Here is a 40,997-nt window from a genome sequence, read left to right as displayed (position 1 = left end):
TTAGTTGCATTAGGTCTATATAGTGAACAATATATCGCTATTAGATCATGGGAGCATAAAATTCATATAAGTTATAATATACAACAATAATTATATATATAAATAACACCGCGACTACCAAATTTGACACCTCTCTAGTCGTCGGCAGCGTCAGATGTTTATAAGAGACGGGCCGTAAACGGCGGGACTCTCTCCTTGAATTAGGTAGTTCGGCGTCCGACTCAGTACTCCTCGTACGCGAGGTTCATCATCCACTGCGAGAAGGCGTCTCCCTGCGCGTCGACCTCTTCCTCGCCGATGAACGGCGAGAGCATGTCGCCGGCCATGAGCAGCGAGAAGTCTAGGTCGCGGGGTGCGGGTTCGAGGTAGTACGTGTTGTGACCGTCGTAGACGGTGTCCGAGCGCTGGATCAGCCCGGACTCCTCTAACGCCTCCGCGATACGGCTCCCCTTCCGCGAAGAGACGTCGAGTTCCTTCCAGAAGTCGCTCTGGTGGATGCCACCGGTCTCGCGGATGAGTTCGAGGCCGGCGTGTTCGTCTTCCGAGAGGTCGGCCTCGAGTTCGGACACGCTCATACAACACAGGGCGCCCGCGAGTCGCTTAAAACTGGCTTTCCGCGCCGTCGCCGTCGCTACGCCGATCCATCTGATCCGCCGAACTCTCCCGAGCGACCTGATCCGAACCCCGCCGGCAGCGACACCGGCTCCGCGGGAGTCTCGCAGGGCGGCCCGTCGGCGTACGCGAACTCGGGGGCCGTCTCCGAACCGGAGACCGTCTCCGAGTCGGGGGCGGTCCGGATCCGCGTGAACGACCGCGTGCCGAAGTCGTCGCCGTGGAGACAGGCCCCGTACTCGTGGTCCGCGAGCGTCGCGCTCGCGCGGTCGAGCCACGCCGCACCCGACTCACCGGGATCGGGAACCAGTGCGGCTGCGACCGCCCGCGCGCTGTCGGCGCGCTCCGCGCCGAACTCCCGCCGTCGGTCCGGGATCGCGAAGCGCTCGACGCCGTTGACCACGCCGCCGACGTTGCCGACGACGTGCACGCCGGGGTCGAGGCGGGTGATCGCCAGTCCGCCGTCGTACGAGAGGAGGAAGGCGGCGGTCTCGTCGGCGAGCACGAGGTTGAATCCGTCGTACGACCGGCTTTCGAGGTCGCGCTCGACCCTGCGAACGGCGGTCTCTGCCGAGTCGGCTTCCAAGCAGTCTCGGACGAGGAGTCCTCTGGAACGGTCGCCCTCGCGGTCGGCGTCGAGCCAGCGGTTCGTGACCGCGGCGACGACTCCCGACGCGGAGAGCCCGATCCACGTCCCGCCGGCCTCGGCGTCGCGGGGGGCGACGTAGCCGTTGTCGCCGTCGCCGTCGTCCCCGCGGAGGGCCGGCGGCTCGGACGGCCGGTCCAGCGCCTCGTCGCGGTTCGCGGCGAGCGCGATCGGCGCATCACCGAAGGTCCGCCACGCGAGCGTGAGGGTGCACACGACGGGAATCCGGAGTGCGATGAGGAAAAACCCGCGGTCGGCAGGGCCAATAGTCTTTACTCACAATAAAAGAAATCTTTTGGTGGCTGGCCGCCAAGGCGGTTGCATGAAAGCGATCGCCGTGTACGACGGGGAAGACGAACCGGTCGTCACAGAGAAGCCGCGGCCGGAGCCGGCGCCCGGAGAGGCCCTCGTCCGAACGCTCCGGGTCGGCGTCGACGGGACCGACCACGAGGTCATCTCCGGCAGTCACGGCGGCTCTCCCGAGGGCGAGGACCACCTCGTGTTGGGCCACGAGGCGGTCGGCGTGATCGAGGACCCGAACGACACGCCGTTCGAGGTCGGCGACGTGGTCGTCCCGACGGTCCGGAGGCCCCCGAACGGGGCGAACGAGTACTTCGCGCGCGGCGAACCAGACATGGCGCCGGAGGGCCGGTACCACGAGCGCGGTATCGTCGGCGCTCACGGGTTCATGGCGGAGTACTTCACAAGCCCCGCGGAGTTCCTCGTCGAGATTCCGCCGGCGCTGGCCGAGTGGGGGTTCCTCGTCGAGCCCGTCTCGATCGCTGAGAAGGCGATCGAACACGCCTACGCCAGCCGGTCGGCGTTCCACTGGGAGCCGGAGTCGGCGCTGGTGCTCGGCAACGGCTCGCTCGGGCTGTTAACGGTGGCGACGCTCAACGAGGAGTTCGACCGGATCTACTGTCTCGGCCGGCGCGAGCGCCCGGACCCGACGATCGAGATCATCGAGTCGCTCGGCGCGACGTACGTCAACTCCAACGAGACGCCGGTGCCGTCGGTGCCGGAGGCCCACGAGCCGATGGACTTCGTCTTCGAGGCGACCGGCTACGCGCCCCACGCCTTCGAGACGATCGAGGCGCTCGCACCCAACGGGGTCGGCGCGCTGCTCGGCGTCCCGGGCGACTGGGAGTTCGAGATCGACGGCGGAAAGCTCCACCGCGAATTCGTCCTCCACAACAAGGCGCTCGTCGGCAGCGTCAACTCCGGCTACGAGCACTTCGAGGCCGCCGTCGACTCGCTGTCCCGTTTTTCAGGGTCGTTCCTCAACGATCTCGTCACGGGCGTGTACGGGCTCGGCGAGTTCGAGGCCGCGTTCGCGGATGACGACACGACTATTAAAACGGCGGTCGAATTCGACGCATATGAAGAACGTTGACGACCTGATAGACAGCGCGGCCGAGCTCGCGGAGCACGGTCTCTCGAAGGGCGAAATCGCCGACGAACTGAACGTCTCGCGAGAGACCGCGAGCTGGCTCGTCGAGCGCGCCGGGGGGAACGACGCGGACACCGAGACGGCGGCGGCGACCACGACGGCCGACATCCACGTCGACTGGTCGGCTCTCGGGCGCGACTCGACGCGACTCCGGTACGCGGCGAGCGCGATGGCGGACCTGCTGGCCAAGCAGGGCGAGGACGTCGACCTGACCGTCGGGATCGAGAAGGCCGGCGCGCCGCTCGCGACCGCGGTCGCGAACCAACTCGACACGGACTTGGGGACCTACGCGCCCGCGAAACACCAGTGGGACGAGGGCGACATCGACGAGCAGGGCGGCGGCTTCTCGCGGAACTTCGCCGCCATCCGCGACCGCGACTGCTACGTCGTCGACGACATCATCACCTCGGGGACGACGATGCGCGAGTCGATCGACGCGATCCGCGAGCAGGGCGGCGAGCCCGTCGCGTGCGTCGTGCTCGTCGACAAGCGCGGGTACGACGAGATCGACGGCGTCCCGGTGTACTCGCTCGTCGACGTGGTCCGCGTCGACCGCGAGGAGTAGATCGCCGCCCTTCCGCCGGTCGCGTGAAAGGCGGACGCCGTTCCCGTGCGGAACCCATTTGCGTCGCGGGCGCGTATCGCTCTCCATGACGTTCCAACCCGAGACCGACGCCGAGCCCGACGAGATCGCGGCCCGAGTCGAGGAGACGATCGCCGACAACGACGTGGTGCTTTTCATGAAGGGTAACCGCCTGATGCCGCAGTGCGGCTACTCGAAGCGCGCCGTCGAGCTGATCGGCCAGCACGTCGAGGAGTTCGAGACGGTCGACGTGCTGCCGGCGCTGCCGCACTACCGCGAGGCGCTGGAGTCCGAGAGCGGCTGGGAGACGATTCCCCAGACGTTCGTCGACGGGGAGTTCGTCGGCGGGAGCGACGTGCTCGCGGAGCTCGACGAGCGCGGCGAGCTGGCCGCCGAGCTCGGCGCCGAGTAGTCCAGTCGGAACCCGCCTCAGTCGACGCCGGCGGAGGCTCACGGCCTCCGATTTTCGCGGCGTCGTTCGAGTCCCGATCTCGAACGTCGAAGGGCAGGCGATATAAACCCACGGACCCTAGACGGGGTAGGTGCAGCAGTCGCCGCTGCCGCCGTGTCGATCGGTTCGATCCCATCTCACCCAACCAACAATGACAGGCCGCGTGTTCAGACTTCATTCGACGCTCGAACTGCCACTCGAAGACGTGGAGACGTACTTCGAAGAAGATCCCGACCTCCCGCCGGAGATCGACGACATCGACATCACGCGTCGAAACAACACCCTCATCATCAAGGCCCTGTCCGACGACGAGTCAATTAGCAAGTACACGCCGACCGCCCAGCTGAAGGCGTCGGTCACGGAGACGCGCGTGTGGGAGGAAGAGCCCCCGCGCGCCGGCGGCCCGCAGTGGATGGACGACGAGGAGGAGGAGATCCCCTCCGAACTCGTCGAGTTCGCCTGCTTCAAGGGCGACCGCGAGACCGTGCTGCAGAACTCCGCGCTTCAGTACCCGATGTTCCTCGTGTTACGCAAGATCGCGACCCTCTCGGAGAAGGGGACGCTGACCGCGATCACCGAGGAGGACGGCGAGCTGGAGGCGACCCGTATCGTCGAGGGCGAGCCGCGCCCCGCGAGCATCGAGGTCGTCGAGAGCCCGCAGGGAGCGGGCGACGGCGACGGCGGCGTCAACTGGCGCGACAACGAGTTCATCAGCGACTGACCCTGCCTCGGCTGAGCGGGCGACCCGACACCGACGCTTTCGCTCTCGCACCGCAGTTCACCCGCCTAGCGACCGCGTCGCGGACCGCCGACGCTTTAGGCGCGCCGGGCCTTCCACCGCCAATGACCGACGACTGGGTGAGCCTCTTTTCCGGCGGGAAGGACTCCTCGTGGGCGCTGTACCGTGCGCTGGAGGAGGGCCTCGACGTCTCGCGGCTCCTGACGGTCCACCCCGCGGGCGACTCGTACATGTATCACACGCCGGCGACCGAACTCGCCGCGCTCGCGGCCGAGAGCGTCGGGATCGACCTCGTCGAAGTGTCTCCCGACGACTTCGGCGCAGACGACGTCGACGACGCGGGCGCGCAAGGCGACGCCGAGCTGGAGCCGATGGAGGCCGCGCTTCGAGATATCGCTGCCGATGAGGGGGTCGACCTCGCGGGCGTCACCGCCGGCGCGGTCGAGAGCGAGTTCCAGACGAGCCGCATTCAGGGGATGTGCGACCGGCTCGGGATCGATCTGTTCGCGCCGCTGTGGCGGGAGGACCCGGTGGAACTCGCAGAGGCGATGTTCGACGCCGGCTTCGAGATCCGTATCGTGCAGGTGGCCGCCTACGGGCTCGACGAGTCGTGGCTCGGGCGGCGCTACGACGCGGACGCGCTCGCCGAGCTCGTCGACCTCCGCGAGGAGTACGGGGTCCACCCGCTCGGCGAGGGCGGAGAGTTCGAGACGTACGTCGTCGATGGACCGCACATGGACCGGCGGATCGACATCGAGTACGACGCGGTATGGGAGGGCGATCGCGGCCACATCGAGATCCGGGACGCGCGGCTGGAGTAGGAGTCGTCGCTTCGGACGGACCGAACTACGGCCAGTTGCCCGCCTGATCGTAGGCGTCGACGATCCGATCGATGGCGACGACGTACGCCGCGGTCCGGAGGTTCGGCGTCTCGTGGACGTCGAAGGCGTCGACGATGCCCTCGAACGCCCCGGTGATAACGCGCTCTAGCTCCTCGTTCACCCGCTCTTCCGTCCAGTGGAACCGCTGTCGGTTCTGGACCCACTCGAAGTACGAGACGGTGACGCCGCCGGCGTTCGCGAGGATATCGGGGACGACGTACACGTCCTTCTCGACGAGCACGTCGTCGGCGTCCGGGGTGAGCGGTCCGTTCGCGGCCTCGACGATCACGTCGGCGCGCACGTCGCCGGCGAGGTCCTCGTCGATCGCGTTCTCCAGCGCAGCGGGCACGAGGAGGTCGACGTCGAGCGTCAACAGCTCCTCGTTCGTGATCGACGCCGCGTCGCCGTAGCCGCTGACGGAGCCGGTCTCGGCCTTGTGGTCTTTCACGGCGCGCGGGTCGAGCCCGTCGGCCGCGTGGATGCCCCCGGAGGAGTCGGAGACCGCCACCACGTCGGCACCGAGATTGTCGAGCAACGCGGCGCCGATCGAGCCCGCGTTCCCGTACCCCTGCACGGCGACCGTCGCGCCCGAGACGTCGCGGTCGAGCCAGTCGAACGCCTCTCGCGCGGCGAGCGCGACCGAGCGACCGGTCGCCTCGACGCGCCCCTCGCTGCCGCCCGAGTCGAGCGCCTTGCCGGTGATGACGCCGGGAGCGGTCGTGTTCTCTAAGGTCTCGTAAGTGTCTTTGATCCAGTTCATCTCCCGCTGGCCGGTGTTGACGTCGGGCGCGGGGATGTCGCGGTCCTCGCCGATCAGCGGGCGAAGCTCGGTCGCGAACGCGCGGGTGAGTCGCTCCAGTTCGGCCTCGGAGTAGTCGGCCGGATCGATCGCGATACCTCCCTTGCCGCCCCCATACGGGATGTCGACGACGGCGCACTTGTACGCCATCCACCCCGACAGCGCCTTCACCTCGTCGCGGGTGACGCCCGGGTGATACCGAATGCCGCCCTTGTACGGGCCGCGGTCGCCGTTGAACTGCGACCGGTACGCCCGGACCGTCTCCAGTGTGCCGTCGTCGCGCTCGAACGTGAGGTTCGTCTCCAGCACGCGCTCCGGATTCTTCAGGCGAGTGAGTACGCCCGGCGGTGCGTCGAGGAACGCCGCGGCGTCGTCGACCTGCTCTTGAAGGCTCTCGAAGGGATTGGCTTGGCCGGCCATGCGTTTCTCTCCCGAGGGATCGAGGTTAACTGTGGCGAACGCTTCGCTTCTTGTCTCGACCGATGCCCTACCGATCGCTCGCGGCGGCGCGCTCGGCGATCCTCTCCGCCTGCGCGATCAGGGGCGCGTCGATCATCTCGCCGTCGACCTGGAAGACAGCCCGCCCCTCCCGGTCCGCGTCGTCGCGGGCGTCGAGCACTCGCTCGGCCCACTCGATCTCCTCCGGATCCGGCGTGAACGCCGCGTTGATCGGGTCGACCTGAGAGGGGTGGATCGCCAGCTTCCCGTCGTAGCCGAGGGTGAGCGCGAACTCGGTCTCCTCGCGGAGCCCGTCCGCGTCGGAGAAGTCCGTGTACACCGTGTCGATCGCGTCGATGTCGGCGGCGCCGGCCGCGAGGACGACGTGCTCGCGGGCGTACAGCACTTCGGTCCCCTCGTCGGTTCGCGTCGCGCCCAGGTCGGCCGCGAGGTCCTCGGCGCCGAAGACAAGCGCGTCGGTCGCCGGGGCGGCCGCGATCGACTCGGCCGAGAGGATTCCCGCCGCCGTCTCGACGAGGGCGAACACGGCCGGGTCGAGCCCGCGGTCCGCGCAGAGCGACGCGACGCGGTCAACCCGGTCCGCACCCTCGACTTTCGGGAGCATGACCGCGTCGAGTCGGAGGTCGGCGTGGCTATCGGTCTCGGAGCGCTCCCCCACCAGCGCGTCGAGGTCGGCCGCCGGCTCGGTGGCCGTGAACCGGACGCACACCTCCGCGTCGGGGTCGAAGTCGGGCTCGGCGAGCACCGCGCGGACGGATTCACGGGCCTCGACTTTCCGGTCGGGTGCGACCGCGTCTTCGAGGTCGAAACAGAGCACGTCCGCGTCCGTCGCCGCCGCCTTCCGCATGAGCTCCGGCCGGTCGCCGGGGGAGAACAGGAGGCTTCGTCGTGCCATGCCGGGCGGTCTGCCCGCACCGATATAAATCGTCCCGACGGCGTCGGTCGTTTATCCGATAGGTCGGCTGGCCGTGGGAGCGGTACCGATTTGACGCCGCCCGTCGACGATGGCGCCATGCCCGGACGCTACTACGAGGAGTTCGCGGTCGGCGAGACGATCGAGCACGCGAAGCGACGGACGATAAGCGAGGCCGACAACCAGCGCTTCTGCGACATGACGATGAACCAGCAGCCGCTCCACCTCGACGCCGACTTCGCCGAGGGGACGCAGTTCGGCGAGCGGCTGGTCAACGGGCTCTACACCATGTCGCTCGCGGTCGGCGTGTCGATCCCGGAGACGACCGACGGCACCATCGTCGCGAACCTCTCGTACGACGGCGTCGAGCATCCGAACCCGGTGTTCTACGGCGACACGATCCGCGCGCGGTCGACCGTCACGGACAAGCGGGAGACGAGCGATGGCGAGCGAGGTGTGGTCACGATGCACGTGGAGGCGTTCAAGACCGTCGAGGAGGGTGACGACGTGCTCGTCTGCGAGTTCGACCGGACCGTGCTCTCGGAGAAGCGACCGGACGGAGAGTAGGGAGGAACGGCCGGCGGTGAGTCGACGACCGCGGAGCGACTCAGTCGGCCCCGTCGCCGTCCGCCAGCAGCAGCCCGAGGTACGACGTTCGTATCTGCGAGTCCCCGTCGAGCCCGAGCCGGTCGAGGGCTTCCAGCGCCTCGTCGCGGGTGGCTTCGATCGCGTCCTCGTCGTCGATCTCGCGCTCGATCTCGACGAACTCGCCGACGCCGTCGACCGCGTCGAGGGTGACGGTGAACCCCTCGAACGACCAGAACTCCCGGCGCTTCTCGACAATCGCGGCCGGCTCGAACCCGAGTCCCGAGAGCACGCCGGCCATCGCCTCGCCGTCGACGACGGCGGTCTCGTGTTCCGTGCGCGTCTTCGACCCCTCGTCGAGGAGCGGGCCCTTGTAGGTGAGCTTCGTCGTCTCCGCGTCCGGGTCCGCCGACGACTCGGTTTCGCCGCCGATCCCGTCCGGGAGCGGAGACTCGTGCCGGACCCGGAGCGCCTCGTCCGTCTCGGCGAAGTCGCGGTGCGGGGCGTCGTAGTACGCGTCGCGCTGGCGTCGGGCGTCGACGCGCTCGGCGCCAGCCTCGCGCAGCCGCTCCCGGACGGCGTCGATGTCGGCCGGGACCTTGATCTCGACCTCGAACATACCCGGATTCCGCCGGGCGCGTTCTTAAGCGCCGCGGGACGTGGATCCGCCGCGACGCGGGCGTCGCCGTGTCGAACCGTGCTCCTTAAGGGTGTAACAGGAGACCTTCAGGGTATGAGCGATCAGGAGCAAGCGGACGCGGCCGAGGACGCAGACGAGGCCGAGACCGAGGGACTCGCCGACGGCGACTTCGTGCGGGTCGCGTACACGATTCGAACCGCCGATGACGACCGCGTCATCGACACCACCGACGAGGAGACCGCCGAGGACGCCGAGATCGACACCGAGGAACACGAGTTCGAGCCGCGCATCATCGCGCTGGGCGCCGGCCACGTGTTCCCGTCCGTCGAGGAGGCCTTCGTCGGCGCCGACGTCGGCGACGAGGGCGTCGTCGACGTGCCCGCCGAGGACGCCTTCGGCGAGTACGACCCCGACGAGGTCGAGACCGTCAAGGCCGACAAGATCCCCGAGGACAGCCGCTACCCCGGCGCACAGGTCCAGATCGACAACCAGCAGGGCTACCTCGAGACGATCATCGGCGGCCGCGCCCGCGTCGACTTCAACCACCCGCTGGCCGGCGAGGACCTCGAGTACGAGTACGAGATCCTCGAACAGATCGACGACCGCGAACAGCAGGCCGCCGGCATGCTCGGGATGTACCTCCAGGAGGCGCCCGAGGTCCGGATCGAGACGGTCACCGAAGAGGAGGAGAGCGTCACCGAGGACGACGACGGCGAGGAGACCGTCGAAACCGAGGAAGTCGAGAAGGACGTCCTCTACGTCACGGCGACGCAGGCGATGCAGATGAACCAGCAGTGGATGTTCCAGAAACAGCAGATCGCGCAGGACCTCATGAGCCGGCTCGACCTCGACCGCGTCGTCGTCGAGGAAGTCATTGAGGGCGGCGGTATGGGCGGTCTCGGCGGTATGATGGGCGGCATGGGCGGCGGCGCCGGCGCCGAAGACATCGAGGAGGCGCTCGAAGACGTCGACGTCGACGCCGACGAGATCGTCGACGAGATCGACGAGGAGTAAACCGGACTTCGGGCGGGGCGGCCGACCCGCCCGGAAAAATTCGGATCACCCGCGGGAACGCGAACCGATCCCTTTTGAACCGCGGTCGACCCACCCAGAGACATGGAAATTGAACGTGCGCGCGACGACCTCGTCGTCGCCGCGAGCGCCGGCGCGACGACGATCACGGTCGCGCTGTTGTCCGGCGTCGCTGGCGTCGTCGACGTGCCGACTCTGCCGACGCTGGCGCCGCTCGCTATCTACGCGGGGTACCTCTTCTCGCGAAAGGGCGGGCCGTACGGCTCGCTCGACCGCCCGCGAAACTGGGCGGCGGGCGCGGTGCTCGTCGGGGTTATCGTCGTCGCGGCGTCAGTGGTGTCATAACGTCCCAGCCCGCGCGTCGGATCAGGCGATATCGCGGCTCGTGTCCACCGACACGGTATCAGTGAGTTTCAGTTTGAGGGGTTCTTCGAGCGCCGCGCCGCCGCGGAACTTGGGCACGATCAGCCGATTCACAATTTCCGTACCGGTCACGGTCGTCCGGAGGTCGAAGACCACGTCCGCGACCTGCTCGGTAACGACCCGATTTGGTCCGTTGTCGCCTTTAAACGCGTGTATCACCGCGATTCCGCCAGCGTCGTCGACGTGTCGACGGAGATCGGTGAGGAACGAGCCGTACCGCGACCGGTCTGCCGCCTCCAGCGGTTCGGCGGAGTCGATGACGAGCGTGGCGCGTTCCGGGAGCTCCGCGGCCGCCGCCAGCACGTCGTCGATAGGGTCCTCGCGGTCCGTTTCTTCGACGGCGGTTTCTCCGGCTCCTCCGTCTCCCCTATCGGCGTCGCTTTCACCGCTCTCTCCCCCTCCGTCGTGCGTGAGGGTCTCCTCGACGGCGTCGGCCGAGCGCACCGTCGTGAGGTAGCGGCACGTTCGCGGGCGCGAAAACCGGTCGACGATCAGCTCCGACTGGCTCGCGGGGTCCGCCTTCAACACGACGACACTGCCGCTCGGGAGCCCGCCGTCGAACTCCCTGTCGAGCACGGAGATCCCGGTCGGGAGCGTCTCCATACACCCGCTGCCGGCTCCGGAGGTTTGGCTCTGTCGGTGGGGGACGAGCGCCCGACGCGAGTCGGACTCGACGTTCACGCGACCCGCCAGCGATCCCTCCCGTGGGCGGCGACGAGCCGACGCGCCAAGGCGTCGTACGCAGACCGTACCGACGAGTCGGACAACGGTTCGGGCTCGGCCGGTGGAACTCGTCCGAGCACCGGACAGCCGAGTAGGTCACCCACTCCTTCCGGAACCGATTCGGCACGGACAGCGACGGTACCGACCGGATGACAGTTTAACTGGCGCGCGAGCGCCGCGGTCTTCGCGGTGTCGCGAAGCGCCGCTCGGCGGAGCGGCGTCACGAGGAGGCACTGCTCGGCGACTCGAAGCGGGGCCGCGGCGTCGGGCGACGCGCCCGCCGGACAGTCCAAGAGGATCGGCGTGTCGTCCGGGACCGCCTCCGCCAACGCACCGAGGACCCGCTCGGCGTCGGCGTCTTCGGGTTCGTGAGGCGCCGCAAGAACCGTTGGTGCCCGCCGATCCGGGCGTATCTCCCCCTCGGTCTGGACCGCGTCGATCGCGGTCGGTGCGTCCGCGGCGGGCTCGCGCTCGTCGTTGGTCGCGCTCGACAGGCGCGCGAGGTTCGGGAGGTCCCAGTCGGCGTCGGCGGCGACCACGGGGGCGCCCCGTCGCGACAGCGCTCGTGCAAGCCCCAGCGTGGTTGTCGTCTTCCCGCTGCCGCCCTTTCCACCGGCCACGGCTATCACGAGGCGAGTTATGTCGCTATCGCTGATAAAGGGTGAGACCGTTGCCGGCGGCTCCACCGCCGGCGACGAGGCTGGGGAGGTGTGTGCCTGCGATCCCGCGAGCGGGGCGCGCGTGCGCACGCCTCGCGGCCGGTGCTTCGGAGGCCCTCACCGCGGGGCCCCCGATCACATGCCCTCTCAGCCGATCTGCAACGCCCGCTCCCGCTATCGATCGATCGGCGTCGTCAACGGACGACCGGATCTGTTTTCACTCCGTCTGAGTGGTGTGATTTCGACGAATCCGCCTGCTACAGACTCACGTTATCGGGGACGATCCGCACCGACTCCCCGGGTCGGAGGTCGAACTCGCTGTCGCCGCGTCCGTCGTTCACGTCGCACTCGACGTAGCCGTGGCTCCCGACGGTGACGAGCCGATCGCCCGGGTCGACGGCGCCGAACGTCTCGGCGACCGGAGTGAGTTCCCCGTCGATCCGGACCCAGTCGCGGCCGCGGATCAGCTCGCCCGGGACGTTGGTGACGACATTGCCGAACCGGTCGATCGCGAGCACCTCGCCGTCGACGGCGACCGGGTCGCCCGCGTCGTCGCGCTCGACGCTCGGCTCCGGGAGGACGAGGTCGACCGGATCCGTCGCGGGCGACAGGTCGTCCATGGCCACGAGCGCGTCGGAGACCTCCTCCGGGGTCGCCGCCGCCGGACCGCCGTCGAGCGCGGTCCGGATCCGGGCTGCGATCGGCGCGAACACGTCGCGGCCGTGGAACGTCTCGCTCGCGGGCTCGTCGACGTCGACGACGAAGGCTTCGACGTCTTCCTCTTCTCCTTCGCCCTCTCCTTTCCCCTCCTCTCCTTCCCTCGCGAGCGCCCGAGCCGGGGGCATCGCGAGCCCGTTGTCGGGGGCGACGATCACGTGCGAGCCGGCGCGCACGACGAGCGCGTCCCGGTCGGTGCCGACGCCCGGATCGATCACCGCGCAGTGGACGGCCGGCGGGAACTCCGGGAGCACGAACCGGAGCCAGAAGGCGGCCGCCCGCGGGTCTCCGCGCGGCAGGTCGTGGGCGATATCGATCAGTTCGGCGTCGGTGTGGCGTCGGATCACTCCTTTCATCGCGGCCGGGTACGGCGAGCCGAAGTCGGAGGCGAGCGTTATCACAGCCGATCGGCGGGACGGCTAGCTCTTAAAAGGCGGGTGGAGCGGGTGAGAGCTGGCAGCGAGGAGGCGGCGAGGGCGATCCGGCCGGCTACTCGTCGGACGGTTCGTCGCCTATCGAATCGGTCTCGGCGATCCGACGGATGCGCTCGACGCCGTCGACCTCGCGGATCACGTCGACGACGGCGTCGGGGACGAGATCGGTCCAGTTGCGGCCGTGGATTATCCGCTCGCGGAGTTCGGTCCCCTCCAACACGTCGCGGCGGAACATCGGTGACTGACGCACCTCCACGCCGGCCTCCTCGAACAGCCGGACGACGAGCGGGTTGTTCGAGTACGCCACGTCGAACCGCGGGGCCATGCTCTGGACGTGGCTCACCCACACGGAGTTGCGGTCGAGGTCCTCGATCGGGACGACGTAGGTGGTGACGTCGAGCTTCTCGACGGCCTTCGTCACCATCATCACGCGCTCGCCGGCCGTGAACGGGTTCCGGGTGGTGTGGGAGTCGCCGGCCGAACCGATTCCCAACACGAGCTCGTCGACCTCGGCCGCGATCTCCTCGACCATGTGTCGGTGGCCGTCGTGAAACGGCTGATACCGCCCGATGTAGAACCCGCGCATGGATCCACGTAGCGGGAGCCTCGCTTATAAACCTCGTGGGAACCTTCGAAAGCCGATATCGTGGGGTGTGAGCCGTATCGAGCTCGTTTTTGGAATCCTACACGGATCGTCCGCGGGGAGAAAGTATATCAGTAGCCGACCCGTCGTTTTTCGTAGCGAACCCCGATTCTATGAGCAACGAAAAGGACGCAAACGACCCCCCGACCGAGGACCCCGAAGAGCCGGAAGAATCCGGCGCCGGGACCTCGGATCCGACGGGGAACAGCGAGGACGCCCGCGACGACGGCGCCCGCGCGCCGGCGGACGAGGGCGTCGACGAGCCTGACGGTTCCGGCGGCGCCGACGACCCGGCCTCCGAGGAGGAGACGGTCGCCGACGATCCGTCCGAGCCCGACGAGGTCTGGGATGACGGGATCGTCGTCGACGGACCCGGGCCGGACGGCGCCGAAACGGGCTCCGAGGAAGCGAACGGCGCCACCACCGAGGGTGTCACCGAAGCAAACGAGGACGGCGGTATCGACGAGCTCGGCAGCTCCGTCGAGGTCGAGGGCGCCGAGATCGAGGAGGACCCCGACGAGGACGACCTGCTGGGCGGCCTCAAGATCGACACCACGGCCGAGCTCGAGATCCCCGACCGGCTCGTCGATCAGGTCATCGGGCAGGAGCACGCCCGCGACGTGATCATCAAGGCGGCCAAGCAGCGCCGCCACGTGATGATGATCGGCTCGCCCGGGACCGGGAAGTCGATGCTCGCGAAGGCGATGTCCGAGCTGCTCCCGAAGGAGGAGCTACAGGACGTGCTGGTCTACCACAACCCGGACGACGGCAACAAGCCCAAGGTCCGCACCGTGCCCGCCGGCAAGGGCGACCAGATCGTCGACGCGCACCGCGAGGAGGCGCGCAAGCGCAACCAGATGCGGTCGCTGTTGATGTGGATCATCATCGCCGTCGTGCTGGGCTACGCGCTCATCATCGTCGGCCAGATCCTCGTCGGCATCATCGCCGCCGGGGTCGTCTACCTCGTCTTCCGCTACCTGAACCGCGGCTCCGACGCGATGATCCCGAACCTGCTGGTGAACAACGGCGACACGAAGACCGCGCCGTTCCGCGACGCGACCGGCGCGCACGCCGGTGCGCTGCTCGGCGACGTCCGGCACGACCCGTTCCAGTCCGGTGGGATGGAGACGCCCAGCCACGACCGCGTCGAGGCCGGGGCCATCCACAAGGCGAACAAGGGCGTGCTGTTCATCGACGAGATCAACACGCTCGACATCCGCAGCCAGCAGCACCTCATGACGGCGATCCAGGAGGGCGAGTTCTCGATCACGGGCCAGTCCGAGCGCTCCTCGGGCGCGATGGTCCAGACCGAGCCCGTCCCGACCGACTTCGTCATGATCGCGGCCGGGAACCTCGACGCGATGGAGAACATGCACCCGGCGCTCCGGAGCCGTATCAAGGGGTACGGCTACGAGGTGTACATGGAGGACACCATCGAGGACACCCCGGAAATGCGCCGGAAGTACGTCCGGTTCATCGCCCAGGAGGTCGCGAAGGACGGTCGCCTGCCGGAGTTCTCGGCCGAGGCGATCGAGGAAGTCATCCTCGAGGCCAAGCGCCGCTCCGGTCGGAAGGGCCACCTCACCCTCCTGTTCCGGAACCTCGGCGGGCTCGTCCGCGTCGCCGGCGACATCGCCCGCGGCGAGGACGCCGAGCTGACCACCCGCGACCACGTGCTGCAGGCGAAGGGGCGCTCGCGCTCCATCGAACAGCAGCTCGCGGACGACTTCATCGAGCGTCGGAAGGACTACGAGCTGCAGGTCTCCGACGGCTACGTCGTCGGCCGCGTCAACGGCCTCGCCGTGATGGGTGAGGACTCCGGGATCATGCTCCCGGTGATGGCCGAGGTCGCGCCCTCGCAGGGGCCGGGCGAGGTCATCGCCACGGGGCAGCTGAAGGAGATGGCCCAGGAGTCGGTGTCGAACGTCTCCGCGATCATCAAGAAGTTCTCCGACGAGAACATCTCGGAGATGGACATTCACATCCAGTTCGTGCAGGCGGGTCAGCAGGGCGTCGACGGCGACTCCGCGTCCATCACGGTCGCGACGGCCGTCATAAGCGCGCTGGAGAACGTGGGCGTCGACCAGAGCCTCGCGATGACGGGCTCGCTGTCAGTGCGGGGCGACGTGCTCCCCGTCGGCGGCGTCACCCACAAGATCGAGGCGGCCGCGAAGGCCGGCTGCACTCGGGTCATCATCCCGCAGGCGAACGAGCAGGACGTGATGATCGAAGACGAGTACGAGGACATGATCGAGATCATCCCGGTCTCGCACATCAGCGAGGTCCTCGACATCGCCCTCGAAGGCGAGACCGAGAAGGACTCGCTCGTCTCCCGGCTGAAATCGATCACGGGGTCGACGCTGAAGGAGGGGAGCGTCTCCGGTCCCTCCAGTCCGAGCCCGCAGTAGGTAGCGCCTCCCAACCACTTCGATGCCCGACTGGGCGACGTTCGCGGTCGCGGCCGTCGCCCTGACGCTGCTGTTGCTGTTCTTCACCCGTCGCTCCCGACGCCTCCTCGAGAGCGCGCGGTTCGTCGATTCCCGGAGCGAGATCGCTGACGAGAACGACGACGCGGACCGAAACATCACCAGCAGCGACGTCGATCGCGACCGCGACGACGACGACGCCGATCTGTCCCCGAACCCCGACCGGCGGAAGCAGCCGGTCCTCACGACGCGCCTCCTCTTGGCCAACGCGACCGTCTCGCAGGCGATAGCGTTGATCGTCCTCGTCGCGATCGCATGGTGGACCGCGGTGCCGGCGTCGGCGTTCGGGATCGGCGGGACGCATCCGACGCTCGGCGCCCCGGCGGTCGGATCCCTCGGAACCGCCGGGCTCGTTGCACTCGGCGCCGGCGCGGGGCTCGCGCTCGCCGCCGGCAATGAGGCGGTCGCGCGGTTGGGCGCCCGGGCCGGCGTCGCGCCTTCCACGCGGCTCCGCGAGGCGATGGCGCCGACCGACGCGAGCGAGTGGGCTCTGCTGCTCGGCGTCGCGCTCCCGGTCGTCGCGATCTTCGAGGAGACGCTGTTCCGCGGTGCGCTGATCGGCGCGCTTTCGGTCGGCTTTGGGGTCGATCCGCGGCTCCTCGTCGTCGCCTCGTCGGTCGCGTTCGGTCTCGGTCACGGCGCGCAGGGACGACTCGGAATTGCAGTGGCCGGCGGGCTCGGAATCGCGCTCGCGGGGCTGTTCGTCGCCACCGGCAGCCTCCTCGCGGTCGTCGTCGCGCATTACGTCGTCAACGCGGTGGAGTTCGTTGCGCACGAGCGATCGGGGGCTTCCCGGACGGGTCCGGAGGATGGTTGACGGGAGAGTCCGCCTCCCGCCCCTTTTTAATCCGGCGACGCCAACGTCGGACGATGAGCGGGAAACCGACCGTCGGCGAGTATATGACCCGCGACGTCGAGACCGTGAGTCCCGACGAGACTGTAGAGACGGTTGCGCGGCGCATGGCCGAGAGCGACGGCCACAACGGGTTCCCCGTCACGCAGGGTCGAACCGTCGAGGGGTTCGTCTCGGCGGCCGATCTCCTGCTCGCGGACGACGAGGCCCCCGTCTTCACCGTGATGTCCGACGACCTCATCGTGGCGCACCCGGACATGAAGGTGACCGACGCCGCGCGCGTCATCCTCCGGTCCGGGATCCAGCGACTCCCGGTCGTCGACGACGCCGACAACCTCGTGGGGATCATCTCGAACACGGACGTGGTCCGCTCGCAGATCGAGCGCGCCACCCCGAGCAAGGTGGGGAAGCTGATGCGGACGCTCGAACAGATCCACGGCGTCACCCTCTCGGAGGAGCGCCGCGAGGTGGAGCTCACCGACCTCACGCCCACGCAGGCCCGGGTGTACGCCGACGAGTTGGAGGGACGGAAGTACGAACTGGAGCGCGGGCTGGCGGAGCCGCTCGTCGTCATCGATAACGGCGGCACGCTTCACCTCGCCGACGGCCACCACCGCGTGATGGCGGCCCACGAGGCCGGGATCGAGGAGATGGACGCGTACGTGATTGTTCCCGATCGCCCGGTCGAACTTGGCATGGCCAAGACCGCGAAGAAGGAGGGCCTCGACGACATCACCGACATCGAAATCGTCGATTACGCGCGTCATCCCCTCGTCGAGACCACGAAGCGCCTGCAGTAAACTACCCTACCCTACTTCGCTCGGAGGAATGGCCCCGCTCGCTCGTTGAGGATAGGGCTTTCGCGTGGACTCTCGTTCTATGCCTTAGCGGAGGCAGGAGGGTTGTACTCCCCACTCACGTTCAACGTCCCGCGATTCAAGCGCACGTCTACGGGTGCGCCTCCGGTGTCTGCGTTTTGCCGACGCCGGAGATATTGAAGGCCGATGTTCTTGGCAGCGTTGTAGTCGGCGTGGTTCTGGTAGCCACAGTCCTGACACTCGAAGTCCGCCCCGTGGCGGTTGTCATCGTGGGTAAATCCACAGGTCGAACACCGCTTTGAGGTGTTCCGTGGGTCCACTTGGACAGCTTCGATGCCCTGATCTTTGGCTTTGTATTCGACGTACTCATAGAGGCGACGGAACGCCCAGAGATGGTGCCACGACGCCTGTGGGATGTTCTCACGAATGTCCGTCAAGTCCTCGAACACGATATGCGAACAGCTGTGTTCGGCGGCTTCAGCTACGATTTCGTTGGCGACACGATGCAGGAATATCTCGAAGCGTCCGTCCTCTTTGCGTTCGACACCTGCGATGGCGGCGTGTGCCGCTCGCGTCCCGCACTGCTGGAGGTCGCCACGCCGCTTCTCGTACTCTCGCTTCCAGTGATTGAACTCGTCTGCCGACCAGAACCGTCCGGTCGAAGCGACCGCAAGTTGGTTCACACCGAGGTCCACACCGAGGACTGTTCTGTGCCCGGTCGTGGTGTCGGTGTCGTCGTCCTCTTTGAGCATCGACGCATGGAGATACCAGTCGCCGTCGCGCCGATGGAGTGTCGCCCGCCGAAACTCGTAGTCTTCGTTGGCGACGTATTTCGTCGGCGGTGTCTTGGGATTCTCTGGGAGAATATAATCGCACTCAATACGCCCGTCCGGTGTCGAGAGCGAAACGTGGTCGCGGTGGAACGTGGCGCTTCGCTTGTCGTAGATGGCGGTATCAGCCGTGAAGGTCGGACGGGACGTATCTTGACCGTTTTTGAGCCGTTCGACGCCGCTCTTGATGGCTTCGACGGCTTGGCGAATTCCTTTCTGGACGAGATTCGCAGTCAAATCCGTGTCCTTGCGTAGCTGGTCGTACAGTACATCTTCAGCCTTTGCTTTCGATGTAACGTGGTATCCGTCGTCACCATGCCAGCACCACTCGCTCGCCGTGTTGGCACAGTATTTGAATTGCTCGACAGTCTCCCGCAGGTATTCATCTGCGCCTTCGGGCGTGTCGAGTTTGATAACGGCGGTACGACGGTATTCCACGATATTCTCACATATATTGTAGAAGTCAGTTAATGATTAGGAGTAGGAAGGCACTAGTCTGGCGGCTGGTTGATACCGGGTCGGCTTCCTCCCCACCCTACTCGCTTATGCTTCCGCCGGGGCCGGAAGCCCGGCGCTCCTTGAGGGTGGGGCCTCCGCCTCGAATTAGGTGATCTCGCCGCGGATATTCGTCCTCACATCGACGACAGGTTTTTGAGAGCTCGCAGCGAAGTGACGTGTATGAAGTCCCGAATCAAGAGTGCGCTGTCTCGAGCGAAGTACGCGGCAGTCGGGGCGGCGATCGGCGCCGCCGTCGGCGGACTGGTCAGTCGAAACGGGGCGAGCACCGGCGGCGCGCTCGGTGGGCTCGTGGGCGCGACGCTCGCGGACCTCCGGAGCGGGGCCGACGGCGTCTTCGCGGACTTCCGGTCCGAGTCGGACGACGCGGACGAGGCCGACTCCGACTCCGACGACGCGGGCGCGACGATCGAACTGGCCGACGAGTAGCCGCGACGCGGGTCCGTTTTCCGCGAACTCCCTCTTCCGCCCCGTTTCGGGAACGCCTATACGACCGGACCAAGTAGCCACGGGTAATGACCGACACCGACGACAGCGCGGACGCCGGCTGGTTCGCGGGCGGGTCGGCCGCCGACTCTAAGGCCACGGGCGACGGGCCAGCACTCCGCGCCCGAATCGTCGACGGCGAGGCCGACGAGCCACGCGACTGGCCCGAACTCGCGGTCGAGTCCGGATTCGCCGGCTCGCGCGACGACTACTACGACCGCCTCCACGGGGCGTCCGTGGCGGCGACCCGCGAGGCGGTCCGCGAGCGCGAGCGCGCCGACGATCAACAGCTCGTCCACGCGGTGCGGGCCAGGGACGACTGCGAGCGCACCGCCAACGAACTGGCCGAGCGCGCCGCCGAGTGGGCTGGGAGCCTCTTCGACGACGCCGAGCCGGGGATCGAGGGCGCCCGCGCCGTGGCTGAGCGCGAGCCGGACGGCGAGCTGGAGCGTCGCGCCGTCTCGCTCGCGGGGCGCGTCGCCGACCTCGCCGCGGAGCGCGACGCGCTCGCCGAGACGATCGAGCGAACGGCGCCGGCGGTGGCGCCGAACCTTGCCGAGATGGCCGGCCCGGAACTCGCGGCGCGGCTGATCGCGCTCGCGGGCGGGTTGGAGTCGCTCGCGAAGAAGCCCTCGGGGACTGTGCAGGTGCTCGGAGCGGAGGACGCCCTGTTCGCGCACCTCTCCGGGCGCGCCCCCTCGCCGAAACACGGGATCATCTACACCCACGAGTACGTGCGGAACACGCGACCCGAGGACCGCGGGTCGGCCTCGCGGGCGCTCGCGGGCAAACTGACGCTCGCGGCCCGGGTGGACCACTACTCGGGGGAGCGCCGCGAGACGCTTCACGAGGAACTCCGCGAGCGGATGGCGACGATTCGGGCGCGCGCGGAGGGCGGGAGCGATGGTAATGGGAGCGACGGCGGTGGGAGTACTGGCGACACCGCCGCCGACACGGAGGGCAACGCATGAGCGACCCCGAACTGCCGGCGGGCGTCGAGCGCCGCGAGATCGACGGGGAAACCGAGCTGACAACCCGCGGCCCGCCGGTGTACGGCGAGCCGACCGCGGACGGGTGGCGCGCGTGGGACCCTGACCGATCGAAGCTCGGCGGGATGTTCGAACTCGGGTTCGAGACGGGGCTGTCCGGCGGCGAGACGGTGTTGTACCTCGGCGCGGCCAGCGGGACGACCGTCAGCCACGTCGCGGACTTCGCGGGACCGACGTACGCGGTGGAGTTCGCGCCGCGACCGGCGCGGGACCTCGTCGAGGCGGCCGAGCCCCGCGATCGGCTGTTCCCACTTTTAAAAGACGCGCGGACGCCGAACCGCTACGCGCACGTGGTCGAGAGCGACGTGGACGCGATCGTGCAGGACGTGGCGACGCGCGGGCAGGCGGAGGTCGCCGTGCGCAACGCGCGGTTCCTCGCCGACGACGGGCGGCTGCTGCTCGCGATCAAGGCGCGAAGCGAGGACGTGACGACGGATCCGGAGTCGGTGTTCGAGGGCGCGCTCGACCGGCTTCGGGAGGCCTACGAGATTCTGGAGACCGGGCGACTCGACCGGTTCCACGAGGACCACCTCGGCGTCGTGGCGACGCCGCGGTGATCACTCGTCCGGATCGAACAGGTCCTCGATCCGGCAGCCGAAGTGATCGGCCAGATCGAAGGCGAGCTCCAACGAGGGGTCGTAGCGTTCGCGTTCGATCGCGTTGATCGTCTGGCGGGTGACGCCGACGGCGGCGGCGAGGTCGGCCTGACTCTCGCCCGTCTCCGCGCGTCGCTCGCTGATGTCGTTTCTCATGTTCGGTACTTGTAGTAGAGCAGAGACGCGCCGAACACGACGGAGACCGCGAAGAGGGTCCACATCGCGCCGTAGAACTCGCCCGGAAGCTCGACGGTTCCACTCTCCTGTAACGCGAGGCCGCCGGGTGCGCCGAGTATGAAGATATAGGCAAAGATGTTCATCGTGGTAAGACTCGCCTTTCGCTCGATGGTGGTGTCGCGCTCGTCGTACAGATCCACGGGGCTGAACCGCTGGACGAGCCCCATGCCGAGGCCGCCAGTCCAGTAGAGGAGGACGCCGAGGACGAACCGGTCGACGGCGACACCGATCCACAGCGCGGCGATACCGGCGCCGAGTAAGCCGTACGCGATGCGTTTGTACCGTTTTCGGTCGGAGGGCCGCGTCGTCGCGGGGGTGGTGGGTTCGCTCATGGGAGGGTGCAAAGCGAGCGTGGACCGATTGTAAAGCTCGCTTTACAGTAAAGGAGACTTTACGTCCATACATAAATCTATCGCTGGTGAGAGATCGAGGCGGAGACGGCGTGAGAGAGTCGGCGACGGTGAGAACGATCTGTTCACCACGTCGGCGGCGAGAAGCCGGCGTCTTCGAGGATCGGCTTCCAGCGCTTCTGGACGGAGAGTCTGGAGACGTCCATCGTGTCAGCGACGGCGGACTGCGACCGCTCCTGCCCGCGGATCAGTGCGGCGGCGTAGAGGCTGGCGGCCGCGGCGACGCGCTTCCCGCGGTCGTCGTCGGGAGCCCGTGACAGGAACAGGTCCGTCGCTGTCGACAGCGTCTCCTCGTCGAGGTCGAGCGTCGCGCACGCGTCGTCGAGCCGGTCGATCCACGCCGCGTTGTCGACGCGATCGCTCGCGCGATACATGCCCCGCAGTTGGGCGCACCGAGTTAAAAAGGTCGCGCGGCGGATCGGGGGACCAACCGCGGATTCCCCCGGTCGTCGCCCTCAAGTCCGCCCCGCCCGTAGCCCGGGTATGTCGACGCACGCGTGGACCGAATCGCGGGTTCGCGAGCTTCACGACGACCTGGTGTCGCTGTACGAGCCGGTGGACCGCGTCGCCGAGCACGGCGCCGACCCGACCGCCGAGCCCGGCGAGGGCGTCCGACAGTTGGTGACGACGATCCTCTCGCAGAACGTCGCCGACGCGAACACGAGCCGGGCCACGGACGCGCTGTTCGATAGGTACGACGACTTCGCGGCGATCGAGGCGGCCGACCACGAGGAGCTGAAAGAGACGATCCGCGTGGCGGGGCTCGCCGACCAGAAGGCCGCCCGGATCCAGCGCGCGCTGGCCGCGATCCGCGAGGAAACGGGCGGGGCGTACTCGCTGGCGTTCCTCGACGCGATGGCGACCGACGACGCGAAAGACTGGCTCACGGAGATCAAGGGCGTGGGACCGAAGACCGCGAGCGTCGTGTTGAACTTCCACTTCGGGAAGCCGACGATGGCGGTCGACACCCACGTCGAGCGCGTCTCCAAGCGGTTCGGGCTGGTGTCGGAGTCGGCGTCGAACCAAGCGGCGCACGACGCGCTCGACGAGCTGGTGCCGGACGAGCTGATCTACCCGCTCCACGTCCTCCTGATCCGGCACGGCCGAGAGCACTGTTCGGCCCGCGGCGCCGACTGCGACAACCCGGTGTGTGAGGCGTACTGCGACTGCGAGTTCTGCCCCTGAACACGAGCGTACGAGCGCCTATGTTCCTCCGGCCGATAGGGTCGGACAATCATGTATGCGCTGATCGGCGAGGTCTCTCGCGCCGTCCTGTGGGGCGACCGGCTCGTCGCCGAGTTCGTCGCCGCGATCCGAGCGCCGTTCCTGACCGAGATGATGACGTCGATGACCGGGCTCGGCTCGGTCACGGCCGGGGTCGTGTTCGTCGGGCTGTTCTACCTCGCCGGCTGGCGCGAGGAGTTCGTCAAGAGCGTGATCGCGCTCTCGCTGCTCGGCGTCGTCGTCTGGGGGCTGATGACGCTCGTCGAGCGGCCGTTCCCGCCGAACCCGGTCTGTGTCACCGAGGGCGACGCCGGAACCACGAGTTCGTTTCCCTCCGGGCATTCGGCCGCAGTGACGGCGTACGCGGGAATCGCGTGGCACTCCGACGAGCTCCCCTTCGCGGTCGCCGCGGGCTTCGCCGGGTTGATCTCCTTCTCGCGGATCTACCTCGGCACGCACTACCTCTCGGACACCGTCTTCGGGATCGGGCTCGGGATCGCCGCGGTGCTGTTCGCGGAGTGGCTCGTCCGACGAGTCGGCGAGGAGGCGGTGCTCGATCGATTACCGTTCGAGACGGATATCTGAGGGTCGCCGACCGCTGCGGTCAGCGTCGCAGTCGTCGCCCCCGTAGCGACAACTATTTTTGAGCCACTCGGGTACGATAATCCGCGCGCGGGTTGCCGAGCCAGGCCAAAGGCGTAGCGCTTAGGACGCTATCCCGTAGGGGTCCGCCGGTTCAAATCCGGTCCCGCGCACTCTCTACCTGCCGTTTTCACTTTGTCTAGGTACACAAATGACCGAAACAAACCTCGATAAGCCGAACACCCTCGAACGCTATGACGGTTTTGATTCGGATATGATGGAGCCGAATAATACTATTACCATCGTCCGGAAGAACCAACGCGACTTCCTATCCGAGAAGGCGCACGTAGACTATCACGACTACAGAAAGAAGTTCCTCACATACCTACTCAAAATGGGGAAGAATCCCAATAAGGCGAAGGGATATTCCCCATACACAGTCTGTCAAACCGGGCATCGAACCGCCCGGTTCGACCTATGGGTGTGGGAGAACCGTGGAGGATACAAAACACCACCCGATCTAGAAGATGCTAAGGCCTACATGGAACAGGTCGCCTTCCGGGATGTAACCGAGTCCACGAAAGGGAAGACACTCGGTGCCCTCAAACGGTATTCCAAGTGGCTTCAGCACAAGTTCAACCGAGATGAGTGGGAGTTTAGCTGGAACTTCCAATCTGGTGGGAATAACAATGCTCCTAGAGACTTCCTGACTAAACCCGAGAGGCGTAAAATCCGACAGGCTGCACTCGGGAAGGACGGCACCCCCAACTATGGAACAGAAGACCTCCTCGAAGCTGATCCGAACAGTTGGAAGTTCACTTCCCTCGTTTGGACTAGCCTCGACGCTGGTCTTCGTCCCGTAGAAGTCGGCAACGCCAGAGTGAGCTGGTGTGACCCGGAGAACAGCATACTTCGTATCCCGAGGGAAGATTCATCTAAGAACGAGGGCAACTGGACTGTTGGTCTAACCGACCGGACAGCAACGGCGCTAGAGCGGTGGATAGACGAACGAGAGAACCACGAGAGATACGAAGGCACGGATAAACTGTGGCTCACCCGTCATGGCAACCGATACGGTTCCAACGAACTTAGACGGATACTTACCGACCTCTGTGAACGAGCCGGGATTCCTCACGAAAACCGGCAGATGTCGTGGTACTCAATCCGTCATTCGGTTGGTACTCACATGACGAAAGAGCGTGACCTAGCTGCGACACAAGCTCAGTTACGTCACCAATCAGTCGAAACGACGATAAAATACGATAACGTCCCGGTTGAAGATCGTCAGGACGCACTTGATAACATGGGCTGAGAACTTGTTTGATCTTCCGGAATATTTGGACATCACAGAACAGTTGAGTATTCACAACTCCCGAACGTGAGTTCTAATGAAGCGGTGGCTGGACGAGATTTCTACTTTAGCTCACATTCTGTCTGTTTGATTTAGTAAATCTCATTTTATTATATAATAATTAATAGCCCCATTTAATAGAATAGAAAACATAGAGCCGAACAATTAAACACAGAGTGAAGATATACTGAGGTATGTCGATGACAAGAAGCTCTCCATTCGGCTCAACTGATACTGTTGGTGACATTATCAAACACCTCGTTGACGATCTAGAGTTCCAAAATCTCGTTGACGGACAAAACCAGACTGAATTTGGTAACGGATACGGGACAGAATTCAATCTGCGTCATGATGGAGATACTGTGGTTCGAGTTATTGAAATTCCCTCTAGCGGTCCTGATAGAAGTACTGTGAACTCCTATCTTAAGCGACACGGAAAAAAATCAAACAAGGAACTGTTCTCTGTTATTGTCCAATCTGAAGGTTCTAACAAAAACCCGCTTCAGCGTTCTATTACCTCCGAAATCACCTTTATGCGTATTGAGCGCCGGAGAGCAACACAAACCGTTGATATAGAGCATGATCTGAAATATTTCCGAGTTGATATAGACAACCCCGCTCCGATGTATCTTGATTACTTTAATGATATGAGGGTCGGCAATCAGTCATATAACTCTGTTCTAGAAAACGTTAAGGAGATATTCTCGCTAAAGGAGGTTACAAAGGGCTTCTACCGTGATTTCGCTGAGATATTCCAAGACGAATTACAGAATTCCATACACGGTTTGAGAAATCAAGATGAGAATTTGACCTCTTATACTCAGTCAGTAGTAAATCGGATTCTATTCCTGATGTTTGTACAGGAGAAAGGGTGGCTAGATGGTGATCAGCGGTATATTCAAAATAAATACGAGGAGGCAAAAAAAGAGAAGTCAGATGTTTATGACGACTTTTTCAGGCCATTATTCTTTGAAGCTCTAAACACAGAAGGTATCCCTGAAAATGATTTTATTGGAAAGGTTCCATACCTCAACGGTGGATTATTTGAAAAGAAAGAGATAGAAGAGAATGTCACCATAGATGAAGAGTTCTTTGACGTTCTCCTTAGTCCAGAAGAAGATGAATATGGGAACCCGGAAGGGTTCCTGCTCCAGTACAAATTGTCTCTAAGCGAAAGTAACCCAGCCGAACAAGAGTTGGTTGTTGATCCTGAGTTCATTGGACGAATATTTGAGATGTTTATGCAGAGTGAAGAACGATCAGAGAAAGGCGCATTCTACACTCCGAAAGAAGTTACACAGTATATGAGTAAGAATGCTCTCAAGCAATACCTCTTAGAGGATTTTCCAGAAAAAGAAGCGGAATTATCTAAGTTGGTGTCTGATCATGGAGTGTCGGAAAGCTTTGACAAAACTGAACTAGAAGATATCAGAAATAAAGTCAAGAGTGTCGACATTGTTGACCCTGCAGTTGGGTCTGGTGCGTTCGTTATTTCGATGCTCGAAGAACTCACCGAAATTACTGAAGCGCTAAACAATGCGCTTGGTTACGAAGAAGATCGATTTAACCTCAAAGAAGAATTCATTGCTCGGTCACTTTATGGGGTAGATATTGACTCTAGCGGTATAGAGCTCTGTAAGTTTCGGACATGGCTGCATTTAATGCAGGATCTCGACGATGTAGGGTTAGACGAGTTCTTGGAAAATAACGAAAAGTATGCTTTGCCGAATCTTGGATTCAAATTCTTCATAGGGAACAGCCTCTCTGGTGATTTCAAACCAACTGAAATACGGGATGTACTAGACAATATTGGAGAAAAGAAGGGAGGGGACAGGTCTATGCAAACCACAATAGGAGCTAGACACACCGGAAAACGGGATCTAAGTGATATAGTAGATGAAGTTGATGAAAAACGAGAGGAATACTTAGACTCACACGGTGAAGAAAAAAACAGATTGGAGGAGGAGCTGGGTAACCTTATTAAAGAAATTGATGGGTTAATCGACTGGGAATCTTCGGATTATTGGATGGATACAGTCACGGCGACTGAGGAAGATTCGTTCAAGTGGAGTGTGAATATTCCAGAGGTAGTTTTAGATGGAGGTTTCGATATTGTCATCGGAAACCCCCCTTATAAAGGAAATCCGCAATTAGATTACATATTGCCTCTATCCAATTGGCTAGATGAGAGATCTGAGCATTATGATAAGCCGATACGGAAGGACCTCTATCAGTTATTCATTTTCAGAGCGTTTGAATTAGCAAGAGAAGGAGGTACAGTATCGTTCATCACATCCAATACATGGCTCAACATTATGACTAAAATGAGCACACGCATTCTCCTTCAAACAAACTATTTAAAGGAAGTAATAGATGTTAGTGAAGATATCTTTGATGCTACAGTGGATCCTGCAATCTTCACAGCGATAAATAGGAATGAGTCGAACTATACGACGAAATTCATCAATGCTTCCGATACTAATACAGCAGACTATCGATCATTAGTACACTACGAAAACCTCAGCACATACACGACATGTTCGGCCCATGGAACAGAATACGCGATTGAGTATGGAGAAATATCTGGTTGTTCGGTTTATCAAGCACCCATTATTCTTTATCGTAATAGTCTTCGAAGGAACTTCTTTGTTCCAACAAAAGAAAATATTAGAATATATGAGCGTTATATGGAAAAAATGGTTTCACAATATGAAGAATGGGGAGATATCCTATCAAATACTAGTAAACACATAAAAATGAAGGACGATATAGAAGAAAACGTTGCTCAAGAGTTAGAGCCCGGCGAGGTAGCCCTACTAGGGTTGTTAACCTTTGGAGGTAGAGGATTTCAGACTGGAAATAATGAGGAGTATATCGCATTCTTAGAAGGAACTCCAGAGGCAAAAGAACTGAAAAACAGAAATGATGACTTTCAGTATGTTCAGAAAAACGAAAACCGGTATAAATGGCTTAGTAAGGTTGTACAAGAGAAACATATCGCAAATGTAGAAGATCTATCAAAGAAAGAGAAGCTAAACGGGATTGATGAAAATGATCCTCATTGGGTTCCCCTTGAAAAAGGATTTAGAAAGGATGAAACATATTACAAACCCCACAGCGTGTTTATCAATTGGAGTAAGAAATCGTTGAAAGAAATCGATGCGAGTGAGCAGGGTAGGCTTCAGCACTTAGAAACGAATTTCAAGGAAGGTTTATTTGCGTCGAGGGGAGGATTCTCTGATTTAATGGTAAGATATGTAAATAACTCTGTGATTGATACTTCTGGTATATCCATAATTCCAATGGACACTAACCTGTCCGCAAAGTACTTGTGCGGACTACTAAATTCCTCGTTGCTGGAATCTATTGTGGAGACTTTTATCAATGGTTCAGGGAAGCAAACTGCAGATATGAGACTCATTCCGATTGTCTGTCCAAAAGAAGAAGACTTGTCCAGAATGGAATCACTAGTAGAAGACGCAATTGAAATTAGGAAAGGAAACTCAGACAGAGATATAAACACTATTCAACAGAAAATAGATGAATTAACAGAAGAAATATACAAAAATTCTTGGGAATAATTATGGAGAGTAAAGAATATGCGGACATACTGGATAACCGCCATTTCTATGTTCATGATAGAGCTAACGAACTTGCAGAGGGTGCGGACAATATCAAGATAGCAGTTGGTTACTTCTATATAAGCGGATTTGATATCCTACGTGAGAATCTACAAGACGCTGAGAGCATTCAGATAATTATTGGTCGTCAGACCGACGCAGAGACAAAAGAAGAGCTAATCAAAGGATTTGAAAGGGAAATAGAGAATATCGAGAAGACAGACGAAGCAGAAGAAGGCATAAAACGTCTGTATGAACTGATACATGAAGATCGAGCTGATGTTCATGTATATACTAATAGCCGTTTTCATCCCAAACTCTACCTATTCAATTACAATAACGATAGCAAGTTCCCTGGCAGTGCTATAATTGGTTCTTCAAATCTTTCTCAAAGCGGACTATCTGGAAATATTGAACTGAATGTAGAGAAGCGAGACACACCGACTCTGAATTATCTCAATGAATGGTTTGACGAGATCTGGGCAGAGAGTGAGGAATTCAAATCAGAGCTGATCGATGCTATTGAATCTTCAAAGTTTGGAGAAGATTTACCATCACCAACTGAGCGAAAAGAGTTTCCCGAAAATCTTGTGAGTCCCTATACTGCGACAAAACTCTACATTTACGAGCAATTTACCGACGAGATACACGATGGTATATTACTTGACGATATTAAAGGAGATTATCAAGATAATCTACTAGAATTTCAGAAAGATGCAGTTAGGGCGGCAGAGTATACCCTGAACAAATATAATGGTGTCATCATAGCTGACAGCGTTGGCTTGGGTAAGTCATATATCGGCGGCTCGTTGGTACAAGAATATTCAAACCCACAATCGAGGATCCTGATTATCACACCGAAGCGTCTTCAAGACATGTGGAAAGGAATGCTGAGTGATAGCGATAAGTTCCCAATCCATGGCACAAAGAGATACCTCACATTTTCTAAACTTTCTCGTTTGGATCCCAACGAGATCAACAATTTACGGGAGTATGATATAATTCTTATAGATGAAGCACACCGCTTACGGAACAATAATACTAGCAGATACGATAATATACAGGCCATTGGTCGTAAAGACAAGAAACACATCCTGTTAACTGCGACACCGATTCATAACTCTGTTGACGATCTTAACAATCTTGTAAAGGTATTCGCCGACGACGATGATTTCGATATTGACCTACGTGATGATCCTTCAGAAATTTTCAGCCAGTATGAGAAGATTTCTAGCCTTGAAAATCCAGATAAAAGCCAAGAGAAGAAACTTGGTATATTGAGAGAGCAGATGGAGAAAATCATGCAGGAAGTACTTATATCTAGGACGAGAGAATATATTTTAAAAAATTATGAAAATATAACGATTGGAGGGAAACAAATCAAAGCTCCATCCAGAAAACCACATCTTGTCTCTGCTGACGATGCTGACCTAGAGCAATTGTACCGTGAACTGATAGATATAATTGTAGGAAAAGGTGATGACCCAAAGAATGGTCTTAATCTTCCTTACGTGAGTGTGGACCGATACGGTGGAGATGGTAACGAAGAGTTGATGCTAGAATATAAGAATGCAAGTGTTCTATTAATTATTCTTCTCTTCAAACGCCTAGAGAGCAGTATAGCAGCATTTGAACAGTCGATAGATCGGTTAATCACACGTGAAGAGATAATGCGAGATATTGCTGAAGGCAAGGTCGATTACTCACAAAACAGGGAGCGCATAATGACGTTCTTTGACAGTATAGACGATGAAGGGGTTTTAGATGACGTTGATATTGATCAGATTACGGAGGCTGTTAACGCTCTTGGCCGTGACCAGCGTAAAGAGATAGTCGGCGATGTGCAGGAAGATCTTATTGATCTGCGCGATATGAAACGCTTAGCTAACGAAACGCTGGAAGCGGGGGGAAAAGATGCAAAAGCGGAAAAGTTGCGACAACTACTTCGAAATGAATTGTCTGAAGAAAAGGTACTCATTTTTACACAGTTTGTACCTACAGCGGAGCATCTATTTGAGGAGCTCACAGGACTAGACGCAAACAAACAAGTAGGAGAGGCTAAAGAGGGGGGCAAACGCGTAGCGTTTCTGCACGGGAACAATTTCGATACAGAAATTGTGGAACAGTTTGCTCCTAAGGCACAGGAAGTTGAAGTTGGTCTTGAGGGTGAAATTGATGTTCTGATTGCCACAGATGTCCTTGGGGTTGGTCAAAATCTCCAAGACAGTCGTGTGGTCGTGAATTACGACTTACATTGGAATCCTATGCGTATGGAGCAGAGAATAGGCCGTATTGATCGAATTACTACGCAGCATGATGAACTACTTGTTTACAATTTCATACCGACAAGAGAATTGGAAGATGCACTTGGCATACTCAATAAAATTCGCGGGAAAATACAGGAAATAGCAAATACATTTGGGAAAGACGCACCGATTCTGGAAGACTCCGAGAAAATAGTCGATAAGAATATGACAATGTATGATAAAATAGGTGATGAAAATGCGGAATTTAAGGATGAAGGGCTTATCGGAGTCACTTCAAAGTATGACAAGCTCCGGAATGCTGTCAAGAATTATTGTGAATCTGAGAACATCTCAATAGGAGATCTGCAACAGACAGAAGCCATCCGTGACAACACCCGGATCAGCTTCCACCAAAATACGGATGAAAATGGAACTTTAGTTCTGGTCAATTTAGAATTTAACAGCGGAAGATCAGAGACCCGTGCATCTATAATCAGTAATGAAGGATTTGGTGGAGTTGACCTTGATGGACAGACAATGATATTTGACATCCCGATCTCTGAAGATGACGACTTAGCTATTTTTGACATTATAAAGTCAGATGAAAAGTCAAAGAGAGTCGGCGATCTTGACTCTCTTGACAGAGTTCAGAAGATGGTTGCTGACACGAGTAATTGGAACGACAAAATTCTGGAAATTGATACTGAAGCTTCAGGAAGAGTTCCGGAGATAATGGCCTTCTGTGACGAGATACAGAATAGTGATTTTTCAGATAAAGTTCAACAGATGGCTCAAACAGTGTATACGGAACTCAATAGCAACAAATTGAGTGATTACTTTGAAAATGAGCTAGACAAAGTGTATCGCAAAAGAAACCGTTCTAGTTGGGGGTATGAACGTACTGCCAGAGAACTTCATAACTTAGTGAATGAGTTTGAACTTAGTAAAGCAGAAAAGGTGACCTCAGTTGAGATTGTGCTAGTAGAACAGTTAGATGACTGATCCAACCATCTCTCAAAGAAGGGCGTATCGATCTCGCTCATGAACTTTCCACCTTCGTGAAGCGCATCACGACGACGTATTCTGATCGCTCGTCGCTGAGTATGACCCTAAAGACAAATACCACGCTCAATGGCTCGAAGAACATAGCACTCAGCTGATTTTTTCTGAGCAGGATCTCTAATCTAAATATGACTCAATCGGGATTACCAGCTATGGCTACTAGCTTTATCAAACCCGGAAGGCGCCGCCGTCACGCCACTCTACCAGATCTACGCTAGGCGTACGTCTATCAGGGCCGATAGATCCTCTCGCACAGAATCTCAGTTGTTCCACACGTCTGATTGCTAACTTCATCTGGTCGTTACCTTTCCACCTCACGCCCACTTTTGGGGTGAAATTCTGTCAAAAATGCCGCTGTGACGTAGGTGGGGTTACTAATTGTGCGCGTATAGATTCTCGACGATGTTCCAACCGAAGGGCTATCTGAAACTCACAGATACACATTTTCTCCGTCCATGGCTCCCGTTTCAAATGCACAGACGTGTCCGCTAAGATCGGCCTGTACGTAACCCTCTCGCGTTCAGAATACCTGAGTATACGAGTACTACCCATGCTGTAACTGTATCCGAGCCATTAGTACTGGAAAAATCGAGCCACACTAATCTCACCACACAGATTGAGTGCGTTTTACTTGCCAAACGGAGCCGATATGAACGCCACAAACCCCCGGTTTAGAGCCTGAATATATTGCTGTAAAACAGCACTCAGTCAAAACAGATACTGAAATTGAACTGAGTTATACTCTCAATGTACAGCGTTTCTACAGTCTTCTATCAATAATCAAAACTATTTTAAGTCTGTGGTTCTTCTGTATAGATGAGTACATCCCATTCAACGGAAACGGTTGTCCACCGGGCATCCGTGGGCCGAACTCTACTTAGGTCGAGGAAGTAGAGATAGGAGCCGGGGAGGGTAATGGCCGTATCTGCAGTTTTACTATAATAGTTCAAATAATCGTCTGAGCTTCTTGTTAAACGCTGGAAGGGTCCCCGCTTGTGGTTTCTCAATTGTCTGAACTTCTTGTTTGAAACTCGTCCTAAAACCCGGAAGGGGCCTTCTCCCTCTACGTTTATAAATAACAAATTCTCCCTGTAGGTAAGACGCTGTGTCTTACCCGCAGGGAGTGTTTTGTGATTTACCGCAAGACTTGAAGCTGAAGTTGAAGTACTTCAAGATTGATAGAACAGTATGGAACTCAGTTCACGTCAGCTGTCTTTCGTCAAGTCGAAAATGCGAGAGATAGAGAACGACGAAACACGCCAGCCAACCGCTCGGGTTGAAGCAGGTCGAATCCGAGAAAAAGCAGATAATATACTCACCGAGTAACCGTTGCCGCTAGGCCAAGTTCCCATACTACTTACTTCGCTTAACCTTGCCTCGCCGCTACGCTTGAACGATCTTGACTACAGTCATGGTTGATTTACTGATAAAACCCGGAAGGGTGCGGGATAGATATGGTGTTGACTCTCTATTGGTAAGATTAGGACTGATGGTCACGACTGACCGCCAGAAACGCACCGGAACGGTCGTCAGCGCGACCAAGTGCGGTGCGGTGCAGAGGCGGTCGCGGTGCCGTAGCCGCCCCCACCTTCCCGGATCTAATATTGTGAATAGACCAACGACACCCGGAATAGGATGAATTAGCTCTGTTGAAATTCTGTTTATGCCCTCGAAGGCCGCTGCGGTGATTATGATATTGAGTCCATGACTATACCGTCATGTCGTAAGGCTTTGTGGCTCCGGGGAAGGACCATCTCTGGTGTTAGAAATCAAGACACATTTCCTACTTTGCAACCCCTCCACTCTTACTAATATACATTACTTTATATAGGGGGGCAACCCTTTAAGTAGGACTCAAAAATCAGTACTACTTCCTACTCTAGTCGAGGACATTCCTGACGTAGTTTCTCCATGCACGAACGGATGTGATCGTTGCTGAACCCGACCTGTTCAGAAAACTGCTGGAGTAGTTTGTTACAGTCTTTGAGATCCTCATCCACAAGATTCCGAACGAAGCGCCCAAGGACGCCATACCTATCTCTACTTTCATAATCTTTTCCGGGGTAGTATTTTTGTTGATGGTCGGATCGGTTCTGATTGTACAAAATCGCACAGATGGAGAATATGACTAGATAGTGCTTGTGATAGGTTGTCTGAATAGGAGTGATTGATGGCAGGTGTCCGTCAGACCTGCTTGGTCGGATAGTGTAGTGATACTCTGGATGGCTTTCATATTTCTTGTAAGACCGCATATCAAGACGGCTGAAGATTTGCCATACTGTTTCTTTTGCTCTCTTTGACAAACCGACCTGACAGGCCACATTTCGACAAAAGTACCAGTCATCCTGACTCCGCTTCATGGTCTGGTCCGACCATTTTCCATTAAATATCCCGCGATTGGTTAGTTCCAGCCGTTTCCATTTTGGCGGCCGGCCAGCAATATTACCCTGATTGGATGAATCATCTTTTGGATCGAGATAGGTGTGATTTTTTGTGACTGGTGGGCTGAGTTCTCTCGGAATGATAGAAACTTCAGTCCCGTCGCTGTTCGTGAACGGATGGCCTCTCGTTGGCTGTTTTTTATTTTGGCTAGTGGACGTACGGTTTGGGAGTTTTGAACTCATTGAGACATTGGAGGCGAGCAGACCCGACTACACGGGCTTATCGACGCGAAACCCGTAACTCCGGGTATTGGAGTTACCCGCAAAAGTGCACCACTCTGTCGACTCACAGACCGTTGGCTAGGGGCGGACGAGCGACCCGTAGGAAGATGGTAAGTAAGTTGAGCGATGGGTACTTTAGAGGTCTGCAGTCTGCTCATTTATACTTCTATTCTCCGGACATGTAAGTCTACCGGATACGAGTCTTTTCGAGGTGTTTCCAAGGCCGGGTAATTCTATTTGGGGCTCTCTAAAATTCTAAGTGGAGATCGCCTGCGCCTATTCCACCGAGATGTAGACCACAGCTCTTGCTCCGACCTTCTTTTTGTGTATCTCTCCCTGTTCGACAAGAACTTCCAGTTTGTTGTATGCACTTGGTCTGGAACAGTCCAACTCGTCGGCCACCTCGTTGGCGGTCAGTACCGGTACCTCGACGCGGTCGAATACAGACATCACGCTATCAAGCGTAATCTGTTCCGTATACTGGCCGCTATCATCCCGTTCCTTCTTCATGCGCATGTGTCTGAGAGGACAAAGTATAGTCCCTCTGACTTCGAGGTTAGTGGAAAAGACTTATCACCAATAACTACGAAGTTACTGGTAGAAGGTTGCCCGTCTCTCGGGGCGTTGCGGCGTAGAAACGCCCGGTGCTAGAACACCGGACGGGCGACCTTCCGGGTTACCAGAAAGCCATGCAAGAACACAACTCTCCGGCAGATAAGAGCATCGTTGAGGTACTGAATTTCAGCGCAGATAGGGCAAAGAGCGTTTTAGAGAACATCGTAGATCGTCGAGAGGTTCTCATTCCGGCTGAGTGCGAGTGTAAGGCCAGCAGCTACAACAACAATTATGACTGCCAGCAGGTGGTCGAAGTTGCTAGAGCCGGTGCCCATGCGGTTCTACATGCTACTGTAGAGTGTAAGGACTCCCCGCCCTTCCGGGTTTCCGGATTTGCTTGCTTCGCCTACTTCGAGGTGGATCGATGACGAACCACCAGAACGACGAGCGCACCGTGCGCTGTCCGGTCGAAGGGTGTGACGCAACGCCGCTGGCGAGAGGCGTGAATCTTCACGTCAATCGTTCGAGCGGGGACGGTCACGGACCACGAGGTGAGGTTCCACCAGACATCTCGTTCGAAGATCTCGAAACCGTAGGGGCGCGCGAAGTTGAGATGGACTATCCTGAAGAGCGCGATAACGAGAAGTACGCTCGGTTATGTCCGTACTGTAATCAGACATTTGTTGGCGAGCAAGGAGTGATGATCCACCTCGGTCAGACAGCTGGTCGAAAGAATCATCCAGAGAGTGCTGGCGAGCATCACACTATCGACGACTTCCCGCGCGTGGAAGTTGACGAGCAGGGTAACATAACAAGCGTCATCGATGGAAGTGAAGACATCAATCTAGTTGAGGACAGGATGATGGTTCCAGCTCGGGCCGTCTACACTCTGGTTGCTGAGTTCGTCGCTAAGGACGATATGGTGACGGCTCACCGTCTCCGCAAGCACCTTCTCGGTGTTGACAATCCAACGCGCCCGCTCCGAACTGCGCCAACGGACCAGAAGTTGTTCTCGGCGCTCTTGGGACGAGGGTACGATGGAGAAGCCGGACAACGGGTGTCATCCACAGTCAGGAAGGATGGGATCATGATTGCTTGCCGAGGTAAGTCTGCGCTCTACTCTGCTGATGAAGCCTTGGATCTCGCAGCCGCGTTAGAAAGGACTGCCAGTCGAGAAGATTGGCAGGGAGAGATTCCCAATTTTATTGTTTTCCTCCGTGACGGAGCCGATCTTCTCGACGACGAGAGGGCAGAGGGTGAACTCCCCAAAGAGTTCGACTATTAGCAGTCGTCGATCAGATCGGCTAACAAAATGTAGAGCGGAGACGGTTGTGGTGCCGTAGCGCCTGCACCTTCTAGGGTCTAATATTGTTAGTTAGGGACGTAGAGAATTGAAGAAGTGTTTTGTTGAAATTCTCAAATCTTGGCAGGAATAGCGTGCTAGATACACAGGATAAGTGCAGCACAGCGATTCCGTTTGTTGCGGTTGGTCTGTCCTGAATCACCTGTTAGGTAGATGTGCTAATATATCAGAGGAGACCATCTTGATCAAGCTGGGACAGTTAATCGAACCTACGTTTTTTCTATCCTCCTATTTTGTCCACAGATATGCGTGATTTCGAGGAATTTCTCAGTCAAAACAATGACGAGAAGATGAGTATTGAGGGACTTAATACGGAGATAGATGACTCAGAATTTTGGGATCAATTGTATAAACAGGCCATCAGTAATTTTGAAAGAGCGCTTGAAGAAGCTCAGATACTCCGGGGTGAATCAATTGAGATGTTAAAAATTATTCTACTGCTAGGATCGTTCTATGTCGCGATATACCAGTTTGGATCAAACCAATTTAGCATGACAACAGAACCAACTTTGATTTTCTTTCCTTTCGTGTTACTCCTAGTTTCGGCTACTATATTCCTCCATGGATACTTCACCCTGTCTTCAATGACATTTGGACCCAATAGCGAAAATCCACGAACCGCTATCAGGGACGGATTTGATGCGACTGAATATCAAAAAGTGATGATGGTAGTCTATTTTGAGTGGTCAGACGACAATTTCGATTTAATTCGGAAAGCACAGAAGCGGTTCACTATCGGTTTGGGAGTGATTTTCGCATCTTTAGGTATGGTAGCAACAGTTTTCTTCTATTATAGCTGATAAATGTAGGTAGAACAACACTTCCAGTAGATCAACTGTATTGAGCGATTCGGGATAGGCCGAGAATATGATAGAACCACCCGCAAGTGCTGTCCGCGATGAACAACTCACATTTTAGTGGGAAGCCTGATATATCATATTTCATTTAATATTTTTTCCTTCTTCTTTTCGAATTCTGAATCAGTAATCACGCCTTCCTCATTAAGCTCTTTCAGCTCGCGGATGAGTTCAATAGGGTCTTCGTTATTATCTGTGGAGGCCTGATCCGCATCAGGACGCAACACAATCCGTTCTTTGTTCTTCTTCTTGGATAATTTGTTATATGCCACATTTCCAGCACCAAAAGTCCATAAGCCAGTTAGAACACCAGTAAGAGCGTGTCCTCCAATTGAGCCTCCCTCAGTAGTAGTCATTATTACTTTTTCGCCGGAATCGGTAATCTGTTCGACCTCCCAGCCTTCTTGTTGTCTATCCTTTACTTCTTGTCTTAGTTCTGTATCTGTTATCTTGTCCAATTTTTCACTAGGTCCATCTAACTCAATTCCGAACAATTCAGTAGATTCATTTTTATTTTCTTCATGTAATTCACTAAATGATTTTCTTATTTCGCTTTTAGCTGGTTTATGCCCACAAGAATCACATATATACTCGGTTTTGCTAAATATCCCTTCTGTCTTTGAGTATATTTTATCCTCTCCACATTCGGGGCATTTATGAAACACATCAGCACCGGGCTCAGTACTTCCAAAGATGGGCATAGTAAACATGTCTCACACAATTAGATAAAGATATATTATTAATTTACCTATAGATGGTGTTAAAATAGTCGCTCGCGATTGCCATGCTAACCGGGTGGTTCTACGCAATATCGGTTTCCTTTGCGGTCACATCACCCCCGTACTGACCAATCATCCTCTTCCATAGACCAGCCTCGGTTTGTATCACATTCGCGCTCTGTTACGCCGAAGAGTCGTTCAAGCAGGTTGCTGTTGACTGGTAGTTAACAGCGGTGGGTGTCCGTCGTCCTCCTCCACTCCCTTCCGGGGTCCAGCCAGATAGTCATCCACATCAAGTGGTCTCGCAACTCCAATACGGAATCCAGCCTCTCGCGAGATCTTGGAGTGATATTTAAACCAACGTGATTAGCGCCTAACGCTATCCCGGTGAATCTTTATAAGTAAGCCGGCCATTTGATCCGGTAGACAGAGGAAAACGGTGTTTTGAGAGCATGTTACGGGGCTGTAGAGTGCCGAAGGCACTCTGGCGCTTAGGACGCTATCCCGTAGGGGTCCGCCGGTTCGAATCCGGTCCCGCGCACTGAGCGAAGGAGCGTAGCGACTGAGCGAGGGAGCAGGAGCGGATTTGAGCCCAGCGAGAAAGGCGCAGCGAACGGAGTGAGCGAGCATTTCTCGCCTCGGTTCGAATCCGGTCCCGCGCACTTTGCGGCGAACAACTCGTGAGCCGCAAATGCGTCTTGAGGATTCGAACCCTGGAACTCGCGCGCAACGAGCGGAGCGTGCACGACTTCGGACCTTCTCCGGTACAGAGCGGGTCGAAGCCACGACGATCGAAAACGGATTCTGTATACACTGTCATTGATTGCTGGTTGCACCAACCATATGTGGGCGTGTCGTATCGGTTGGGCTATGGCGGGACCGCCGATCCACGAACTGCACTTCGCGGAGGAACCGAACGTCGACCAAGTCCCCGGTCCGAACTCGCGGCGCCTCCTCGACAGACAGGAGGCGATCGACAGTAGCGCGGTGGCGTACCCGAACGACATCCCGCTCGCGTTCGAAGAGGGACGCGGTGCGACCCTGAAGGACGCGGACGGAAACCTGTTCCTCGATTTCTTCGCCGGCATCGGCGTGTACAACGTCGGCCACGCGAATCCCTACGTCAACGAGGGCGTCCACGAACAGATCGACAAGCTCACGCACACCGTCGACTTCCCGACGGAACCGCGCCTCGACCTCATCGACAAGCTCGACGAGATCGCGCCCGGGAGTCTCGCCGGCAACAGCCGATTCGTCTTCGGCGGTCCCACCGGCAGCGACGCGATCGAGGCGTCGATCAAGCTCGCGAAGTACAACACGGGCGGCAACGGGCTGCTCGCGTTCCGGAACTCCTACCACGGGGCGACGGCCGGCGCGATGAGCATCACGTCCAACAAGAAGTTCAAGAAGCCGTACGCGCCGCTGCTCCCCGACGTGGTGCACGCGCCGTTCCCGTACCCGTTCCGGGAGGGCCGGAGCCCTGAGGAGTCGGTCGACCGCGCGCTCGAGGAGGTCAGAGCGATCGTCGAGGAGCCGTACGGGGGCCTCACGGACCCGGCCGGCATCTTCGTCGAGCCCATCCAGGGCGAGGGCGGCGTCGTCGTCCCGCCGGAGGGATTCCTCTCGGGACTCCGCGAGATCGCTGACGAGAACGACCTCCCGCTGGTGTTCGACGAGATTCAGGTCGGCATGGGACGCACCGGCGAGTGGTGGGCGTCGGACCACTACGACGTGACGCCCGACGTGATGACGACCGCGAAGGCGCTCGGCGGCAACGGGCAGCCGCTGTCGGGGACGATGTACCACGAGGACCTCGACACGTGGGGGCCGGGCGACCACGCGGGCACCTACCGGGGCCACGTCCCCGCGATGGTCGGCGGGCTGCGCGCGATCGAGTACATCGAGTCGCACGACCTGCTCGACCACGCGACGGAGGTCGGCGCGTGGATCCGCGACCGCCTCCGCGACGCTGGCGAGGGCGATCCGGGGCTCGGCCAGGTCCGCGGCAAGGGACTGTTCGTCGGTGCCGAGTTCGTCGACGCGAACGGCGACCCGGACGACGACCGCGTCGACGCCATCCAGGAGTACTGCTACGAGCACGGCGTCCTCGTCTGGACAGCGGGCCAGTACGGGAACGTCGTGCGGCTGCTGCCGCCGCTCGTCTTGACGCAACGGCAGGCGGAGGTCGGGACCGAGGTCATCGCGGACGCGATCGCGGCGACCGCGGAGTAGCGGCGTGCGGTGCGGTTGAACTCCGCCGTAGTTGACAGGTGTGTCCGTTTAATCGCTCAGTATATCACAGCGGCGAGAGACGGCGGGAGTAGGTATTGCACATCGATGGCGGCGATAGCGTATTTAAACAGCCGAGAGCGACGGCGACGACTACTTATAAATACGGTGCGGTGGCGCGCCCCGGTGAGCGGCCCGCAGGGCCGCGAACCGACGGTGCGAGGGAGTCGGAGCGGCGCTCATAAGCGCCACTCCGACGAGGCTGGGGAGGCGCGAGGCTGTGCGGTTGCGGTCGGGTGGGTCTCAAAGGGGCAGCCGCTGCGGACGGCGCAGGCGACGTAAGCATCGCAAGGAGTGAGCGGAGCGAACGACTGAGGAGCGCAGCGAGCGTGCGCCGTCCGCAGCGGCTGGGGCTTTGGAAGTGTTCACCACACAGCCGTCTGGCAGTTATAAACAGCCGACAGCAACACCACTCAATCGCTTATAAACAGCCGAACAACCAACTCGCTATACCTACTCCCGCTATCGATCAGAAAGCCGTCCGTAGACGAGATTCGCGCTCAGTCGATCTCCGCCAGCAGTCCCCGAAGGAACTCCTCCAACTGCCGTCCCACGACCTCGGGCGCGTTTTCCCGCGCGACGCGATCCCGACTGCGCTCCCCGTACCGCCGCCGAACCTCTGGGTCCTCAAGCAGGGAAGAAACAGCCTCCCGGAGCGCCCCGCTCTCCTCCGGATCGATCAGGTAGTCGCTCTCGCCGTCTTCGACCTGTTCGCGCATTCCGAACGCGTCGTTCGCGACGACCGGGAGCCCGGCCTCCTGAGCCTCCAACACGACGCGCGGATAGCCGTCGAGGT

Annotated in this window: 39 protein-coding genes and 1 tRNA gene (1 of these 40 cut by a window edge); 24 read left to right on the top strand and 16 right to left on the bottom strand. The window is 59.2% G+C overall.

The genetic code is table 11. The annotated features are described in order from the left end of the window. Positions 1–221: 221 nt before the first annotated feature. Positions 222–575, bottom strand: coding sequence for a helix-turn-helix transcriptional regulator (locus tag ACP96_RS02635; RefSeq protein WP_050023094.1), 354 nt, complete (start codon positions 573–575; stop codon positions 222–224). A gap of 56 nt (positions 576–631) precedes the next feature. Then, a complete protein-coding gene (locus ACP96_RS02630; RefSeq protein ID WP_050032030.1) occupies positions 632–1,474 on the bottom strand; it encodes an NRDE family protein in 843 nt (280 codons plus the stop codon). A 106-nt stretch (positions 1,475–1,580) separates the two neighbouring features. On the opposite strand from ACP96_RS02630, the gene ACP96_RS02625 reads away from it, so the two are divergent. The 5 genes from ACP96_RS02625 to ACP96_RS02605 all read left to right on the top strand — a co-directional run bounded on the left by ACP96_RS02625 (position 1,581) and on the right by ACP96_RS02605 (position 5,302). Beyond that, the gene (locus ACP96_RS02625; protein WP_050032029.1) at positions 1,581–2,651 is read left to right on the top strand and encodes a glucose 1-dehydrogenase; all 1,071 of its coding nucleotides are present in this window, start codon (positions 1,581–1,583) and stop codon (positions 2,649–2,651) included. Next, positions 2,638–3,273: a transcriptional regulator GfcR gene (gfcR, locus tag ACP96_RS02620; protein ID WP_050032027.1), complete on the top strand. Its 636-nt coding sequence runs from the start codon at positions 2,638–2,640 to the stop codon at positions 3,271–3,273. Before ACP96_RS02625 ends, gfcR begins: the two co-directional genes overlap by 14 nt. A gap of 85 nt (positions 3,274–3,358) precedes the next feature. Then, the gene (locus ACP96_RS02615; protein WP_050023085.1) at positions 3,359–3,703 is read left to right on the top strand and encodes a glutaredoxin family protein; all 345 of its coding nucleotides are present in this window, start codon (positions 3,359–3,361) and stop codon (positions 3,701–3,703) included. A 190-nt stretch (positions 3,704–3,893) separates the two neighbouring features. Next, positions 3,894–4,463, top strand: coding sequence for a DUF7110 family protein (locus ACP96_RS02610; RefSeq protein ID WP_008849440.1), 570 nt, complete (start codon positions 3,894–3,896; stop codon positions 4,461–4,463). 122 nt (positions 4,464–4,585) lie between these two features. After that, positions 4,586–5,302 (top strand): diphthine--ammonia ligase, encoded by a 717-nt coding sequence (locus tag ACP96_RS02605; protein WP_050023082.1) that lies wholly within the window; start codon positions 4,586–4,588, stop codon positions 5,300–5,302. 25 nt (positions 5,303–5,327) lie between these two features. Here ACP96_RS02605 and ACP96_RS02600 read toward each other — a convergent pair whose 3' ends face one another. Both ACP96_RS02600 and ACP96_RS02595 read right to left on the bottom strand, forming a co-directional pair. After that, complete coding sequence (locus tag ACP96_RS02600) at positions 5,328–6,581, bottom strand: Glu/Leu/Phe/Val family dehydrogenase (protein WP_050032025.1); 1,254 nt, start codon at positions 6,579–6,581, stop codon at positions 5,328–5,330. A 67-nt stretch (positions 6,582–6,648) separates the two neighbouring features. Then, entirely contained in the window at positions 6,649–7,515 is an 867-nt protein-coding gene (locus tag ACP96_RS02595; RefSeq protein WP_050032024.1) for an HpcH/HpaI aldolase/citrate lyase family protein, read from the bottom strand. Between the two features lie 117 nt (positions 7,516–7,632). Here ACP96_RS02595 and ACP96_RS02590 point away from each other — a divergent pair, with 117 nt between their 5' ends. Next, positions 7,633–8,100 (top strand): MaoC family dehydratase, encoded by a 468-nt coding sequence (locus ACP96_RS02590; RefSeq protein ID WP_050032023.1) that lies wholly within the window; start codon positions 7,633–7,635, stop codon positions 8,098–8,100. 40 nt (positions 8,101–8,140) lie between these two features. Here the strand turns inward: ACP96_RS02590 and cyaB are convergent, their stop codons facing one another. Continuing rightward, positions 8,141–8,737, bottom strand: coding sequence for a class IV adenylate cyclase (cyaB, locus tag ACP96_RS02585; RefSeq protein WP_050023076.1), 597 nt, complete (start codon positions 8,735–8,737; stop codon positions 8,141–8,143). Between the two features lie 114 nt (positions 8,738–8,851). On the opposite strand from cyaB, the gene ACP96_RS02580 reads away from it, so the two are divergent. Further along, positions 8,852–9,772: an FKBP-type peptidyl-prolyl cis-trans isomerase gene (locus ACP96_RS02580; protein ID WP_050032021.1), complete on the top strand. Its 921-nt coding sequence runs from the start codon at positions 8,852–8,854 to the stop codon at positions 9,770–9,772. A 102-nt stretch (positions 9,773–9,874) separates the two neighbouring features. Next, complete coding sequence (locus ACP96_RS02575) at positions 9,875–10,135, top strand: hypothetical protein (RefSeq protein ID WP_050023074.1); 261 nt, start codon at positions 9,875–9,877, stop codon at positions 10,133–10,135. Between the two features lie 21 nt (positions 10,136–10,156). On the opposite strand, the gene ACP96_RS02570 is transcribed toward ACP96_RS02575, so the two are convergent. The 4 genes from ACP96_RS02570 to ACP96_RS02555 all read right to left on the bottom strand — a co-directional run bounded on the left by ACP96_RS02570 (position 10,157) and on the right by ACP96_RS02555 (position 13,332). Then, positions 10,157–10,816, bottom strand: a complete 660-nt coding sequence (locus ACP96_RS02570; RefSeq protein ID WP_050023073.1) for an RAD55 family ATPase — start codon at positions 10,814–10,816, stop codon at positions 10,157–10,159. A 74-nt stretch (positions 10,817–10,890) separates the two neighbouring features. Then, on the bottom strand, positions 10,891–11,565 hold the full coding sequence (locus tag ACP96_RS02565) for a MinD/ParA family ATP-binding protein (protein WP_050032020.1): 675 nt from the start codon (positions 11,563–11,565) through the stop codon (positions 10,891–10,893). 287 nt (positions 11,566–11,852) lie between these two features. Then, positions 11,853–12,713 (bottom strand): SAM hydrolase/SAM-dependent halogenase family protein, encoded by an 861-nt coding sequence (locus tag ACP96_RS02560; RefSeq protein ID WP_050032019.1) that lies wholly within the window; start codon positions 12,711–12,713, stop codon positions 11,853–11,855. 88 nt (positions 12,714–12,801) lie between these two features. Then, positions 12,802–13,332: a nicotinamide-nucleotide adenylyltransferase gene (locus ACP96_RS02555; RefSeq protein WP_050032018.1), complete on the bottom strand. Its 531-nt coding sequence runs from the start codon at positions 13,330–13,332 to the stop codon at positions 12,802–12,804. A 170-nt stretch (positions 13,333–13,502) separates the two neighbouring features. On the opposite strand from ACP96_RS02555, the gene lonB reads away from it, so the two are divergent. Genes lonB through ACP96_RS02540 form a run of 3 tightly spaced genes read left to right on the top strand, consistent with a single transcriptional unit; the run spans position 13,503 to position 17,528 of the window. Then, positions 13,503–15,797: an ATP-dependent protease LonB gene (lonB, locus tag ACP96_RS02550; protein WP_050032017.1), complete on the top strand. Its 2,295-nt coding sequence runs from the start codon at positions 13,503–13,505 to the stop codon at positions 15,795–15,797. A gap of 22 nt (positions 15,798–15,819) precedes the next feature. Then, positions 15,820–16,692, top strand: coding sequence for a CPBP family intramembrane glutamic endopeptidase (locus ACP96_RS02545; RefSeq protein ID WP_050032015.1), 873 nt, complete (start codon positions 15,820–15,822; stop codon positions 16,690–16,692). 53 nt (positions 16,693–16,745) lie between these two features. Further along, on the top strand, positions 16,746–17,528 hold the full coding sequence (locus ACP96_RS02540) for a CBS pair associated ParBc domain-containing protein (protein ID WP_050032014.1): 783 nt from the start codon (positions 16,746–16,748) through the stop codon (positions 17,526–17,528). A 77-nt stretch (positions 17,529–17,605) separates the two neighbouring features. On the opposite strand, the gene ACP96_RS02535 is transcribed toward ACP96_RS02540, so the two are convergent. Next, positions 17,606–18,814 carry an RNA-guided endonuclease InsQ/TnpB family protein gene (locus ACP96_RS02535; RefSeq protein ID WP_050032012.1) on the bottom strand — a complete coding sequence of 403 codons (1,209 nt, stop codon included), beginning with the start codon at positions 18,812–18,814 and terminating at the stop codon, positions 17,606–17,608. 240 nt (positions 18,815–19,054) lie between these two features. Here ACP96_RS02535 and ACP96_RS02530 point away from each other — a divergent pair, with 240 nt between their 5' ends. The 3 genes from ACP96_RS02530 (at position 19,055) to ACP96_RS02520 (ending at position 20,984) form a co-directional block, all read left to right on the top strand. Beyond that, positions 19,055–19,321: a hypothetical protein gene (locus ACP96_RS02530; RefSeq protein WP_050023063.1), complete on the top strand. Its 267-nt coding sequence runs from the start codon at positions 19,055–19,057 to the stop codon at positions 19,319–19,321. A gap of 86 nt (positions 19,322–19,407) precedes the next feature. Continuing rightward, positions 19,408–20,349 carry an NOP5/NOP56 family protein gene (locus tag ACP96_RS02525; protein WP_050032011.1) on the top strand — a complete coding sequence of 314 codons (942 nt, stop codon included), beginning with the start codon at positions 19,408–19,410 and terminating at the stop codon, positions 20,347–20,349. Continuing rightward, entirely contained in the window at positions 20,346–20,984 is a 639-nt protein-coding gene (locus ACP96_RS02520) for a fibrillarin-like rRNA/tRNA 2'-O-methyltransferase (protein ID WP_050032010.1), read from the top strand. Before ACP96_RS02525 ends, ACP96_RS02520 begins: the two co-directional genes overlap by 4 nt. On the opposite strand, the gene ACP96_RS02515 is transcribed toward ACP96_RS02520, so the two are convergent. The 3 genes from ACP96_RS02515 to ACP96_RS02505 all read right to left on the bottom strand — a co-directional run bounded on the left by ACP96_RS02515 (position 20,985) and on the right by ACP96_RS02505 (position 22,044). Further along, positions 20,985–21,179 carry a helix-turn-helix transcriptional regulator gene (locus ACP96_RS02515; RefSeq protein ID WP_050032008.1) on the bottom strand — a complete coding sequence of 65 codons (195 nt, stop codon included), beginning with the start codon at positions 21,177–21,179 and terminating at the stop codon, positions 20,985–20,987. Further along, positions 21,176–21,592 carry a DUF2178 domain-containing protein gene (locus tag ACP96_RS02510; RefSeq protein ID WP_050023369.1) on the bottom strand — a complete coding sequence of 139 codons (417 nt, stop codon included), beginning with the start codon at positions 21,590–21,592 and terminating at the stop codon, positions 21,176–21,178. The genes ACP96_RS02515 and ACP96_RS02510 overlap by 4 nt, the downstream gene beginning before the upstream one ends. Positions 21,593–21,735: 143 nt before the next feature. Continuing rightward, a complete protein-coding gene (locus ACP96_RS02505) occupies positions 21,736–22,044 on the bottom strand; it encodes a hypothetical protein (protein WP_050023371.1) in 309 nt (102 codons plus the stop codon). A 109-nt stretch (positions 22,045–22,153) separates the two neighbouring features. Here ACP96_RS02505 and ACP96_RS02500 point away from each other — a divergent pair, with 109 nt between their 5' ends. The 6 genes from ACP96_RS02500 (at position 22,154) to ACP96_RS02480 (ending at position 31,695) form a co-directional block, all read left to right on the top strand. Beyond that, complete coding sequence (locus tag ACP96_RS02500) at positions 22,154–22,855, top strand: endonuclease III domain-containing protein (protein WP_050032007.1); 702 nt, start codon at positions 22,154–22,156, stop codon at positions 22,853–22,855. A 51-nt stretch (positions 22,856–22,906) separates the two neighbouring features. After that, positions 22,907–23,479 (top strand): phosphatase PAP2 family protein, encoded by a 573-nt coding sequence (locus ACP96_RS02495; protein ID WP_050032006.1) that lies wholly within the window; start codon positions 22,907–22,909, stop codon positions 23,477–23,479. Between the two features lie 85 nt (positions 23,480–23,564). Further along, a tRNA-Leu gene (locus ACP96_RS02490) sits at positions 23,565–23,649 on the top strand. A 38-nt stretch (positions 23,650–23,687) separates the two neighbouring features. Beyond that, positions 23,688–24,788 carry a tyrosine-type recombinase/integrase gene (locus ACP96_RS02485; protein WP_237561593.1) on the top strand — a complete coding sequence of 367 codons (1,101 nt, stop codon included), beginning with the start codon at positions 23,688–23,690 and terminating at the stop codon, positions 24,786–24,788. Positions 24,789–25,021: 233 nt separating this feature from the next. Next, positions 25,022–28,408, top strand: a complete 3,387-nt coding sequence (locus ACP96_RS17460) for an Eco57I restriction-modification methylase domain-containing protein (RefSeq protein WP_082222439.1) — start codon at positions 25,022–25,024, stop codon at positions 28,406–28,408. Positions 28,409–28,410: 2 nt separating this feature from the next. Beyond that, positions 28,411–31,695 carry a helicase-related protein gene (locus tag ACP96_RS02480; protein WP_082222438.1) on the top strand — a complete coding sequence of 1,095 codons (3,285 nt, stop codon included), beginning with the start codon at positions 28,411–28,413 and terminating at the stop codon, positions 31,693–31,695. A gap of 2,999 nt (positions 31,696–34,694) precedes the next feature. Here the strand turns inward: ACP96_RS02480 and ACP96_RS02475 are convergent. Beyond that, positions 34,695–34,928, bottom strand: coding sequence for a helix-turn-helix domain-containing protein (locus ACP96_RS02475; RefSeq protein ID WP_050032005.1), 234 nt, complete (start codon positions 34,926–34,928; stop codon positions 34,695–34,697). 179 nt (positions 34,929–35,107) lie between these two features. Here ACP96_RS02475 and ACP96_RS18400 point away from each other — a divergent pair, with 179 nt between their 5' ends. The 3 genes from ACP96_RS18400 to ACP96_RS02465 all read left to right on the top strand — a co-directional run bounded on the left by ACP96_RS18400 (position 35,108) and on the right by ACP96_RS02465 (position 37,136). Further along, entirely contained in the window at positions 35,108–35,401 is a 294-nt protein-coding gene (locus tag ACP96_RS18400) for a hypothetical protein (protein WP_154020380.1), read from the top strand. Continuing rightward, on the top strand, positions 35,398–36,258 hold the full coding sequence (locus ACP96_RS02470; protein ID WP_050032004.1) for a hypothetical protein: 861 nt from the start codon (positions 35,398–35,400) through the stop codon (positions 36,256–36,258). Before ACP96_RS18400 ends, ACP96_RS02470 begins: the two co-directional genes overlap by 4 nt. Before the next feature lie 323 nt (positions 36,259–36,581). Then, a complete protein-coding gene (locus tag ACP96_RS02465; RefSeq protein WP_050032003.1) occupies positions 36,582–37,136 on the top strand; it encodes a hypothetical protein in 555 nt (184 codons plus the stop codon). A 134-nt stretch (positions 37,137–37,270) separates the two neighbouring features. On the opposite strand, the gene ACP96_RS18395 is transcribed toward ACP96_RS02465, so the two are convergent. After that, positions 37,271–37,894 carry a hypothetical protein gene (locus tag ACP96_RS18395; RefSeq protein WP_154020379.1) on the bottom strand — a complete coding sequence of 208 codons (624 nt, stop codon included), beginning with the start codon at positions 37,892–37,894 and terminating at the stop codon, positions 37,271–37,273. Between the two features lie 888 nt (positions 37,895–38,782). On the opposite strand from ACP96_RS18395, the gene ACP96_RS02460 reads away from it, so the two are divergent. Beyond that, entirely contained in the window at positions 38,783–40,144 is a 1,362-nt protein-coding gene (locus tag ACP96_RS02460; RefSeq protein WP_050032002.1) for an aspartate aminotransferase family protein, read from the top strand. A gap of 557 nt (positions 40,145–40,701) precedes the next feature. Here the strand turns inward: ACP96_RS02460 and ACP96_RS02455 are convergent. Further along, positions 40,702–40,997, bottom strand: the 3' end of a protein-coding gene (locus ACP96_RS02455; protein WP_050032001.1) for a glycosyltransferase family 4 protein. It continues 871 nt past the right edge of the window; 296 of the gene's 1,167 nt are visible here — the last part of the coding sequence; its start codon lies beyond the right edge, outside the window; it ends in the stop codon at positions 40,702–40,704.

This window comes from Halorubrum halophilum (assembly GCF_000739595.1).
GTDB classification, from domain to species: Archaea; Halobacteriota; Halobacteria; order Halobacteriales; family Haloferacaceae; genus Halorubrum; species Halorubrum halophilum.
Note: the sequence above shows the minus strand (reverse complement) of the source record. Positions and strands in the feature narration are given on the sequence as shown.

Bases quoted from the DNA above. Each gene is read 5' to 3' on its own strand.
- ACP96_RS02605 (WP_050023082.1), top strand. From the start codon at position 4,586: ATGACCGACGACTGGGTGAGCCTCTTTTCCGGCGGGAAGGACTCCTCG.
- ACP96_RS02575 (WP_050023074.1), top strand. From the start codon at position 9,875: ATGGAAATTGAACGTGCGCGCGACGACCTCGTCGTCGCCGCGAGCGCC.
- ACP96_RS02570 (WP_050023073.1), bottom strand. From the start codon at position 10,816: ATGGAGACGCTCCCGACCGGGATCTCCGTGCTCGACAGGGAGTTCGAC.
- ACP96_RS02555 (WP_050032018.1), bottom strand. From the start codon at position 13,332: ATGCGCGGGTTCTACATCGGGCGGTATCAGCCGTTTCACGACGGCCAC.
- ACP96_RS02580 (WP_050032021.1), top strand. From the start codon at position 8,852: ATGAGCGATCAGGAGCAAGCGGACGCGGCCGAGGACGCAGACGAGGCC.
- ACP96_RS02625 (WP_050032029.1), top strand. From the start codon at position 1,581: ATGAAAGCGATCGCCGTGTACGACGGGGAAGACGAACCGGTCGTCACA.
- ACP96_RS02590 (WP_050032023.1), top strand. From the start codon at position 7,633: ATGCCCGGACGCTACTACGAGGAGTTCGCGGTCGGCGAGACGATCGAG.
- ACP96_RS02495 (WP_050032006.1), top strand. From the start codon at position 22,907: ATGTATGCGCTGATCGGCGAGGTCTCTCGCGCCGTCCTGTGGGGCGAC.
- ACP96_RS02500 (WP_050032007.1), top strand. From the start codon at position 22,154: ATGTCGACGCACGCGTGGACCGAATCGCGGGTTCGCGAGCTTCACGAC.
- ACP96_RS02505 (WP_050023371.1), bottom strand. From the start codon at position 22,044: ATGTATCGCGCGAGCGATCGCGTCGACAACGCGGCGTGGATCGACCGG.
- ACP96_RS02465 (WP_050032003.1), top strand. From the start codon at position 36,582: ATGCGTGATTTCGAGGAATTTCTCAGTCAAAACAATGACGAGAAGATG.
- ACP96_RS02520 (WP_050032010.1), top strand. From the start codon at position 20,346: ATGAGCGACCCCGAACTGCCGGCGGGCGTCGAGCGCCGCGAGATCGAC.
- ACP96_RS02485 (WP_237561593.1), top strand. From the start codon at position 23,688: ATGACCGAAACAAACCTCGATAAGCCGAACACCCTCGAACGCTATGAC.
- ACP96_RS02610 (WP_008849440.1), top strand. From the start codon at position 3,894: ATGACAGGCCGCGTGTTCAGACTTCATTCGACGCTCGAACTGCCACTC.
- ACP96_RS02545 (WP_050032015.1), top strand. From the start codon at position 15,820: ATGCCCGACTGGGCGACGTTCGCGGTCGCGGCCGTCGCCCTGACGCTG.
- gfcR (WP_050032027.1), top strand. From the start codon at position 2,638: ATGAAGAACGTTGACGACCTGATAGACAGCGCGGCCGAGCTCGCGGAG.
- ACP96_RS02600 (WP_050032025.1), bottom strand. From the start codon at position 6,581: ATGGCCGGCCAAGCCAATCCCTTCGAGAGCCTTCAAGAGCAGGTCGAC.
- ACP96_RS17460 (WP_082222439.1), top strand. From the start codon at position 25,022: ATGTCGATGACAAGAAGCTCTCCATTCGGCTCAACTGATACTGTTGGT.
- ACP96_RS02510 (WP_050023369.1), bottom strand. From the start codon at position 21,592: ATGAGCGAACCCACCACCCCCGCGACGACGCGGCCCTCCGACCGAAAA.
- ACP96_RS02615 (WP_050023085.1), top strand. From the start codon at position 3,359: ATGACGTTCCAACCCGAGACCGACGCCGAGCCCGACGAGATCGCGGCC.
- ACP96_RS02470 (WP_050032004.1), top strand. From the start codon at position 35,398: ATGACGAACCACCAGAACGACGAGCGCACCGTGCGCTGTCCGGTCGAA.
- ACP96_RS02635 (WP_050023094.1), bottom strand. From the start codon at position 575: ATGAGCGTGTCCGAACTCGAGGCCGACCTCTCGGAAGACGAACACGCC.
- ACP96_RS18395 (WP_154020379.1), bottom strand. From the start codon at position 37,894: ATGCCCATCTTTGGAAGTACTGAGCCCGGTGCTGATGTGTTTCATAAA.
- ACP96_RS02595 (WP_050032024.1), bottom strand. From the start codon at position 7,515: ATGGCACGACGAAGCCTCCTGTTCTCCCCCGGCGACCGGCCGGAGCTC.
- cyaB (WP_050023076.1), bottom strand. From the start codon at position 8,737: ATGTTCGAGGTCGAGATCAAGGTCCCGGCCGACATCGACGCCGTCCGG.
- ACP96_RS02480 (WP_082222438.1), top strand. From the start codon at position 28,411: ATGGAGAGTAAAGAATATGCGGACATACTGGATAACCGCCATTTCTAT.
- ACP96_RS02525 (WP_050032011.1), top strand. From the start codon at position 19,408: ATGACCGACACCGACGACAGCGCGGACGCCGGCTGGTTCGCGGGCGGG.
- lonB (WP_050032017.1), top strand. From the start codon at position 13,503: ATGAGCAACGAAAAGGACGCAAACGACCCCCCGACCGAGGACCCCGAA.
- ACP96_RS02515 (WP_050032008.1), bottom strand. From the start codon at position 21,179: ATGAGAAACGACATCAGCGAGCGACGCGCGGAGACGGGCGAGAGTCAG.
- ACP96_RS02540 (WP_050032014.1), top strand. From the start codon at position 16,746: ATGAGCGGGAAACCGACCGTCGGCGAGTATATGACCCGCGACGTCGAG.
- ACP96_RS02530 (WP_050023063.1), top strand. From the start codon at position 19,055: ATGAAGTCCCGAATCAAGAGTGCGCTGTCTCGAGCGAAGTACGCGGCA.
- ACP96_RS02475 (WP_050032005.1), bottom strand. From the start codon at position 34,928: ATGAAGAAGGAACGGGATGATAGCGGCCAGTATACGGAACAGATTACG.
- ACP96_RS18400 (WP_154020380.1), top strand. From the start codon at position 35,108: ATGCAAGAACACAACTCTCCGGCAGATAAGAGCATCGTTGAGGTACTG.
- ACP96_RS02460 (WP_050032002.1), top strand. From the start codon at position 38,783: ATGGCGGGACCGCCGATCCACGAACTGCACTTCGCGGAGGAACCGAAC.